Annotated in this window: 44 protein-coding genes, 1 pseudogene and 1 riboswitch; of the genes and pseudogenes, 30 read left to right on the forward strand and 15 right to left on the reverse strand. The window is 47.3% G+C overall.

Annotation, left to right across the window (positions count from 1 at the left end; genetic code table 11):
- The first annotated feature begins 327 nt into the window (after nucleotides 1-327).
- The 9 genes and pseudogenes from xylB (at nucleotide 328) to ACQSGY_RS28530 (ending at nucleotide 15695) form a co-directional block, all read left to right on the forward strand.
- Nucleotides 328-1821, forward strand: coding sequence for a xylulokinase (gene xylB, locus ACQSGY_RS28490; RefSeq protein WP_427181922.1), 1494 nt, complete (start codon nucleotides 328-330; stop codon nucleotides 1819-1821).
- Nucleotides 1822-1948: 127 nt separating this feature from the next.
- Nucleotides 1949-2770: a glycosyltransferase family 2 protein gene (locus ACQSGY_RS28495; protein ID WP_427181923.1), complete on the forward strand. Its 822-nt coding sequence runs from the start codon at nucleotides 1949-1951 to the stop codon at nucleotides 2768-2770.
- 20 nt (nucleotides 2771-2790) lie between these two features.
- Nucleotides 2791-3294 (forward strand): annotated as a pseudogene (locus ACQSGY_RS28500) (hypothetical protein); the annotation flags it as partial.
- A gap of 429 nt (nucleotides 3295-3723) precedes the next feature.
- Nucleotides 3724-4794, forward strand: coding sequence for a glycosyltransferase (locus tag ACQSGY_RS28505; protein ID WP_427181968.1), 1071 nt, complete (start codon nucleotides 3724-3726; stop codon nucleotides 4792-4794).
- A 324-nt stretch (nucleotides 4795-5118) separates the two neighbouring features.
- On the forward strand, nucleotides 5119-5745 hold the full coding sequence (locus tag ACQSGY_RS28510; RefSeq protein WP_427181925.1) for a bifunctional 4-hydroxy-2-oxoglutarate aldolase/2-dehydro-3-deoxy-phosphogluconate aldolase: 627 nt from the start codon (nucleotides 5119-5121) through the stop codon (nucleotides 5743-5745).
- A 194-nt stretch (nucleotides 5746-5939) separates the two neighbouring features.
- Complete coding sequence (locus ACQSGY_RS28515; RefSeq protein ID WP_427181927.1) at nucleotides 5940-6893, forward strand: alpha/beta hydrolase; 954 nt, start codon at nucleotides 5940-5942, stop codon at nucleotides 6891-6893.
- A 185-nt stretch (nucleotides 6894-7078) separates the two neighbouring features.
- On the forward strand, nucleotides 7079-9505 hold the full coding sequence (locus ACQSGY_RS28520; RefSeq protein WP_427181929.1) for a YcdB/YcdC domain-containing protein: 2427 nt from the start codon (nucleotides 7079-7081) through the stop codon (nucleotides 9503-9505).
- A gap of 253 nt (nucleotides 9506-9758) precedes the next feature.
- On the forward strand, nucleotides 9759-10886 hold the full coding sequence (locus ACQSGY_RS28525; protein WP_427181931.1) for a transglutaminase domain-containing protein: 1128 nt from the start codon (nucleotides 9759-9761) through the stop codon (nucleotides 10884-10886).
- Between the two features lie 216 nt (nucleotides 10887-11102).
- Nucleotides 11103-15695 (forward strand): collagen binding domain-containing protein, encoded by a 4593-nt coding sequence (locus ACQSGY_RS28530; RefSeq protein WP_427181933.1) that lies wholly within the window; start codon nucleotides 11103-11105, stop codon nucleotides 15693-15695.
- Between the two features lie 162 nt (nucleotides 15696-15857).
- Here the strand turns inward: ACQSGY_RS28530 and ACQSGY_RS28535 are convergent, their stop codons facing one another.
- From ACQSGY_RS28535 to ACQSGY_RS28565, 7 genes are all read right to left on the reverse strand, one after another.
- Nucleotides 15858-16487: a class D sortase gene (locus ACQSGY_RS28535; protein WP_427181934.1), complete on the reverse strand. Its 630-nt coding sequence runs from the start codon at nucleotides 16485-16487 to the stop codon at nucleotides 15858-15860.
- Between the two features lie 181 nt (nucleotides 16488-16668).
- A complete protein-coding gene (locus ACQSGY_RS28540; protein ID WP_427181935.1) occupies nucleotides 16669-18963 on the reverse strand; it encodes a DEAD/DEAH box helicase in 2295 nt (764 codons plus the stop codon).
- Nucleotides 18964-18980: 17 nt separating this feature from the next.
- A complete protein-coding gene (locus tag ACQSGY_RS28545; protein ID WP_427181937.1) occupies nucleotides 18981-19691 on the reverse strand; it encodes an ABC transporter permease in 711 nt (236 codons plus the stop codon).
- Nucleotides 19691-20533 (reverse strand): ATP-binding cassette domain-containing protein, encoded by an 843-nt coding sequence (locus ACQSGY_RS28550; RefSeq protein ID WP_427181939.1) that lies wholly within the window; start codon nucleotides 20531-20533, stop codon nucleotides 19691-19693. Before ACQSGY_RS28550 ends, ACQSGY_RS28545 begins: the two co-directional genes overlap by 1 nt.
- 139 nt (nucleotides 20534-20672) lie before the next feature.
- Nucleotides 20673-21608, reverse strand: coding sequence for a LytTR family transcriptional regulator DNA-binding domain-containing protein (locus ACQSGY_RS28555; protein WP_427181941.1), 936 nt, complete (start codon nucleotides 21606-21608; stop codon nucleotides 20673-20675).
- 269 nt (nucleotides 21609-21877) lie between these two features.
- Nucleotides 21878-23380: an amino acid permease gene (locus ACQSGY_RS28560; RefSeq protein ID WP_427181942.1), complete on the reverse strand. Its 1503-nt coding sequence runs from the start codon at nucleotides 23378-23380 to the stop codon at nucleotides 21878-21880.
- Between the two features lie 115 nt (nucleotides 23381-23495).
- Nucleotides 23496-23713, reverse strand: a riboswitch (Lysine riboswitch).
- 151 nt (nucleotides 23714-23864) lie between these two features.
- On the reverse strand, nucleotides 23865-25007 hold the full coding sequence (locus ACQSGY_RS28565) for a virulence factor (protein ID WP_216517680.1): 1143 nt from the start codon (nucleotides 25005-25007) through the stop codon (nucleotides 23865-23867).
- A 251-nt stretch (nucleotides 25008-25258) separates the two neighbouring features.
- On the opposite strand from ACQSGY_RS28565, the gene ACQSGY_RS28570 reads away from it, so the two are divergent.
- Nucleotides 25259-25675 carry a hypothetical protein gene (locus tag ACQSGY_RS28570; RefSeq protein WP_184183482.1) on the forward strand — a complete coding sequence of 139 codons (417 nt, stop codon included), beginning with the start codon at nucleotides 25259-25261 and terminating at the stop codon, nucleotides 25673-25675.
- A gap of 68 nt (nucleotides 25676-25743) precedes the next feature.
- On the opposite strand, the gene ACQSGY_RS28575 is transcribed toward ACQSGY_RS28570, so the two are convergent.
- A complete protein-coding gene (locus tag ACQSGY_RS28575) occupies nucleotides 25744-26442 on the reverse strand; it encodes a response regulator transcription factor (RefSeq protein ID WP_427181943.1) in 699 nt (232 codons plus the stop codon).
- A 305-nt stretch (nucleotides 26443-26747) separates the two neighbouring features.
- On the opposite strand from ACQSGY_RS28575, the gene ACQSGY_RS28580 reads away from it, so the two are divergent.
- From ACQSGY_RS28580 to ACQSGY_RS28605, 6 genes are all read left to right on the forward strand, one after another.
- Complete coding sequence (locus tag ACQSGY_RS28580) at nucleotides 26748-29594, forward strand: ATP-binding protein (RefSeq protein WP_427181945.1); 2847 nt, start codon at nucleotides 26748-26750, stop codon at nucleotides 29592-29594.
- Between the two features lie 415 nt (nucleotides 29595-30009).
- Nucleotides 30010-31356, forward strand: coding sequence for a cytochrome ubiquinol oxidase subunit I (locus tag ACQSGY_RS28585; RefSeq protein WP_111268391.1), 1347 nt, complete (start codon nucleotides 30010-30012; stop codon nucleotides 31354-31356).
- Nucleotides 31353-32387 (forward strand): cytochrome d ubiquinol oxidase subunit II, encoded by a 1035-nt coding sequence (locus tag ACQSGY_RS28590; protein ID WP_427181948.1) that lies wholly within the window; start codon nucleotides 31353-31355, stop codon nucleotides 32385-32387. The genes ACQSGY_RS28585 and ACQSGY_RS28590 overlap by 4 nt, the downstream gene beginning before the upstream one ends.
- A 7-nt stretch (nucleotides 32388-32394) precedes the next feature.
- Nucleotides 32395-32595 (forward strand): hypothetical protein, encoded by a 201-nt coding sequence (locus ACQSGY_RS28595; protein WP_145406027.1) that lies wholly within the window; start codon nucleotides 32395-32397, stop codon nucleotides 32593-32595.
- 80 nt (nucleotides 32596-32675) lie between these two features.
- Nucleotides 32676-33749, forward strand: a complete 1074-nt coding sequence (locus ACQSGY_RS28600) for an MBL fold metallo-hydrolase (RefSeq protein ID WP_427181950.1) — start codon at nucleotides 32676-32678, stop codon at nucleotides 33747-33749.
- 310 nt (nucleotides 33750-34059) lie between these two features.
- Nucleotides 34060-35685 carry an ABC-F family ATP-binding cassette domain-containing protein gene (locus ACQSGY_RS28605; RefSeq protein WP_427181951.1) on the forward strand — a complete coding sequence of 542 codons (1626 nt, stop codon included), beginning with the start codon at nucleotides 34060-34062 and terminating at the stop codon, nucleotides 35683-35685.
- A gap of 122 nt (nucleotides 35686-35807) precedes the next feature.
- Here the strand turns inward: ACQSGY_RS28605 and ACQSGY_RS28610 are convergent, their stop codons facing one another.
- A complete protein-coding gene (locus ACQSGY_RS28610) occupies nucleotides 35808-35996 on the reverse strand; it encodes a hypothetical protein (protein WP_111268396.1) in 189 nt (62 codons plus the stop codon).
- 301 nt (nucleotides 35997-36297) lie between these two features.
- On the opposite strand from ACQSGY_RS28610, the gene ACQSGY_RS28615 reads away from it, so the two are divergent.
- A complete protein-coding gene (locus ACQSGY_RS28615; RefSeq protein WP_427181954.1) occupies nucleotides 36298-37185 on the forward strand; it encodes a cation diffusion facilitator family transporter in 888 nt (295 codons plus the stop codon).
- Between the two features lie 104 nt (nucleotides 37186-37289).
- Here the strand turns inward: ACQSGY_RS28615 and ACQSGY_RS28620 are convergent, their stop codons facing one another.
- Together ACQSGY_RS28620 and ACQSGY_RS28625 are read right to left on the reverse strand one after the other, a co-directional pair.
- Nucleotides 37290-37802 carry a hypothetical protein gene (locus ACQSGY_RS28620; protein ID WP_111268398.1) on the reverse strand — a complete coding sequence of 171 codons (513 nt, stop codon included), beginning with the start codon at nucleotides 37800-37802 and terminating at the stop codon, nucleotides 37290-37292.
- Nucleotides 37803-38178: 376 nt separating this feature from the next.
- Nucleotides 38179-38343, reverse strand: a complete 165-nt coding sequence (locus ACQSGY_RS28625) for a DUF1328 domain-containing protein (protein WP_090924476.1) — start codon at nucleotides 38341-38343, stop codon at nucleotides 38179-38181.
- 220 nt (nucleotides 38344-38563) lie between these two features.
- Here ACQSGY_RS28625 and ACQSGY_RS28630 point away from each other — a divergent pair, with 220 nt between their 5' ends.
- The 11 genes from ACQSGY_RS28630 (at nucleotide 38564) to ACQSGY_RS28680 (ending at nucleotide 50815) form a co-directional block, all read left to right on the forward strand.
- Nucleotides 38564-39067 carry a DUF948 domain-containing protein gene (locus tag ACQSGY_RS28630; protein WP_427181956.1) on the forward strand — a complete coding sequence of 168 codons (504 nt, stop codon included), beginning with the start codon at nucleotides 38564-38566 and terminating at the stop codon, nucleotides 39065-39067.
- Between the two features lie 68 nt (nucleotides 39068-39135).
- A complete protein-coding gene (locus ACQSGY_RS28635) occupies nucleotides 39136-39672 on the forward strand; it encodes a hypothetical protein (RefSeq protein WP_427181957.1) in 537 nt (178 codons plus the stop codon).
- A gap of 94 nt (nucleotides 39673-39766) precedes the next feature.
- On the forward strand, nucleotides 39767-40111 hold the full coding sequence (locus ACQSGY_RS28640) for a general stress protein (RefSeq protein WP_110898371.1): 345 nt from the start codon (nucleotides 39767-39769) through the stop codon (nucleotides 40109-40111).
- 349 nt (nucleotides 40112-40460) lie between these two features.
- The gene (locus ACQSGY_RS28645; protein WP_427181959.1) at nucleotides 40461-41630 is read left to right on the forward strand and encodes a PP2C family protein-serine/threonine phosphatase; all 1170 of its coding nucleotides are present in this window, start codon (nucleotides 40461-40463) and stop codon (nucleotides 41628-41630) included.
- Nucleotides 41627-45352, forward strand: coding sequence for a response regulator (locus tag ACQSGY_RS28650; protein ID WP_427181961.1), 3726 nt, complete (start codon nucleotides 41627-41629; stop codon nucleotides 45350-45352). Before ACQSGY_RS28645 ends, ACQSGY_RS28650 begins: the two co-directional genes overlap by 4 nt.
- Before the next feature lie 69 nt (nucleotides 45353-45421).
- Complete coding sequence (locus tag ACQSGY_RS28655; protein WP_188594205.1) at nucleotides 45422-46294, forward strand: CheR family methyltransferase; 873 nt, start codon at nucleotides 45422-45424, stop codon at nucleotides 46292-46294.
- A gap of 16 nt (nucleotides 46295-46310) precedes the next feature.
- Nucleotides 46311-47987: a response regulator gene (locus ACQSGY_RS28660; protein ID WP_216517703.1), complete on the forward strand. Its 1677-nt coding sequence runs from the start codon at nucleotides 46311-46313 to the stop codon at nucleotides 47985-47987.
- Between the two features lie 87 nt (nucleotides 47988-48074).
- The gene (locus tag ACQSGY_RS28665) at nucleotides 48075-48413 is read left to right on the forward strand and encodes an STAS domain-containing protein (RefSeq protein ID WP_110898366.1); all 339 of its coding nucleotides are present in this window, start codon (nucleotides 48075-48077) and stop codon (nucleotides 48411-48413) included.
- 18 nt (nucleotides 48414-48431) lie between these two features.
- Nucleotides 48432-48884, forward strand: coding sequence for an anti-sigma B factor RsbW (rsbW, locus tag ACQSGY_RS28670; RefSeq protein WP_145406036.1), 453 nt, complete (start codon nucleotides 48432-48434; stop codon nucleotides 48882-48884).
- Complete coding sequence (locus ACQSGY_RS28675; protein WP_111268407.1) at nucleotides 48881-49654, forward strand: sigma-70 family RNA polymerase sigma factor; 774 nt, start codon at nucleotides 48881-48883, stop codon at nucleotides 49652-49654. Before rsbW ends, ACQSGY_RS28675 begins: the two co-directional genes overlap by 4 nt.
- A 141-nt stretch (nucleotides 49655-49795) precedes the next feature.
- On the forward strand, nucleotides 49796-50815 hold the full coding sequence (locus ACQSGY_RS28680) for a magnesium transporter CorA family protein (RefSeq protein ID WP_427181963.1): 1020 nt from the start codon (nucleotides 49796-49798) through the stop codon (nucleotides 50813-50815).
- A 23-nt stretch (nucleotides 50816-50838) separates the two neighbouring features.
- Here ACQSGY_RS28680 and ACQSGY_RS28685 read toward each other — a convergent pair whose 3' ends face one another.
- From ACQSGY_RS28685 to ACQSGY_RS28700, 4 genes are all read right to left on the reverse strand, one after another.
- A complete protein-coding gene (locus ACQSGY_RS28685; protein WP_145406038.1) occupies nucleotides 50839-51204 on the reverse strand; it encodes a DUF5665 domain-containing protein in 366 nt (121 codons plus the stop codon).
- Between the two features lie 94 nt (nucleotides 51205-51298).
- A complete protein-coding gene (locus ACQSGY_RS28690; protein ID WP_216517705.1) occupies nucleotides 51299-51706 on the reverse strand; it encodes a YtxH domain-containing protein in 408 nt (135 codons plus the stop codon).
- A gap of 86 nt (nucleotides 51707-51792) precedes the next feature.
- The gene (locus ACQSGY_RS28695; RefSeq protein ID WP_216517707.1) at nucleotides 51793-52050 is read right to left on the reverse strand and encodes a GlsB/YeaQ/YmgE family stress response membrane protein; all 258 of its coding nucleotides are present in this window, start codon (nucleotides 52048-52050) and stop codon (nucleotides 51793-51795) included.
- A gap of 135 nt (nucleotides 52051-52185) precedes the next feature.
- Nucleotides 52186-52890, reverse strand: a complete 705-nt coding sequence (locus tag ACQSGY_RS28700) for a phosphatase PAP2 family protein (RefSeq protein ID WP_427181965.1) — start codon at nucleotides 52888-52890, stop codon at nucleotides 52186-52188.
- Between the two features lie 231 nt (nucleotides 52891-53121).
- Between ACQSGY_RS28700 and ACQSGY_RS28705 the strand changes: the two genes are divergently transcribed.
- Both ACQSGY_RS28705 and ACQSGY_RS28710 read left to right on the forward strand, forming a co-directional pair.
- On the forward strand, nucleotides 53122-54126 hold the full coding sequence (locus ACQSGY_RS28705) for an asparaginase (protein WP_216517712.1): 1005 nt from the start codon (nucleotides 53122-53124) through the stop codon (nucleotides 54124-54126).
- Between the two features lie 150 nt (nucleotides 54127-54276).
- The gene (locus ACQSGY_RS28710; protein WP_427181967.1) at nucleotides 54277-54747 is read left to right on the forward strand and encodes a pirin family protein; all 471 of its coding nucleotides are present in this window, start codon (nucleotides 54277-54279) and stop codon (nucleotides 54745-54747) included.
- Nucleotides 54748-54793: the final 46 nt, after the last annotated feature.

Genomic DNA, 54793 nt, shown 5'->3' on the forward strand with positions numbered 1-54793 from the left:
CGGAGTGACCATTTATGCCGCCCCAAAAAGTTTTTTACTAACCAATGACAAGGTAGATTGATGTCATAGAATCCCCCATTTCCGCAAACGAGTACTGTTGTACCGTTTGAAGGAAAGGTTTAGAAGGCGGCATGCAAAACGAAGTGGGCAGAAAGAACCCGAAGAAGCGAAGCGTTCGCATTTACAACCGGATTTCCCCCTTGAGAAGGGAAAAGAAGAAATCCGGGGGTAAGGGGGATAGAAGGGTTTTCTGACCGCGGAGTGACCATTTATGCCGCAACCCAAAAGGTTTCCATTCAATCCTGTATAAACGAAAGGAGTCTACTTATGAGTTACGTTATCGGCGTCGATCTCGGCACGAGTGCGGTTAAAACCGTGCTGGTCAACCGCGAAGGAAAAGTGGCATTTGAAGCATCGGAGGCATATCCGCTTTACCAGCCCAAGGCTGGATATAGTGAGCAAAATCCGGAGGATTGGGTGGAGCAGACGATTGTATCGCTTCGCAAGCTGCTGGAGGTTTCCGGCGTGCAGCCATCCGAGATTGAAGGCATGAGCTTCTCCGGGCAAATGCACGGGCTGGTGCTGGTGAACGCGGAAGGCAAGCCGCTGCGCAATGCCATTCTGTGGAATGACACCAGAACGACCGTGCAGTGCCGCCGGATCGAGAAAGCACTGGACAGCAAGCTGCTCAGCATTGCCCGAAATCGTGCACTGGAAGGTTTTACACTTCCTAAAATCCTGTGGGTACAGGAAAACGAACCCGAATTGCTTGAACAAGCTGCTTTATTCCTGCTGCCAAAAGACTACGTTCGTTATCGCCTGACCGGTGATTACGCTATGGATTATTCCGATGCAGCAGGTACTCTGCTGTTAGACGTGACAGGCAAGCAGTGGAGCAAGGACATCGTAGCCGCATTTAATCTGCCGATGTCGCTATGCCCGCGCTTGGTGGAATCCTTCGAGCAAGTGGGCACGCTGCTACCTGACATTGCGGAGCAAACAGGCTTGGCGCAAGCGACAAAAGTATTTGCCGGTGGCGCAGATAATGCCTGCGGAGCAATTGGCGCAGGTATTCTGAGTGAAGGACAAACGATGTGCAGCATCGGTACGTCCGGGGTGGTTCTCTCGTACGAAGAACGGAAAGACCTGGATTTCGAAGGGAAAGTGCACTTTTTTAATCACGGGGAGAAAGATGCCTTCTATATTATGGGAGTGACGCTGGCGGCAGGATACAGTCTATCCTGGTTCAAGGACACCTTTGCAGCGGATAAATCCTTCGATGTGCTGCTGCAAGGCATTGATGAGATTCCGGCAGGAAGCAGCGGTCTGCTGTTTACGCCATATATTGTTGGAGAACGGACACCTCACCCGGATGCAAATATTCGCGGCAGCTTTATCGGCATGGATGCCGGACATCGTCTGGAGCATTTCGGGCGTGCGGTGATGGAAGGCATTACCTTCTCGCTGCGCGAGTCGATTGATATTTTGCGCGGCGCTGGCAAGACGGTGAACGAGGTCATTTCCATCGGTGGCGGTGCCAAAAACGAGGCTTGGCTGCAGATGCAGGCCGACATTTTCAATGCAACGATTGTGAAGCTGGAGAGTGAGCAGGGCCCGGCAATGGGGGCTGCGATGCTGGCTGCTTACGGCAGTGGCTGGTTCCCGTCTTTGCAGCAGTGTGCGGAAGCCTTTATTCGTCCTGCGAAGTCTTATGTCCCTAATCCAGAGACAGTGGCTGTATATGACGGTTTGTTCGCTCTCTACCAAGAGGTGTACGGGCAGACACGCGGCTTGAATGATCGACTGGCGGCATATCGTTAATCAGGAACAATATTAGGTACCTTCTTCTTATATCATATTCAGTTAATTTGGGATAAAAGCAAACATTTCAAGAAGCATTCGCTTAGAGCGGGTGCTTCTTTTTGTCGTTAGCATATTGGCTGGCATTTTGAAGCATGATGACCTGCATATCTGGATTCCGGCTTCGCATAGATTAGGTATAGACCGTTTGGATTGTCACAGCGAAGTTAAGCGCGGGGGTGAGGTTTTGGATGAACAGGAGCATTTTGCGAGAAACAGACCGCACATCACCTTGTCAATGATTGTTCGCAATGAGGAGAAGCGTTATCTGAGACAGGCACTGGAGACGCATCGGCCATGGATTGATCGGGCTGTCATTATTGACGATGGAAGCACGGACGGAACGGCTACCATGTGCAGGGAGCTGTTAGAAGGAATTCCGCTGGTGCTGGTGGAGAATCCGGTATCTCGTTTTTCCGATGAAGTGAGGTTAAGAAAGCAGCAGTGGGAAGAGACGATTGCGGTCAACCCGGAATGGATTCTTAATCTGGATGCGGATGAGATTTTAACATCGGATTTCGGCGAGCTGCGGGATGTGTTATTAAGCGGCCCGGAGGAAGCGATATATTTCCGTTTGTTCGATATGTGGAGTGAGACAGCGTACCGGGAGGATGCGTTCTGGCAGGCCCATGCGTATTATCGGCCCTTCCTTATTAAATATCGGCCCGGTATGGTTTACGAGTGGAAGGAAACACCGCAGCATTGCGGACGCTTTCCGCTAAGCATCCAGCATCTGCCTTACGCATGCCATGTACCGCGGGTGAAGCATTACGGCTGGGCCAGGGAGGAGGATCGTGTCCGCAAATACGTCAGATACCAGACACTCGATCCGGAAGCACAGTACGGCTGGAAAGAGCAATATGAGTCCATATTGGATGCAGAGCCGAGGCTTATTCCATGGAAGGATTAAGGTTGAAGGGAGAGAGCTAGTTGAAGAAGGAACCGAAGGGAAAACCATCGTTTCAGCCAAAGGATGCGAGTATCACCCGAGATAACCGGGAGCGTATTTTGATTGCAAGTCCTGTACGGCAGACGGCTGCTGTACTGCATGAATTCCTGGATTCATTACAGATGCTTGAACGGGTAACGGTGCAGACGGACTATTTATTTGTGGATGATAATGAGGAAGAGGCCGCCTCCCAGATGCTGCTTGATTTTGTGCATCGACATGAGGGTACCGGCGAGGTGATCCCTGCCCGTGAGTTATTTGATGATGAGCACGCGGACGATCAGGGTATTTACGCCAAGGACGAAGGAGGACATTATTGGAAAACAGAGCAAATCTGGCGTGTCGCAAGGCTGAAAAATAACATTTTGCAGTACGCCCGAGCGCATGAATATGATGCTGTGTTCCTGATTGATTCCGATCTGGTACTGCATCCGCGAACGTTGGAACAACTGGCTTCCAGCGGGAAAGAAATTATATCCAACATATTCTGGACTCGCTGGCAGCCCGGAGCCAAGGAAATGCCGCAGGTATGGCTGCAGGATGAGTACGCGCTCTATCGGCGGGGTGGGCCAGCCTTCCCGGGTGCAGCGTCGGAGGACGAGGGAGAGCAGACAAATGCTTTTCTGAACCAGCTGCGTATCCCGGGGTGTTATGAGGTAGGCGGGTTAGGTGCCTGTACGCTTATTCGACGTTCTGTGATTGAAGCGGGGGTGAATTTTGACCGTATTCCGAATGTGTCTTTTTGGGGAGAGGATCGTCATTTCTGCATTCGCGCCCAGGCATATGGATTCAATCTGTTTGTGGATACCCATCTGCCAGCATATCACATCTATCGTTTATCAGAACTGCCAGGGGTGGCGGCCTATAATCGCAGAGTCAGACGAGGCGAAAAGACGATTACCATTACCTTGTGTATGATTGTGAAAAATGAAGAAAATCCCCTCGCCCGCTGCCTGGACTCGGTGAACGGTGTTGCCGATGAGATTGTTATTGTGGACACAGGGTCCACCGACCGTACACGTCAGATCGCATCCCGCTACACGGACTGTATTTATGATTTTGAATGGATAGACGATTTTGCTGCGGCCCGTAATTTTGCCTTTGATCAAGCATCTTGCGAATACATACTGTGGCTGGATGCGGATGATGTATTCGAAGCAGAGGATCGGGCGAAGCTGATTGCCCTGAAGCATTCTCTTGATCCGGCGGTGGATAGTGTGACGATGGATTATAACCTTTCGTTTACCGCCGAGGGGAAAGTGGCTTACAGTCTGCGGCGGAATCGGCTGGTGCGGCGTGATCGGCAGTTTCGCTGGATCGGGGCGGTGCATGAATATCTGGCTGTAGCGGGGCATCTGCTGCATAGTGATATCGCGGTGACACATAAAAAAGACAAGGAATACACCGATCGCAATCTGCGTATTTATCGCAAACGGGAGCAGGCCGGGGAAGAGTTCTCACCGCGGGATTTATACTATTTTGGCAACGAGCTGAAGGATCACGCTCAGTATGAGGATGCCATAACCTATTACGACAAATTTCTCGATACCGGATTAGGCTGGGTCGAGGATCAAATTACAGCTTGCCAGAAAATAGCAGATTGTGAAGCGGCAATGAAACGCCCGGAGCAGGAAGTAAGAGCGCTGTTCCGCTCCTTTTTATATGATCTGCCGAGGGCGGAGGTTTGCTGCCGTCTGGGGGGGTATTTTGCAGACAGAGAAGATTACCGCAAAGCGGTGTTCTGGTATGAACAGGCTGTTCAGGCAAGCCGCCCGGCTGATCCGATGGTCGTGCTGAACGAAGCAGCCTGGACCTGGATGCCGCATCTGCAACTATGTGTATGTTATGACCGGATGGGCAATCGCGCGAAGGCCAAGGAGCACAACGATATTGCGCTGGCTTATCATCCAACGCATCCAAGCATGCTGTATAATGATCAGTATTTCAAGGATTTGCAGCAGGAAAACGTACTGGAGAACGCATAAGCACCATTCAACGTAAGTTTAGGGATAAGCATGACGATATGATTGTGCTAGGCATGGAGTGTCAGAAATATGTACTATACATGGTCTGTTTGCATTTTTGAGCCTCTTCGCTGGAAGGGGTTTTTGTTTGTTTGAAAAAAGAAAATGAGCTGCTCGTATCTATTCGCAATTTGCTTTGATCTTTGATCCTGCAGGATGAGATGGATTAATGTATTTCAACCAGGAGAGAATATGCATTACAATAGTGAGTAACGGAGAAGCGGTGAACACGATGACGGGTCCTCGGCTGCCGAAATTAAACGAAGCAAGGGGAAGTGAGTGGAGATGAAGCTGACCGAAATCCTGTTGGAATCCAGACTTGTGGCCATCGTACGCGGCATTAGCCGGGAAGAGGCGGTGACAGCTGGCCAGGGCATGACGAACGGAGGTATTCGCCTCATGGAAGTGACGCTGAACACGCCGAATGCACATCAGATTATTGCCGATTGGCGTGAACGTCATGAAGGACAAGCTTATATCGGTGCAGGTACAGTGCTGAACGTAAGCATGGCGAAAGAAGCTGTCGCAGCTGGCGCACAATTTCTGGTGTCTCCCAATGTCGATCTGTCTGTCATTGAATATGCTGTAGAACACGGCATAGACATTTGGCCAGGGGCGATGACACCAACGGAGATTGTTGCTGCGTATGAGGCAGGAGCACAGGCAGTGAAGCTGTTTCCGATGGCCAGTCTGGGCATTCCATATTTGCGTGAGATCAAGGCACCTCTGGATCATATTCCACTATTGGCCACGGGTGGAGCGACATTGGAGAATATTGCGGCATATTACGCAGCGGGCGCAGCCGCAGTAGGCTTGGGCAGTGCGCTTTTACCTAAAGAAGCCCTGGTATCAGGAGATATAACTCAGATTGCCGATCGAGCTCAAGCATTTGTAGAAGCGGCAAATAGATGATCGATTCAGAGTCAGAGTAGAAGAAAGTAAGGCAGAGTAAAGCAGTACGGCGTACAGAAACATTGGGTATATATATTAAAGCCTTATACTTAGATAATCCATATTTGTTACAGAAAATGGGTGTTTTTAACGTGTAGTTGATGTTGTTGTTGTATGATGAATGTATGTCAGAAGCCGGGAAGGAGAGACGCCTTGTGAAAGCGAGAACGATGATTGGTAGTATGCTGGCTGTGGCTGCAGTAACCGCGGGAGGATTATGGCAGGCGGCGGTCAAAAGCCAGACCCCCAAAAAAATTCCGATTACGATGAAGCCACCAATGCCCTTCGAGGATATTACGTTTGAAAGTGGCGGAGGACAGGTGCAGGGCTGGTTCATTCCGGCAAAATCCGATGTTCCCGAGCCATGGCCGCTTGTCATTATTGCACATGGATGGGGCTCCAACCGTTCCCGTGTGCTGCGATACGCACGTCCGATCTGGGAAGCCGGATATGCGCTGCTCATGTATGATGTACGCAGTCATGGTGCCAGTGACCCGGTTCGTGCAGCATCAGCCTATCTGTTTCGGGACGATCTGCTGGCTGCACTGACTTACGTAACTGGCAGACCCGAGATTAACCCTGAAGCTGTCGGTGTGTTAGGACATTCGCTGGGCGGACTGGGAACAATTCTGGCACTGACAGAAGGCATTCCGGTATCGGCTGTGATTACCGATTCAATGCCATCACAGTTTCAGGTTATCGTTAGTTCGGAGCTGAGACGACGGCGTCTGCCCTTGTTCCCGCTGGCACAGGTCATACCACGAATCTGGTTTTGGCGTCTGGGCGAGTCCCTGAAGACCTATCAGCAGAATGATCCGGTGATGCTGCTTAACGAACGACGAAAAGGTATGCAGCTGCCGCTGCTCATGGTACATTCCAAAGGAGATAATTTCATCCCGCCGAGTGAACTGGAATATTTTATGTCCAAGGCCGATCCGCCTGTAGAGCATCTTTGGGTCAACAGTGATGGTCACAGCTGTTCCGAGGAAGACCCGGCCTTCTGGGACACGGTTATTCCGTTCCTCAAGTTGCATGTTCGTTCCGTGCCGAACGAGACTGTACAGGATCACATAGAAGCGATGCAGGACAGCAAAACAGATGTATCCTGATGCAGCAGCGGATAAGGAATAATGAGAAAACGCCAACTTGATTGGCGTTTTTTTGTTGTGGCAATAAACTATAACAAAAATTCACAATTGTAAATTACCCGGAAAACAGCGATTAAAAAGGAAGCTTATGGTATCATAGAGTTGAATGGCAAAATTCATGCAAAAGTATTCATCATGCATTCCGCATGAAATCGAAGGGAGAGGTAACCATTTTGAGTTGGGATTGGAACATGAATGGAAGGCTTAAAACGTTCACTGCCAAAGCCGCAGCCACTGCGATGGCGACACTGCTGTTTACGACACAGGCGCCGGGTTTGACAGGCAGCGCATCCGCTGCTCAGGCTGGAGCTGGCTCAGTGAATGAAGCCGTAACGGGGGAAAATGATCAACAGGATGCAACAAGCAATGACGTGCCGGAGGGTGCAAAGATTTCATCCAGGCAAGCCGCTGACAATATATTAAAGCTGTTTCCAATGTTAAAAAAAGCGACGATCTCGTCCGCAAAATTTGATTCGCCAAATTCGTATCCACCGCCAGATTACAAGGCTTGGGATATCGGATTCCAGATTACACAAGGCAACCACTCCATGGGCTTCAGTGCGAGTGTACACGCAGGTACAGGGGAAGTGCTGAGTGTGCATCTGCCATCTGAATGGTTAGAGAATCAGCTGGAGGCTTCCGATGTTCGACTGAAGAAGGAGGAAGCTGAGAAAACAGCTTTGGAGCTGTTGTACAAGGCCATTCCCGGACTTGAGGCAGATGAGTATGTGAATCTGAGTGAACTTTATTCACCAATGGAACAGGAAGCACTGTTTGGACACAAGCAATATCAGTTTGGCTATCAGCTCAAACATGACGGCATCTTATCAGAGGCAGAGAAGGTCTACATAAGTGTGGATGAGAGGGGACAGGCTACAGCTTATTCCCGCACAACCACCTCGGCGAAGTATCCTTCCTCCCAGCCTAAGGCATCGGAGCAGAAGGCAAGAGAGGTTTTTGAGAAGGAGTTCGAAGTGGAGCTGGCATACATCTCCAAGAACCGTTTTTCTTCCAAGCCAGGTCAGCCCTATGTTCTCGGTTATTTGCCAAAGGGCAGCAGCATGGGACCGATCAATGCCGATACATTAGAGCGAATTGATTCATTGACGGGTAAAGCTGAGAAAAAGAGCAATGAAGCGCAAAATAAAAAAGTGACGGGCACGGCATCGGCTTTTACAGCAGCAAGCGGTTCACGTTTGAATGTACAGCAGGCGGCAGAACGGGTTGCAGCCCACTTTGAAATACCGAAGGATTACAAGCTCGATCACAGCCAGTTAAGTAAAGGATATTATGGCAGCACGAGCAATCAGGTATGGAGTCTGAGCTGGAGCAATCGCAATGCTAACATCTCGTATATGTTCATGCGTGATATTTCGGCTCAGGTTGATGCAGTGACTGGTCAGATTTACAGCTATACCTTAATGCAGCGGGTCGGACCAGAGATGGGTCAGGAGAAGCCGGATCAGGAGAAGCAGCATAAGGAGCTTACTGCACAGCAGGCGGAGAAGCTGGCAATGAATACGATAATCTCCGTTGTCCCGAATGCCAAGGAGCAGTTCCAGCTGAACAGAGTTATTGAAACGGACAATGCCCGTACGTTCCTGTTCCAGCGTTATTTGAACGGCATTCAGGTTCAGGATGACACGGTACAAGTGCAGGTCATGAACGACGGAGCGATTACTGAGTTATACACGCACATCGCGGCAACGTCTGAACAACTCCCGGCGAGTACCAAACCGGAGATTAGCCAGGAGCAGGCCAAGCAGCTTTATTTGCAAAAGTACAAATTGATGCTGAATTACGCCCAATATGGCGGGTACAGCCTGGGCCGTAGCGAACCTGTACCTTTTGGTATTAACCTGGCTTATGTGCCTGCCAGCGATATGAAATCGATCTATAATCTGAACGAGATGCTGGATGCCAATACAGGGGATTGGTTCTTCATGTATGGCGGAGCAGGTTCAACACCTCAAGCAGAGCCGACAGACATTACGGGTCATGTTGCTGAATCAGCTTTGCAAAGCATGGTCAAGCACAGAGTCCTGCTGCCAGATGAGCAGGGACGTGTATTCCCGGATCGGGTTATCACCCGCGGGGATTGGTTCAATTATTTGGCGCGGGCAATCAATCCGGACATGGATATGTATTATAACAGCGACAGCAATGACAAGCTTTTTGCTGACGTAACGATAGACAGCCCGTATTACAAGTCGGTAAAAATGCTGATGGATCAGCGCTGGCTTGGCGGAGCAGATGCCGAGAAAAAACTGAAGCCCGAGGAAGAGATGAATCGCGAAGAACTGGCGGTACTCCTTGTACGCATTCTGCGTTACGAGAAGCTGGCTGGATTCTATGCACTGCCATCCGATCTGCCTAACATTGCAGATGCCGGTGCGATCAGCAACAAGGGAGCGGTAGCGTTAAGTCTCAAGCTTGGATTGCTGCCTTCCATTGAGGGAAGATTCATGCCTGCACGTAAAGTAACGGTAGCTGAAGCGGCTCAAGTCCTTGAACGGCTTGCCAAGCTTCAGGGCAAAACAGACCACTTTATGAGTGGCAGTCGTCTCTATTAATATCAGACAGACGTTCTATGCACTACCATCCTTCTGCCATCTTGCAGTCACTGCTCATATTTTACGATGATAGGACATAGGATGAAAGAAGCGGGAAATGTGATGGGTGATTAATCAAAGATCGAGGGACCTTCCGCGGGAGGGTCCTGTTTCTTTTGACCATGTAAAAATAAGAAATATAGAACAGGGAAAGCAAGAGGTTTTATGATACAATAAGTCATGATCATCTAGTGAAGAGGGGGGGGTTCCTTTCATGGGCAAAAAGGGTAGACGAGTGATTACCTTATTACTGGCAGGTTGTCTCGTTGCGGCCTGGCTGCCGCATACAGTTGATTTGGATCAATTATATGCCGCCTCAGGTAATTCGGAACTGTCCACAGCGACGGATTTGCGTCAGACGTTGTTAAATGCGATGTCACAGCGCACAGAGGAACTGGTGTTTACCTACAAGGGCAATGTAAAGGGCCTGAAGAAACAGCTGCAAACCTCCATCGACGAAGCGATGAAGAGCGACCCCTATATTCAATATACGGTGAAAAGCTATGCGTTTAACTATAAAGGCTCGAATACTTCAGCCGAGGTCCATGTGACGCTCTCTTATCGTGAGACGAAAGCACAGACCGATTATGTGAATCGTAAAGTCGCTAATGTACTCAAAGAAATAATCAAACCCGGCATGACCAGCCATGAGAAAGTGAAGGTTATTCATGACTGGATTGTGCTGAATCTCTCTTATGATACTTCTTTGAAAAAATATACAGCATATGACGGACTTGCCACAGGCAGTACCGTATGTCAGGGATATTCCCTGCTTGCTTATCGCATGCTGGAGCGTGTGGGAATTGAAAATCGCATTGTCGAAGGAACAGCAGGTGGGCAGCTCCACGCCTGGAACCTGGTAAAGCTGGACGGCAAATGGTATCACATGGATACAACCTGGGATGATCCAACCCCTGACCGCAAAGGCGTGGTGAGTCACAATTATTATTTGTTAAGTGACAAGGAAATGGCGCGTGATCACGTCTGGACAGGCAAAAACAAGTATCCTGCGGCATCTGCGCCATACCGTGATGCACTGCTTCAACTGGTGAAGGCTGGAGGAAGCAAGCAGGAGGCATATGAGAAGCTCTATCATGCACTGGAGTATTCCTTATATGATGAGCAGGATGCTGTTAAGGAACGGAAGGTGCTGCAAAGCAAAGTTCAAGCTGTACTGAAAGAAGGCGGTACGTCGCTGACGTTCAGGTATAAAGGCACCGAGAGCAGTCTGATCAAAGATTTGCAGGACTTGTACCAATTGGGCATGAAATCAATATCTTATTTTGTCTCTAAAATGGACGGCACTTCAGACCTGCGTGTCAAAATTACCTGGACCTTATAATAGAGAGCATACAGCCAGGTTACAACATCAATTAAGCTTCTCATCTACACCATAATATTAATAAATGCACTACGATAACAAGGGCACTCCGAAGGAGGGGTGCTCTTTTTGCTGTTCATTTTGCCCGATTGTTCGTTGTCTATGATTTGTATAGGTCGCCCTGTTATTCTATTCCTCGGCGTTTGCAAACCATTGAGCGAGGAGGATACGTGGAACATGAAGAAACGAGTGAGCATCATGTTGATTGCACTGTTGCTAGTGACGCAATTGCTGCAAGGGCTGGTCTTAACATCAACGGTGTATGCTCAGGATGACACAAATCATATGTCAGTCGGTACAATGAATGATTCATCTTCACCATCTGTACAGGAAGAGAGTACGCTCCCTGAAGATCAGGGAGATCAGGAGGATCAGGATGCTGCTGCGGATGAAGAGACATCGCCGGCGATCGAGGATACGGAACACACTGCATCTCCTGAGGAAGCTGAACCTGCAGATGTAGCCCCGCTGGCTGCCGCTGCTGCGGCTTCAGAAATTCAGGAGAATCTGATCACTAGTGTGCAGATGTACAACCAGAAACCGGAGGAAGGCAGCAACGGTCAGATTGAAGTCAGGGGAGACAAGATTGAAGATATTCGTCCACGGATATCGGATGAGGTTGCCGTTGTATTTACATGGGGATTTGGGGATGACGCCCACGCTTACGGTGATGGATCAACCTTTACATTCCGTCTGCCTGACAAATTTATTATAGGATCACAGTTGATGGGCAGTCTGGACGGGGGTGTCGGTGAATACGTCGTGAACCCGGACGGAACGATTGTTTTCACCTTTAATGAAATGCTTGAACACGCGCAATTAGAAGGAATTTTCTATGTTTGGCTGCGTTTTGAAGAAAGTAAAATGGAAGACGGATTGAAACAGAAGATTGACTTTAGCAGCACAGGTCAGGGCATCATTAATGTGCATTTTGCAAACACAGCAAGAGATGAGCTTCAGAAATCAGGAAAAGCAAACAAAAATAATTTCAACTCGGATGAGATTGAATGGACAGTAGATTTCAACCAGGGCGAGAAGATTATGACCAATGTCGTTCTGGAGGATACCCTGCCGTCAGGGCTTTCACTTCAGGGGGATATCGAAATCCGCGAGCTGCAGGTTCAGTTGAACGGTTCTGTGAAGGAAGGCCCGGTCGTTGACAGAGCAGCACAGTTTCCTGTCGACTTGGGAGACATCAACAAAGCCTATCGCATCACCTATACAACGAGCGTTCAGGCACCCACGAGTGCTCCTTACACAGGGGTAGTCTATTCCAATGAAGTGACTCTTACAGCGGATCAGAGTGAGTATAATGAATCCGATGTTGGCCGTGTGACGGTCAGCTTCAATGAGCCGCTGAACAAGTCGGGCCAGGAAAGTGCATACGACCCGGTTACGCAGACGATTACATGGAAGGTGCAGTACAACTATAATCAGCAAACGATCACACAGGCCAATGCGTGGATTGAAGACCGTTTTGATACGGCGAAGCAAAGGCTCGTCACGGATTCACTGAATGTGTATGAAGTCGAGATTCAATCGGATGGTCGCCCTGGAGCAAAAACGCTGGTTGTTTCCTCAGAATATACAGTGAATGGTGTCGGCACAGGCTTTGAAGAGGGGTTCAAGCTTCAATTCAACAGTGATATTAACAAAGCCTATGAGATTGAATACAAAACTCAAGCCATACATCGGGTGTACGAGAATGAGACGATCGTTAATACGGTGAATACACAGGATGGCACGACCAAAGAGGGTCGTAAAAACATTGAAGAAGTCATTTTGGCGAAGAGTGTAAAAAGTGAAGATTTCAATGCCAAAGAGATTGAGTGGCAGATTGTGCTGAACCGGGATCAGAAAGAGATGACGGACATTGTCATCACGGATGATTACTCAGGCAGACACATGAAGCTTGTTCCGGGCAGTCTGCAGATCAGTGGTGATCAGAAGGACCAGTTCGAGGTAACACCTGCTGTGTCTGACCCGGCGGATGTAAATTTTGAAAAAGGATTCAGGATTCATCTCAAGCAGGACGGTATCATTGATAAGCAGCATGTAATCACTTATAAAACGAGTTTTGATCCAACGGCAGGCATGCCAACAAACAATGAATATCGAAACACCGCTACGTTGAACTGGAAGGAAGCAGATATTGCGCAGGCCGCCATTGCCAAGTCTGCCGTTGTCCGACCGCAAAGCTATACCATTGAAAATGGTAACAAGCGGGGCGATTATAGCGCCAGAGATAAAGCAATGACCTGGACCATCGACGTGAACTACAATCTGTTTGATATTCAGGAAGCCATTCTCAAGGATGCTTACATTGGAAATCAATCCTTTGTAGATGGCTCATTGAAGGTGTATGAGCTTGAATTGAAGGGTGCCAACAACGTTACTTCGGTTGGGAATGAAATCACGATATCATCGGCACAATTCCAGCTTGACCCGGATGGCAAAGGCTTCACGCTCAACCTGGGTGACATCGGTAAAAAAGCTTACCGCGTAGTGTATCAGACGAGTCTGGATGGAGAATTTGCAGTAGAGGGCTCGTACAGCAATCATGCTGTGCTGACAGATGGTGAAGGCGGACCTGTACGTTTTGATAAAACAGCAGCCGTTACACCTGCTCATGGCGGAGTATATGTGAACAAAACAGGCCGCCAGGAAGGAACATCGGATCTGGCTTCATGGGTTGTGAATGTTAATCCGAGTCAGTCCTTCGTTGCCGCAGGTTCCCAATTAACCGACACGTTATCCAGCAATCAGATTTTGCTTGCCGATTCATTGAAGCTGTATGAGGTGCAATTGCCTGCAAACAATTCAGGTAATGTTTCGGTGAAGGCAGGGCTGGTTGATCCTTCGGAATATGATCTGCTGGTGAATGGTAACACCTTTACCTTTACATTTAAAAACGACATAAACACAGCATATCTCCTGGAGTACCAGTCTTACATTAACGCAGATGACGGCGACAGAATTGAGAACAAGGTTGAGTTTGCAGACCATTCTTTCTCTGTTGTAGGAGAAGGTAATCAGTCGGGGATTCGGGTATCCTTGGCTGGTGCAGGCGGAGGGGCATCCACGGGTCTGGGTAAAGTCAAGGTGCATAAGATAGATGACACCGGAAAACCGCTGGAAGGCGTTATTTTTGCCATCTACAATGCATCCGGCACGGTCCTTCTGGAAACGATGGAACCAACAGATGAGAACGGAATGACTGAAAGCAGTCGGAATTATCGTCTGCATCTGACAACTGGAATTCCATATCGGCTTAAGGAGGTTGCAGCGCCTGCAGGATACCTGCCAGACCCGAATTTTGCTTCGGCCGCAGGTCATACCATATTATTCAAGGATGCAGAAGCAGCCTTCGAGATCATCAACGAGCAAATCCGCCAGGGCTTTGAGTTGACCAAGCTGGATGTGGCCGATTCCACCAAGGTGTTGGAGGGAGCCACTTTTGAGCTGTACCACATTCAGGGTTCCACGCGTGAGAAGCTGGATGAACTTACAACAGGAGTGGGCGGCAGAATTGCCAAGGGAGATCTGGAAGCAGGGACGTATGAATTGATTGAAATTCAGGCGCCAGAATTCTACATGGTGGATAGTACACCTATTCCATTCACCATTACAGCGAACCAGACACAGATTGTGACACTTACGAAAACGAACCAGATCGGCACAGGAGGTAAACTGACCCTGACAAAAGTGAATGCCAAGGATCAGTCTCCATTAAGCGGGGTTGAATTCGAACTGCGTGACTCTGCCAATAACGTGGTCGATACCGGGGTTACGAATCAACAGGGAATCATTGAATTCAGCAATCTCACTTACGGTGTGTATACATTGGTGGAAACGAAAGCTGAAGGGTTTGTGATTGAAACCCCGGAAACAAAGGTACCTATCAATCAGCCAGACACACAGATAACGATTGAAAATAAAGAAAATGACCGTTCGGTAAAACTGGTGAAATATAATGCAAGTCGAACGCAGCATCTGCAAGGTGCAGTCTTTGAATTACGTGCTCAATCTGCAGTGATGGGTCCGGATGGAGAATGGCTGTTTAATGTGGTAACCGGCATTGATCCGGCAGCATTGACCACGGATCTTCACGGTGAACTCCATTTGCAGCAGCTTGAACCGAATACGTATCAATTGGTTGAAGTTAAAGCACCGTCTGGATACCAATTGGAGCGGACGCCGGTGACTTTTGAGATTACGAATCAACAAACCGAAGCTGTTGTTGTAGAGAAAACAAATCAGGCTATTCCTGTATCAGGTGGACCGAGTGAACCGTATAATCCGGGAACGCCGAGTACAGGCGGTACACCACAACCGACTACACCAAACAATCCAGATCCTGATAAACCAGGCACACCGGTACAAGAAACACCAGGAATATCTGTGCCGGGTACCATTGTAACAACCCCTTCAGTACCTTCAGAAGAGAACGGGGGTACAGATAAGCCGGGCAATCATTCGGAAGAATCACCTTCACCTTCAGCGCCTGAAGCTGTGGATGGAGAGGTGACCGGGCCTCAGGTGACAGAAGGAGAAGATACGGGGGAAGAGGGTGTACTTACACCTTCAGTCGGAGAAGAGTCCGAGAGTGAGGGTTCATCGGGGAACAGCAGCCATACGTCAGCCCAAGGCATGCTGCCCAAGACAGGTGAAGAAAGCTCTATGGCTTACACAGTCTCGGGATTGATGTTGATCGCTATTGGAAGTGCCGGTTACTTGTACTTCCGACGGAGAGAGCGATTCCAACGTTAAAGCCAGATGTTGAGCACTCTTGATCTGAATCTGCATTTATAACGATAACCAAACACCCTCCCGCCTTTGCCGCGAAGAATGGAGCTTCGCAGGCAGGCGGGAGGGTGTTTTGATGTGTGCTTCTTTGTTGAGTCGGTACCACGTACAGTTGCAGCGAGACCGTTAAGAATTCACCTTTACAGCCCGTATAATTAGCCGGTGTGTTGCATCAATCAGCGGATCACAGGTAATCAAGGTTAGAACCTGTCCAAGCCCCGGATCTTCCAGCACAGATATATCGGAAGGTTCCACGACAGAAATTCGGTCAATCTTGTAGTGGATCGCTGTTTGATCGGCAAGTGTAATCTCAACCGAGTCGCCAATCTGCAGCTCGCCCAGCCGATTAAACAAGCGCCCTTTTCGATGCGCACGATGAGCGGCAATGGCAGCATTACCCGATTGTCCAATGGCAGCTGTCTCCACCAGATGAGCTGCAGCAAACCTCATATTTTCCTGAGTTGCCCCTTCCAGAACGGGCAGACGCACATCAATGACAGGAATAGAGATCATCCCGAGTGTCCCGGGTGAGGAGGATGACTTAACTGTTGCAGTCTTGAGGGTTCTCTTCTGGTCTGAATGATCGTTCTCTATGCCATGTTCGAAGGTCTGATTTAGCTGGGACAGACCTGTTTGCAGTTGTTCCAGTTCATCCAGCACGCGATTTTGCTGCCAGTCATAATACATGGCTTGCAGCGTTGGAAAGCTGATCACCAATAGACCTAACAGCACAAGCAGGACAGACCACTTCTTCAACGTGCATCTCTCCTTTGGGTCGAAAGTATAATAGATGTTTCCTTTATCTATTGTACGGATCAACCTATACAAAATATGGACAGAAGTCATCCGGTATTTTGTTTTTATGAGCTGTATATGAATAAATGAAATTCAACGGTCAAGGTATAGAGGGATGTCGGTTTGAAGAAAGAAGCCCGGATTATAGCTTTTCCCACCCGAATACCGGGCGCAGAATTTTTCTTAACCAATAGGCTATGGTTATGATCGGGGTCCATGAGCCGCGATTCAATAAGTCCTGCTGATATTGGTCGTTAATCATATAAGTCCAAGTGGAAGTAGGGCTTTTCAATCCAAACTTTTCCCACATCACAGGATCATTGGAACCTTTGAGCTTGGACAGCATATCTACTGACTTTCTATCTATTTCAGACGGTATTTGCTCGTATGCTTGGATAATTTGCTCATGAAATTCATCAATGGGATTCTGCTTCACAAGGCCGATGAGATGAATACTTTCACGAATGTAAGAGGCATATGCCAGATGTTCGGCCCATAGCTGGTCAATATAATAAAGCTGTACTCTCTGCTCTGAAGCACTCATCGGCATTGAACCATTTAAAATCTTGAGTCTTTTTTCATATAAAATTCGTCTTTGAATCTCAATAACATCTGAATAACTATTCAGCTCCTGCTGGATATGGAAGTTCTGAACCATTATTCTGCGCTGAATATAATCCAATTTTTCACGAAGCACTGGATCTTCGAGAGGTTCATGCTGCAAACGGTTGTGACTTTTGAAGTCAGCACCGAATCGAAGCAGAAACTCATCCTCCAGACTTACGAAAAAGACAGATGATCCCGGGTCGCCTTGACGTCCTGCTCTTCCGCGTAATTGGTTGTCAATCCGAATGTTTTGGTTCACATTTGTACCAATTACGTACAAGCCGCCCAGTTTGGCAACAGCTTCTGCTTGTACAGGATGACCACCGCCAAGACGAATATCAATACCACGCCCCGCCATATTTGTCGACACTGTCACAGCGTTGATTTCTCCTGCCTTGGCAATGATCTCGGCTTCTTCCTGATCGTTATCGGCATTTAGAACATGCAGACGCACACCAGCATCAGATAGCGCTTTTGCCAGAGTAACGGATTCATCGACACTTGATGTGCCAATGAGTATTGGACGCCCCGTTGAATGAACAGATAATATCTCCTGAACAAGTGCTTTATGCTTGGCTTCTTTATGGGTATAAATGCGGTGCGGATGATCAATCCTTATGTTAGCTCGATATGGTGGAATTTGTACCACTTGTAGATTATAAATGTTCTCGAATTCGAAGGCTGAAGCCTGTGCTGTTGCTGTCATTCCGCAAATCTTCGGATACAGACTAAGAAAGTGCTGTAACGTAATCGTATTAAGAGTCTTTCCACCAGCTTTTAGAGGCAGCCCTTCTTTGGCATAAAGAGCACTTTGCAACCCCTCAGGAAAATGCCTGTTTTTCATAATACGTCCGGTGTATTCATCGATTAGCTTGATTTTACAGTCCTGTACGATGTAGTCGATGTCCTTAATCAACAATAATTCCGCATGCAGTGCACAGTTTAATGATATTAATAACTTATTATTGGTGTCTGCGTACAAATTGTCGCATCCCAACAATGATTCTACTTTTGCAGAGCCGGCCTCATTCAGGTACACATTTCGTTTAAACTCATCGAAGTTATAGTGCTCGTTCTTCTGAAGCTGCCTAATTATAGAAGTCAAATGTTTCACATCGCTGCCAAATTTGTCCGGCTCGTCAGCGATGACTAAAGGAACACGTGCCTCGTCCAGAAGCAATGAATCAGCTTCGTCAACGATAACGTAGTGGAAGGGGCGCTGTACTGTTTCACTTTCAACTAGAGCGAGGGTATCTCGAAGATAATCAAATCCTGCCTCTTTGGATGTGACATACGTAATATCAGCAGCGTATGCCTCCCGTTTCTCGGAAATGCTCATGGTGGCTTGAACGGAAGCGGCCTTTACACCAAGCATTGAATAGATTGGTCCCATCCAGTTCGCATCACGGTTAGCCAAATAGTCATTAAAAGTCAATACATGAACGCCTTCACCTGTCAGAGCATGCAGATAAGCTGGCATAACAGCCGATAGCGTTTTACCTTCGCCAGTATGCTGTTCGACAAGAAATTTCTCATGCAGAGCGATGGCGGCCATAATTTGAACATCATAAGGCTGTAATCCGAGTGTTCTATGTGTCGCCTCGCATACCAACGCATAGGCATCTATGAGCAGCTCATCCAGAGGGATACCTGCCTGAGCTTTTCTTTTCAACAGGAGAGATTCCGAATGCAGCTGTGTGTTGTTCCATGTAATTAACCGTTGTTGTTGGTGGTGGACAAGCTCTGCTTTGTTTCGGTAATTATCCAACCTTAATTGATTTTCGCGATTTTTAAACTTGTGAATGAATTTGATGGCTGAAAATTTGAGCATATGTTTCCTCCTTGTGTCTATGCATCCTTCAATCGCCATTGATACAAAACAATAGATACAATCGTTCCGACAACCGTCCATGCAAAAATAAATAGAAGAGGTGTTATCAGATCTCCTGTTGTAAAACCTTTCTGAGGTATATTCAGTAAATGTACAAGCTGACTGCTCGGCATATAATTCAGTACCTTGAAGAACGGATAATTATCTTCTAATAAGGCCCCCCAGGGTGCCCCAGTAAAGAGAATAGAAACAGGTATAATCGAAAAGGAAGCATCTATTAGGGTTTTAGAGTATAAGCCACAAATAGTACCGAGGGCTGTATACAGGATAATCGAAAGAATGTTTGCAAATACAAACGCCCACATACTAGGAGGGTTATAACCAAAAATAACTAATGAAATAATCAGAACCACAGCAGACATAACAAATACTAATGTGCTTTTGCCTATTAAAACATCCAGGGGTGTAGCAGGTGTCATCATTAAAGAGCGCAACGTATTGCGTTCCTTTTCTTCTGCGAATAAGCATGCTTGTGCAAAACAGGTTAGAAGAACAAAAGTAAGATTGTGAAGAAAGCCAATCGCGCCAGGTAAATTTGGCCCAGCGCTTCGAAAAATAATAGCAAAGAGAATGGGCAAGGTTAGCATTATAGAGAGAGCATAATTTCGTGAAAACTCTTTATAATCCTTCACAAAAATCGCTTGTATACGTTTTAATGAAATATTCATTACAGCTCACTTCCAGTCATTTTCATGAAAATATCGCCTAGGCTGGGCTTTTTGGTTTCTATATGTTCGATTAATCCTGATCTCATCCAAATAGCGATTTTTTCGGCAGTAATATGATTGATCGGGAGCTCATACGCTTCCCCATTGATCAATTCGACAAAAATGATATGTTCGCAATGCTGGTTTTTTAGCTCCTTTGTGGTGCCGATGGCTTGAATTTGTCCTTGATATAAAATCGCTACACGGTTGCAAAGCAATTCAGCCTCTGCCATATCATGTGTCGTTAAAAAAATCGTTGTTCCGTTGGCATTCAAATACCGTAAACCTCTGTAAATATGTGCTGTATTGACCGGATCCAGGGCTGAGGTAGGTTCATCCAAAAATAAAAGTTCGGGCTCATGAATAATGGCGCATGCCATAAGGACACGTTGGCGCATCCCTTTGGATAACAGCTTCACCTTTTTTTTTCGTTCTCCGCTTAGATTTACAAAATGCAGGGCTTTATCAATTGAAGACGTTGGTAAATGATATAGCTGGCGATACAATTGCAGATTTTCCTCAATGGTTAATCTCTCATATAAACCAGTGTTATCCGTCAAAATGCCAAAACGCTTCTTTTGTGCTGGTTGAAGCATTCTATCCGCAGGCTCGTTAAATACCCTTGCTTGTCCACTTGTAGGATTTAGCTGCGCTGTTAAAACCTTGATTAACGTTGTTTTTCCTGAACCGTTGGGCCCCAGGAAGCCTATTATTTCTCCTTTAGGAATGGAGAAAGATACATTGGATAGTGCAGCCTTTGTTCCAAATTTCTTATAAATATGCTTCACATAAATCACAGCCATTCACACCACTTCCCTTAGCGTTGATGGCTTAAACTATAAACAGAATAGGTGTCCCCAGCCATATAATTCCCCCGAAATGTAGCTGTTTTCCCCTGAACTGTACCTTGAACTTGTTGACTGATTCGCTATTAAAGGAGAATTAAAGGTTTAACAGTATTTTTAAATCCTGCAATTTTGTTCGAGACAAGGGGACCACGTTATCTTTGCCGGTATGTAATCGTAAGCTGTAGCTATTTTTCGTCCAAGTAATTATTTCTCTTACTTTTTGCAGATTAACAATGTAGGATCGGTGGCATCTGAAAAAGCCAAAGTTGGCCAAGCGTTGCTCAAGTTCGGCCAGGGTCAAAGTGCAATGATAATTTTCGCCATCCACATGCACAATGACGGCGCCGTCTATACTTTCGATAAAATCAATCTCAGGAGGATTAAATAAAATCAATTTGCCATCCTTTTTGGTATGAATCTTCTGCAAGGTGATATTCGAACCTTGGTCAGTTGTGTCCTGCCTATCCTCTTCAGAGTCCTTGATATCCAGCTGCTGAAATCCAAGCTCATTTAACCGATAAATGACACTGCAGGATATCAGAGCATCCTCAAGATTCGAGGTTATAACTAGGATATGCTTTTCTTTCGAGAGATCCTCTATAATACGTTTAAACTGCCGACGATCCTCTTCTTCCAGGTAAAAGAAAGGTTCCTCCAATACGAGGGTGGGCTGATGAGCAAAATAGACACGCAGTAAAGTCACATACGTCCTTTTGGAAGGAGTCAGATTTTTAACTCTTACGTTGCAGATTTCCTTTAATGAAAAATATTCTAGCAGCGCAGTGGAATGAACGTCGCGACGCTCTGTTACGTTGATTAGAAACGTGATCAATTCCTCCACTGTTAAATGTAAATATTCGTTCTGCTGCGCTCGGAAAATATAATATAGTGAATGATTCTGCAGCTGGCTGATTAAAATTTCCTTTCGCTTCAGGTCTGTTATAATACCGAGCACTTGATTACATTGCATATTAAATTCAAAGTTTGGCAGAAATAATTGCTCACCATGATAAACGGATTGAAAATGCATGCTGTCCTCCTGAAAATGCTTTTGATAATACGAAAAAATCTGGGGATAACAGTGATTGGAAGGTTGTTCTGTCATCGGAGTGGATTGTGTAAATCTTTAGTTCAATTTATATAATTATAGTATTGGAATAATTGTTTGTCAGCTTCTACCATATATCTAACCTGCCATTCATATATTTTTTCAAAGTGAAATAGTGGGGGAAGACAGAAAAATCCCCTGTTCCATACAGAGCACTCTGTAGAATAGGGGATAAGAATAAAGCATCAGCTTTACGCCTTGATATCTGATGATTCAGCAGGAGAGAAGTCACACTCCTGCAGCGGCACAACTTTGGTCTTTTTGATCCATTTGTAGCCGAGCCAGAGGATGAGGAACAGCGGCAAGCTTAGATATGCGACAAGCACTCCGCTCCAGTCAATCTGGTCACCTGTAAAGGCTTGATAGTTCTGCCCAAGGATGACGATGATGCACAGGACAAATGCAAAGATCGGTCCAAATGGAAACCACCGTGCACGGTAAGGAAGCTCACTCAGGTCGCGTCCTTGTGCAACGTAGGCGCGCCGGAAGCGGTAATGACTGATAGCAATACCCAGCCATGTAATAAAGCCGCACATCCCGGACGCATTCAACAGCCACGTATATACAATACCATCACCGAAGAGAGAGGCCAGAAAGGCGAGCATTCCTACAGCGGTTGTCACAAGCAGAGCGTTCATCGGAATGCCGCGTTTGTTAAGCTTGCCAAGAAAACGAGGAGCTTTGCCATCTCGGGCAAGGGCGTAGAGCACCCGGCTTGAAGCATACATGCCGGAGTTGCCAGCTGAAAGCACGGAAGTCAGAATAACGGCGTTCATGACAGAAGCTGCAATTGCAAGTCCTGCTTTTTCAAAGACAAGGGTGAACGGGCTGACGCCGATATTTTTGAGATCACCTTTGAGCAGGTTCGGGTGAGTATACGGGATAATCAAACTGATAACCGTAATCGCCAAAATATAAAAGATCAGAATACGCCAGAAGACCTGGCGAATGGCACGAGGTACGTTTTCGCGCGGGTTCTCGCTTTCTCCAGCTGCGACACCAATCAGCTCCGTCCCCTGGAAAGAGAAGCCCGCTGCCATAAATACACCGAGCACGGCGAAGAAGCCGCCATGGAACGGGGCATCACCGATTGTAAAGTTGCTGAAGCCTACTGCTTCACCACCCATAATGCCAAAGATCATCAATACGCCGACAGTAAGAAAAATAATTACGGTGGCGACTTTAATAATCGCGAACCAGTATTCGGATTCTCCATATCCTTTGACAGATAGAATGTTCAAGGCAAAGATCAGCACAAGGAAAAGCAGACTCCATAACATGGAGGAGCTGTCAGGGAACCAGTACTTGATCAGCACTGTCGCTGCAGCAAGCTCGGCCGCTATGGTCACTGCCCAGTTGTACCAGAAGTTCCAGCCCATGGCGAAGCCGAGAGCGGGATCAACGAAACGGGCGGCATACGTATTAAAAGAACCGGAGTCCGGCATAAAAGTTGCAAGTTCACCGAGACTGGTCATCAGGAAATAAACCATGATTCCGACAGCCGCATAGGCGAGCAGTGCACCGCCCGGTCCTGCTGTCGAGATGGCCGTACCGCTTGCGAGAAACAGCCCGGTACCAATCGAACCGCCCAAAGCGATCATGGTCATGTGACGGGCCCGTAATCCTTTTTTCAGGGAAGGCCCGGTTGTTGAATTTGTCTTTGTTGATGGTGTTCGGTTGCTGCGGTCTTGCATGAAAACACTCCTTCATTTGTAATACTGATGCAGATCATAGCTCCATAAACCAAAAAAAAGACCACAGGCATCAACCAGCGGTCTCTATATTCAATGTCCGCACCATGTCCTTGACGATTAAGATAGCTCAACACAGAAGAAAGCATACCTTGTCCCAAGGTATTGCATGCTTGCTGTGACAGTTCTGCACCTTTCGGCTGCAGCCCCAGCTCAATCGGACTGATGAAGGAACGTCCATTGAGCTTCGGCGGGTACACCTTTCGGCTGATATCATAAGCGGCTCCTTGCGCCTCCTTCAGCGTACTGATCGCACCCGCGACCTCTACCTCACCATACTATGGATGAGGTGTATCTATTGTTTATGAAATTTTTGAAATACGCTAGAGCAGCGTGCAATCTGTTTATCAAACAGACAACAAGTATACCGCTACTCGTTTTACAGTGCAATAACAAATGTTGGTTGTCTATCAGCAAAAAGGTACTGCTAGTCCTGCTTTTTGTTTCGTCCAGCCATCTGCTGCCATACCGTTCCGGCGGCTTGTTCACCGGACTCGATGCGCTCCAGAGCCATCTTGGCCTGCAGGCTCACTTCGAACTCAGGGTCTTCAGCGGCAAGACGCAGTGCCTGCTCTGCTTCCTCGGTTCCAACCTCGTATAGAAAACGGGCTGCACGCCAGCGCACCAGCTTGCTTTTGTCGGTTAACGTTTCAATCATGGCTGGTGTGGCAGCCGGATCACCGATGTCTGATAACGTATCGCCAGCTGTACGCCTTACAGCAGGTGAGCTGTCGCGAAGTGCTTCATAGAGAAGCTCCATCGCTTCCGGTGTACGGATATCCCCCAGATACACAACAGCCAGACGACGAATCTGCATTTTGCTGTCACGCAGTGCCTGAGCAACCAGTGGGAGTCTTTCCTCCGTTGGCTCCATGCTGTCCAGTGCAGCATATCTGACATTCCAGTCTTCGCTGCGCAGCGCTGCTTCCAGCTCTGCTCCATCCAGGGCACGGCGGCGTTCAACAAACTCTTCTGTATTGGTACCATGCGCAATCGCTTGCTGAATCACTTGCTCCAACCGTTCGGGAGGATAGGCCGCCTCCAGTTCCTGTTCGACTTCCCGTGCAATATCCGGGAGTTCGCCGTAACGTACGCCATAATCGGTCAGTTTGCGTTCCTTGATCAGCGTAGCGCTGGCAACCTCGGTGACGGCTTTGACGAAACGGTCCGACAGGGAAATCCGTTCCTCTTTAGCTCCGGCTTTGACACGAATCTGCATGGGTACTCCGCGGAAAAACTGTACAAACACTTGCGCTTCTCCGAAGTGTTCACCTGAAGCATCCTCGGATTCAATCCAGTCCAGGTCGATGCCCTCCTGACCCAGACGGCTCTGCACTTCTCCGAGAATAACCGACCAGTCCGCGTTACCTTTTCGATCCAGCGCAACGAAGTCAGTCGTGTGGAATACACTTTTGACTCCGGGAATGTGCAGCATCTGACGAATAAACGCCGGAGCTGAACGTTCGTTATCCAGAGTATAGGTTCTGCGAATCCCGTCCTCCAGACGTTCGTCGAGATGCAGCATCATTGTATTTGGACTCGGTGTTGGTTCGATGGAAATGATATTCATGGGTGCAACCTCCTATAATACCAGTTTGATACGTGTTCTCCCGTAAAGTTAATCACACGGGTGTAGCTCTATTTTACATGAAATCAGGCAAACTGCGAAATCGTGGCGGGCTCCAAGCTATTCTACCCAACGAAACATGTTAAGGATGTGAAGAAATACGAAGATTGTTAACACTTCTTTCATGTTTGCACACAAACATTTTTAAATGAAACCTGACACAATAGTGGGAAGAAGCTAATGGAGGTATACCTATGGAACCTGTTGCTGTACTAACAGATGGAGAGCGATGTATCAACTACGAGGAAATTATTCAATTGTTTATGGATTGGATTGATGCTGCGCCATCGGATTCAGTAAAAGAAACAGGACGAGGAGATTGGGAGAAATCCCGTTATTGCATTGTAGATTATCGAAATGCTGAACAGGCTGTTGCCGCAGCCAAGGCTATTCGTGCTTTTGTACCCGATGTGCCTGTGTTGGTCCTTACCGATTTTCCATCATCTATTCGCAAACGTCACCTGCAGCAGATTACGGGTACGGGAGCTGTGAAAATGATGCTCTGGAATGAACAACATCCTGATCAGTTGAAGAGTAGCATTGAGCGGTGGCTGCACACTTTGGAATATGGAGCACCAATAACCATGCCTTCCGTTCTATACCTCAGGTAGAACGATAAAAAGCATGGTGCCTGCACAACAGTTTAACCAAAGTTGTTTATAAAACTGAACTAAATGAATTAGACGATATATTTATAGCCTGTGCCCCACACCGTTTTGATATAACGTGGATTTTTGGGGTCAGGCTCTATTTTTTTGCGCAGACTGGAGATATGTACATCAATGGTCCGATCTAGATAGGCACGTTCCGAACCTTTAATTCGGTCCATCAGCTCATTGCGGGTGAATACCTTGCCCGGATTGCGATAGAATTCCTTCATAATTTCAAACTCGATGTGAGTTACCTCCACTTCAACACCGTTCACAAATACCGTTCTTCGGTACTCATTTACACTAATCTGTCCCGCTTCCTCAACCGTACGATTTTCTTTAATCGGTTTCTCCTGATACGTAATAATAGAGCGTCGCAGCAAAGCTTTAATTCTCGCGTCCAGTTCCTTCAGACTGAAGGGCTTGCATAGGAAGTCATCGGCACCATTATGTAAGGCGCGCAGTCGGTCGTTCAGCATCGTACTTGCCGAGATCATCAGCACAGGAACGGTGGAGTTTTGACGAAAAGCATCAACGAGCTCATTACCATCAATCTCTGGCAGCATCAAATCGGTTACAACAATATCTGGCTGAAACTGTGGAAATAGATGAAGTGCTTCACGGGCGTGGTGAACCCGCTCGGTTATGTATCCTTCCTCCTCAAGAAAAAAAGCGATCATGTCCGCTAGGTTTTTTTCATCTTCTATAAGAAGTACTTTGATTGACATCACTTCACACTCCTGGTGACATAGATTTGTTAAGAAAAAACGAGAAAATGGCTGAAAATACTGCAAAAATTTTAATGTTTCTATTCCAGAATATAGGAAGTATATGTAACCTGCAAATGGTTTTAGATATTATTAACGTAGTGTAACATGTGTGTATTTTTTTGCCGAATCATAATTATTCCCAAACGTACAACAGACATTAATTACAGTATAATGGATCAGAGTGAATTAAGGGGAAAAAGATCGGGTTACCACGGTTATCTCCTGAAGAATTACGACGAGTCGGGCGGTGAGCATACATACCTATGAACTGGATATCGGGAGTAAGAAATCTGCGGAAATGGATGGTACTCCAACTGAGACAACCCTGGATTGGAACGATGGTTCTGATCCTTTTTGGCACCATCAATGCCATTGTTCCATATACGTTGTTCTATGGCGTACAGTTTATGATGATGAGTGCCGCGGCGCTGATTGCCCTCCGAATATACGGGGGATTGTATGCTTTTACTACACTTGTGTTAATAGGTCTGTCCAAAATACTGATTACGGGCCTGGACTCGCATTATTTTTATGTTATGACTGCCCATTTTATAGAGTTAGGGTGGATGTTTGGCTGGCAGCTGCGTTGCGAGAAGGGCAGTTTGATCAAGGCGAATGCTGTTTTCTGGGTTGTGATGCTGCTTCCAGTGATCTGTTCTGGACACTATGTACTAGGTTTGAGTGTTGAAGATATAAAGTATGAGTATATGTACATTGCTGTTGTCAGTATGGTGAATGCACTGATTGCAGGCATCGTCGTGGATTTCTGGGCGACTCTGAGTGAGCATGAGGCGAAACGGGCGGGTACGATTCCACTGAGAAGAATCGCGTTCAAATATGTTGTCGCTTTTGTAGTGTTTGTTTCCCTTGTTCTGTTATCTGCGGATAGCCGCAGACAGCTAAACCAGATGAATGATGCAATCTTGCGGGATATGAGGCATGCAGCAAGTGCTGTTGTCGAGGATCTGAACAGGCAATATGTTACACCCGAGAATCTGGCAGAAAATGTGGAGCGGTATCACCATCTGCTGGGTGTGAATGTGATTTTGCTGGATCGGAACAGCCGCGTTGTCGTTTCGGGGCTTTCCACCCTTCAGCCGGGTGAATCTGTGGACCTGAGTTCTTTCGAGGTATTAACTTCGCTGCGAGGCCCCATGCTGCTGAATTCCAAGGAGATACATTACAGTGATGCACTGGAGCACTGGAGACAGGCATCCTTTATCTATGAAGCGGAAGATGCGTTAAGCACACCTTACCGAGTATTCGTCGAAACCAATTCGTCACAATATTACCCTCAGATCGAAAACATATATCTGACAACATTGCAATCCTTATTCGTGATTATTGTCGCATCGATGATTGTGGCTGCGCCACTGAGCAGCAAAGTGGTCAGTCCTTTATTGCGGCTGACCCGTCTAACCGGCTCCCTCCCAAGGCTTCTGTTCCGCAATCGGAATTTGGACTGGCCGAGCAGCCATGTAACCGAGGTTCAGATTCTGATCGGGAACTTGCGCAAAATGGCAGACGTGCTGCTCGAACAGTTCGAACAGATTCGGCTAGACAAATTAACACTGGAAGACCGGGTCATCGCCCGTACCAAAGAGCTGAAGAACAGCGAGGAGATTAAACGCGCTATTATTGAGTCATCCATTGACGCAATTATTGCTGTGGATTGCCAAGGGATAATTATTGAATTCAATCCCGAGGCAGAGAGAATGTTTGGACTTGGGCGGGAAGAGGTTATGCTTAAGAAGGCTCCGTCTCTTTTTCAAGGGATCAGCTTCCTGGAAATTAAGAAAATGCTTCAGCAATTTAAGTATGTTGAGGGCAAGAGATATACCACGGTGGATGAAATATCAGGTATTCGCAATGACGGCTCCCTATTTCCAATCGAATATAAAATTGTGGAGATTCAATTGGGGAACAATGAGTCACTGTACAATCTGTTCATCAAGGATATTACCGAACGTACACGTGCTGAAGAAGACCGGGTGCGTCATGCCCTTGTATTGGAGCACTTGAATCTGGAGCTGTTTCAGGAGAAGGCAGCTATTCAAGAGCAGCGCGATATCAGTGAGCAGTTTATCGAGTCTGTTCGCGAAGGACTTGTGATGTCAGATCGTTCAGGAACCATTACGATTGTGAATCGCCGGATAGAAGAAATGTTTGGACTGGGCAATTTCCTGGGAGAATCCATTATCGATCTGGCTCAGGCCATTGATACGCTGGTTTTAACCGAGGGGTTTAATCTGACGGAGCAGACCAGAGCATTTCTGAACGGGGAACAGGCATTTATTGAGACGAATTTCTATTTTGACAATGTAGAGCAAAGTGTGTTTTCCCTGTACATGAAGCAGATGGATGTACCGAGTAAAAATCATGGATTTCTGCTCGTATTCCGCGATTTGACAGGGGAAGAACGGCTGAATCGCATGAAGAATGAACTGATTAGCGTAGTCTCTCACGAGCTTAGGACCCCTGTAGCAACGATTATGGGCTATGTCGAGCTGATGCTGATGTATGATCTTCCGGCATCACAGCGTAAAGAATTTATGGAGACGATCTCATCGGAGGGCAAACGTCTTAGCAGCCTGCTGGATGATGTGCTGGACATTCAGCGTCTCGACAATGATGGCATGACCTATCACATGACCTATGCTCCACTTGTGGAGCTGGTGGAAGGTGTTGCCGAGCAGTGGAATCGAAAATCTTCTCAGCGAATATATGTGCACGCTTTTAACGGTGATCTTTTTGCTTATGCAGACCAGAACAGAATCGTTCAGGTGCTGCATAATCTGATCGGCAATGCAGTGAAATACTCTCCTGGAGCAGATCGGATTGATGTTACGTTATGGGAGGAAGATGAGGCTCTCTGCATTGATGTGCGGGATTACGGCATTGGCATTGCGGAGAGTGAGAAGCACATGCTGTTTAATAAATTTTACCGTGTGGACAATTCAGACCATCGTCAGATTGGTGGCACGGGTCTGGGCTTGTACATTTCTCGCAAAATTGTCGAGGATCATCACGGAAGCCTGACCTTTATGTCGGCGCCGGGCAAGGGCAGCACGTTTAAAGTGCGGCTGCCTAAGCATGAGGTGGTTCTCTGAAACTCTTTTTTAACTCTACGGAGGCTTTTATCTTTTGGCACGTGGCTGTGCAAAAAGATAAAGGTCTTTTTTGTCGTTATCGTGATGCTTTTTTATATTATATTTTTTGTTTTAACGTCATCCGGGATAAAAAAACAGGAAATTTTGCACACTGTATATAGAGCCATAATTTGCATCCTGTGCAAAAAGGAGGACGACACGTTTATGTTTCGCAATCAAGAGAAAAAGCTCATTATCGTCTGTCTGGTGGCGGCTGTAGTGGTGCTGTATGCGGTTGTCAAAAGCATCATCCGCATTATGAGTTACTGAGCGACCGCTCAGGCAGAGTGAATCCGCCGCTGTACATAACCCATAACGATACAACGACAACAAAGTGCAAGATCAATAATCATTACACCGAAAGAGGAGTGTACCCATGTCATCCCTGGACCCTGTTCTGCTGAGCCGGATATTGACCGGCCTGACCCTGTTTGTGCATATCATCTTTGCTTCCATCGGCGTAGGTGTTCCGCTCATGATTGCTCTGGCTGAATGGCGAGGACTGCGCACCAATGATATTCATTACACGCTGCTCGCGAGAAGGTGGGCGCGAGGTTTTGTCATTACCGTGGCGGTTGGTGTAGTTACAGGCACATCGATCGGGCTGCAGCTGAGCCTGCTGTGGCCGATGTTTATGCGTGTCGCCGGGCAGGCGATTGCACTGCCGCTGTTCATGGAGACCTTCGCCTTTTTCGTAGAAGCAATCTTTCTCGGGATATACCTATATACCTGGGACCGTTTCAAAAAGAAGTATACGCACATGCTGCTGCTCATTCCGGTAGCTCTTGGCTCATCCGCCTCCGCAATTTTTATTACAACGGTGAACTCTTTCATGAACCAGCCGCAAGGCTTCACCTTGATCAACGGCATCATGAAGGATATTGACCCGATTGCTGCCATGCTCAACCCGGCAACACCGACCAAAGTATCCCATGTTCTTGCCTCATCCTATACCTTGAGTGCGGGTGTGCTGGCAGGTATTGCAGCGTTCAGCCTGCTGCGCGGGCGGGATCATGTTTATTACAAAAAAGCGCTCAAGCTTACGACGGTATCTGCGCTTGTATTTGCGATCAGCACCGTTATGATCGGTGACTCATCCGGTAAATTTCTGGCGAAATATCAGCCGGAGAAGCTGGCAGCCGCCGAGTGGCATTTCAAAACGATGAAGGAAGCACCGCTTGTCTATGGCGGAATTCTGGATGAGAATAACGAGGTCAAATATGCGATTGAAATTCCCTACGCTTTAAGCATCCTGGCAGGCAACCGGCCGGATACGGAAGTAAAAGGACTGGAAGAGTTTCCTGCCGATCTGAGACCGCCGCTGTCTATCCATTACATGTTTGATCTGAAGGTGACGACAGGTGTCATCATTCTATTGATCCCGGTGCTGTATGTGCTGCGCCGCTGGCTGCCAGGACGCAAGCCATATCCCAAATGGCTGCTGCTTGGCATCGTGCTGCTGGGGCCGCTCGCCATGATTGCCATCGAGCTGGGCTGGATGTTTGCCGAGGTGGGCAGACAGCCCTGGATTTTGCGCGGATACATGAAAGTGGCTGAAGCGGCTACGACCTCCACCTCCGTGGGCTGGATGCTGGTACTGTTTATTCTGCTCTATCTGGTGCTGTGCTTCTCCTGCATCCGTGTGATCAGCAAGCTGTTCCGTAACAAGGAAGCGGAGAAGGAACTGGATTCGCTTGGACTGGAAGGAGGCATCGTGCATTGAGCTTCGAAATTGCAGGCATCGCAATATTGTGGACGTTCCTGTTCGGTTATCTGATTGTGGCATCGATTGATTTCGGTGCGGGGTTCTTCAGCTTTTACAGCATATTGACTGGACATGAGAACAAAATTCATAACATCATTCAGCGCTACTTGTCCCCGGTATGGGAAGTGACGAATGTGTTTCTCATCTTTTTCGTGGTAGGGCTGGTCGGATTTTATCCCGACAGTGCCTTCTATTACGGTACGGCCCTGCTTGTGCCGGGCTCGCTGGCAATTGTACTGCTGGCGATTCGGGGCGTGTATTACGCTTATAACACCTATGGCAACCATGGAAAAAACAGCAGGATCTATCTGGCGCTCTATGGAGCAACGGGATTGCTGATTCCGGCGGTGTTCTCTACCATTTTGGCCATATCCGAAGGCGGAATCATCGAGCAGGTGGGCGAAAAGGTGTTTTTTCGCTGGCGTGAATTTTTGACGAATCCCTATACATGGTCTGTTGTACTGCTGGCTTTGGTCAGTGTGCTGTATATATCGGCGATGTTCCTGTCCTATTATGCGAAGCGGGCGGGGGATGAGACGGCCTTTCAGGTGCTTCGGGAATATGCGCTGCTGTGGAGCCTGCCCACCATTTTTGCGAGTTTTCTTGCTTTTCTGCAAATCAACAAACAGAACCCGGCTCACTTTGAGCAAATGGTCAACATGTCCTGGATGTTTATCGCATCGTTTATCTGTTTTGTGATCGCGGTATCGCTTGTGTGGAAAGAAAAGTATCTGGGCTGGTGTTTTATCGCAGTGATGCTCCAGTTTGCTTTTGCTTGGTATGGATATGGACGCTCGCATCTGCCCTACATACTATACCCGTACATCAACATCTATGACAGCTTTACCAACCGGACGATGGGCATTGCATTGATTACGGCTTTCAGTCTGGGACTGCTGGTGCTCATTCCGTCACTGGTGCTGATTATGAAGCTGTTCCTGTTTGATGCCAATTATGTGCGTGGTAACGCGGGGAAAAAGAAAGGATGATATCGCTATGTTTCTGCTTCCGAACATTCTAAACGGGATCGTTCACTGGCCTCTTCTGCAGGAAGAAGGGGTCAGGGGAATTCCGGGCATCACGGGTCTCAGCTTCTTTGAGACGTTTACCATTATGTACGCCCCGCCTCTGATTATGGTGGCTGCCATCGTTTTTTTGTTTGTATATATGGCGGTTTGCAAAAACCCTCAGGATTGATTACAACAGTACTTGTGGTAGATCCACGCCTGATGAGGGTAATCTGATGATAAGATCTGAGGAAGGGAGGAGGCCCCTTCATGGCTAAAATTCGGTATAACAATATCGACAACGTCAGCACGGACAAAACGCTGAAAGAGTTTAAGCAATGGAGAGAACAGCGCCGCCGCAAGGTAAAAGACTATTCCTACAAAGTTCCCAAGCATGAGCCTGAGCTGGATTACCTGCATGCCAACCGGGAAGAAACAACGATAACGTGGATTGGACATTCTACTTTTTTCATCCAATACTATGGGCTTAACATCGTGACTGACCCGGTGTGGGCGGAAAAAATGGGATTTCAACGCAGGCTCGGTGCCCCCGGCATTCCGATTCAGGATATACCGCCACTGGACGTGATCCTCATCTCTCACTCCCACTATGATCATCTGCATCTGGCTTCGCTACGCAAGCTGGTTACATCGAAGACACTGCTGATTGTGCCGGATGGCCTTAGACGCAAAATGATCCGCAAGGGATTCCACCGGTGTCAGGAGATGAAGTGGTGGGAGCATATCGTGCTTGGTGGTGTCAAAATTACATTTGTGCCTGCCCAGCACTGGACACGCCGAACGTTATTTGATACCAATACGTCCCACTGGGGCGGTTATATACTGGAGCCAAACCATGCCGTGCGAGCATCGGAAGAAAGCGCGGCTGCGCTGGAGACATCGGTTAGCGATGTGCTTGACGGGCAGCGTGCCCACAAAGGTGAACCAATGCTGCAAAAAGCTTGCCCGCCTGTAGTATATTTTGTAGGTGATACGGGGTATTTCAAAGAATTCAAGACGATCGGAGAACGTTTCGACATTGGTGTAACCCTGATGCCCATCGGGGCATACGACCCGGAATGGTTCATGACATCCCAGCATGTCACACCGGAAGAGGCACTGCAGGGCTTCGTCGAAACGAAGTCACAGCTGATGGTGCCGATGCATTATGGAACGTTCAAACTGGCGGACGACACGCCGAAGGAGGCGCTGGACCGGCTGGAGGCTGAACGAAAACGGCTCGGTATTGCAGAGGAACGGATTCGTGTACTGGGACATGGCGAGACCTTGCGCATCCGGCATGAGGCTGATGATATGAATCAGGATGCCGGACTGGAACGGTAGTCATGGTAATAGGAAAATGCATGAAAAGATTTTGATGAACATCGCTGAACAGGGCTAACAAAAGCCAGCCATATATGGTAATCTATAAACATACGTGCATGAACAGCATATTTACCAAAACTTTAATCCGTAAAAAGCGGCTGATTTTCGAATTTGCCGTTTTTTTGTGTTATAATATGGTGCCAGAATAGGCATCGGATATTGAATCCATGATTGAAGCAGGCGAGCATGAACGTGTATGGATACAAACGTGCTCTCAGGCTGCTATTCATGCAGTATGCAGATTAACCAATAAAGGATGGTATGCTTAATGATCAGTACAAGCGGCATCACGCTCCGCTACGGAAAACGTGCGCTTTTTGAAGATGTGAATATCAAATTCACGCCAGGCAACTGTTACGGCTTGATCGGCGCGAACGGAGCCGGAAAATCAACATTTTTGAAAATTTTGTCCGGTGAGATTGAAGCCAACTCGGGAGAGGTGCACATCACCCCGGGCGAACGTATGGCCGTTTTGAAGCAAAACCACTTTGAATATGATGAGTACCCGGTTCTCGAAACCGTTATTATGGGTCATGCTCGTCTTTATTCCATTATGAAAGAAAAGGATGCCCTGTATGCGAAGGCAGACTTTACGGAAGAAGATGGCCTGCGTGCAGGTGAGCTTGAAGGTGAGTTTGCGGAGCTGAACGGCTGGGATGCAGAGCCGGATGCAGCGGCACTCCTGATTGGTCTCGGTATCGATCGCGATATGCATGACAAAAAAATGGTAGAGCTTAGCGGTAACGAAAAAGTCCGCGTATTGCTGGCACAAGCCTTGTTCGGTCGTCCGAACAACCTGCTGCTCGATGAGCCTACCAACCACTTGGATCTCGAATCCATTCAATGGCTCGAGAACTTCCTGATGGATTATGAAGGTACCGTTATCGTGGTATCCCATGACCGTCACTTCCTGAACAAAGTATGTACGCACATCGCGGACATCGACTTTGGTAAAATCCAGCTGTACGTAGGTAACTATGACTTCTGGTACGAGTCCAGCCAACTGGCGCTTGCTTTGCAGCGGGATGCCAACAAGAAAAAAGAAGAGAAGATTAAAGAGCTGCAGGCCTTTATCCAACGTTTCTCCGCGAACGCTTCGAAATCTAAACAGGCGACTTCCCGGAAGAAACAACTCGACAAAATTACGCTGGATGATCTTCGTCCGTCGAACCGTAAATATCCGTTTATCAACTTCAAGCCTGAGCGTGAAGCGGGTAAACAATTGCTGACTGTGGATCGTCTAAGCAAATCCGTTGAAGGCGAGAGCATGCTCAACGATATCAGCTTTGTGGTAAACAAAGGTGATAAAATCGCTTTTGTTGGCCCGAACGGCAACCCGAAATCACTGCTGTTTGATGTGCTGATGGGTGAAACAGAAGCTGACAGTGGCGAATATACTTGGGGAGTAACAACAACTCAGGCCTATTTCCCGAAAGATAACTCCAAGTATTTTGATGGTGTAGAGATGAGCCTTGTGGATTGGCTGCGTCAATACTCCAAAGATCAGGATGAAACGTACCTGCGTGGTTTCCTGGGTCGCATGCTGTTCTCCGGGGAAGAAGCTTTGAAAAAGGCGAGTGTATTGTCCGGGGGAGAGAAAGTGCGTTGTATGCTTGCCAAAATGATGCAGACTGGCGCGAACGTGCTCATTCTGGATGAGCCGACGAACCACTTGGATCTCGAATCCATCACCGCATTGAATAACGGTTTGATTGATTTTGATGGCACAATGCTGTTTACATCCCATGACCATCAGTTCATTCAAACGATTGCTAACCGTATTATTGAAATTACGCCTACAGGTCTGATCGATCGTCAGATGAGCTACGATGAGTATCTCGAAAGCGAAGAGATCAAAGAGCTGCGCAGCAAGATGTATCCGGTAGAAGCTTAAGCCCTATTGTAGAGTCCAAGTGTTAAATCTAAAAACAAGCAAAAACCGCAAGTCCTCCAGGGAGGGCTTGCGGTTTTTTTGTCAACGCATGCTCAGCTGACAGCTGTTAGACTGACTTGAGCCTAAGAGCCGCCTGTACGGCGACGCTGATTGTTAGGCTTTTTGTTGTTCTGACTTTTCATAGCCTTTGGTCCGCCTTCAAAGTAAGCACCGGATTGGCCGCCGGAATTTGCCTGTTCCTTCTTCTGTGCCAGCTTCTGACGGATTGCATCCTGCAGGCTGATCTTTTTGGGTTCTTTATTTTCGCTCATTGTATATCCCTCCCGGTCGTGCAGTAAGCCGTCCAAATTGGACGGGATGTACTCATTTTATACGTTTTATAATGGCCTCACAAGGGCAACCTGATAAAATGCCGATTTCCACCAGTTTTGCCTAAGCCAACATTGTTTCTTATTCTCTACAGCCCTGCCTTCTGTAAACTTTGTTTCAGCTTCCCTACAGCCCTGTGGGTTGGCAACACTGTTTCTGTAGACCCACATGATCTGCATTTGGTACCATGATTAAACCGTTACTGGATTTGTGAGAAGCATTAGGAAAAGGAGTGTCGTCCGCTTGAACGCATATGAAGAAATACGTAAAGGCGAGCGAGGGGCCTGGATTAGTATTGCGGCTTACCTCGTTTTGTCAGCATTTAAGCTCATTTGTGGATATTTGTTTGCTTCCAGCGCTTTGATCGCAGACGGCATCAATAATGCTACCGATATTGTGGCATCCGTTGCGGTGCTGGTCGGTCTCCGCATATCGCAAAAACCGCCGGATTCGGATCACGCTTATGGTCATTTTCGGGCAGAGACGATCGCGGCATTAATTGCCTCATTTATTATGGCAGTTGCAGGGCTTCAGGTATTGGTCGAAGCGGTTCGATCCTGGTATGCAGGGGATTATGCAGCTCCGAATCTCTGGGCAGCTGGTGTAGCCGTGATCTGTGCTGTGGTCATGCTGGGGGTATATCGTTACAACTCCCGTCTGGCCAAGAAGATTAACAGTCAGGCTTTGCTGGCGGCAGCCAAAGATAATCGCTCTGATGCCTGGGTAAGTATCGGTGCTGCACTTGGCATTGTCGGTGCTCAATTCGGTCTGCCTTGGCTGGATAAAGTAGCAGCAATTCTTGTTGGCCTGCTGATCTGCAAGACAGCTTGGGAGATTTTTCGTGATTCAACTCATTTGCTCACAGATGGTTTTGATCAGAAAGAACTAACGGACTTAAGATCTACTGTTGCTCGTGTTCCCGGTGTCGAGATGATCAAGGATGTGAAGGCGCGTGTGCATGGCAGTCATGTGCTGGTGGATGTGGTCATTGAGGTAGATGGTAGATTAACGCTGGTGCAGGGACATGAAATCTGTGATCAGGTAGAGGAACGATTGAAACGTTCCCACAACATTATGCATGTTCACGTGCATGTGGAGCCTCGAACCGAAGAGGCACATCAACCAACATAATTTTTTTCAACGTGAAAATATAACAATTACGTGTACATCTAAAAAAGAGGACAGACGCAACACGCGCTGTCCTCTTTACTTATATAAGAAACGATTATACGATATTATTGAATCGCAACGTGAATCCAAGCTTTGCCTTTCCAGGTGTACACTTGAACCCATTCGCCGCCGTCGAATCCGTCAACAACCTCACCTGTTGTATCAACGATCTGAGCTCCCAGAGCGCCAATCGGTTTGCCGTTTGGTGCATCATAGAACCAGGTGCGCTCCAGCAGGTTCAGCAGCATTGTTGGTGCAGTGACTTCATCCCCTGGTTTCACAAGAGGCTCTTCAAACTTGATGTCTGTTTTGGATGGTGTTTCTGTCGTTGTTGAAGTGCCTTCAGTACCTGTAGAATCAACAGTTGTGCCAGTTACGGTTTCTGCTTTGCCTTCAACGGTCTCTACAGCAGGTTTATTCACCTCAACAGCCGGAGTTGTTTCCGCTGGTGTAGTTGAAGTCGCTTCTGTACCGGATGTTGTGTTTACTGTGCCCGTAACCGCTTCCTCTGCACCCGCAGCGGCAGCCATCGAACCCATCAAAGTTAAAGCAGCGGCAAAACTTACGATTTTTTTCATTTGTTTTTCCTCCTCGATTAGATATGTAGTTTTGTTGTCCTGAGTTAAAAATAACCAAGCAACCTAGCCTATGAATCACAAATTATAACAATATTTTCTTTGTTTCTCCAGAGTCAACTGGCGCATCTGTGGGTATATAACAGGCTTGTAAAAATCATACTTTCGTGGCATGGAATCCGGCTTGTTATGTCAATTTAGTCCTGTTTTTTCAGGATTTTTCGGCGGTTGATGTTGGAATAAAGCAGGAGGGAGCGTAATACATAGATATAGAAAATAGGAAAGTTTACCTGTATGTAAACAAACAAAAGCCGACGTACCCGGAGGCATCATCGGCTTTTGTATGTAATCACATGATTCAGATCAGGCAATAGTGACTTTATCGCATTCGGCTTCTTCCTGTAATGAGGGAGATGACAAAAAGTACAACAAAGATAAAGAACAACACTTTTGCAATGGAAGCTGCGGCTTCAACAATGCCAAAGAAACCGAAGATGCCAGCGACCAGCGCAATAATCAGAAAAATAACAGACCATTTCAACATGAGAGATCATCCTTTCGTGATATAGTTTGGCGTGAACGATGCTGTCTCACTGCCCTGTGTAGTCTAACCTTAACCGGGGTCCAATCTGTTGAAACATGGTGGATTTTTCTTCTTCTAGACGGAACCACAGGAACACTCTTCTTTTGTTTCGCCCGGTAAATGCCCGGGTACTAAAGCAATAACCAAACCGCACGCAACTATGGAAAGAGAGGTTTTTTGTATGATCTATCAACTTAGCGTGGCCCTGATTGCAGTGGCATTTGCTGTACTGGTTTTCTTTTTAATTCGTACCCTGAAAGCGGCCCAGGGTTCACTGGACAACGTCTCCCGCACACTGCAAGAAGTGCAAAAAACCGTAGACGAGCTTAGTTATGAAGTAAAGCAGACCGTAAGACATGCCAATGATATCACTGCCGATGTACAGCACAAAATCAAAAAGATTGATCCGGTTCTGGAGTCGGTTGAGAATCTGGGAGAAGTGCTTAGTGAAGTGACGGCGGCAGCCAAGCAGGTATCCAGCACACTGATGACCAAGTTTCAGACGAAGCGAGCCGAAGCAGGCAAAGCAGCTCAAGCCAGTCATGTAACGGCGCCGCCTGCAACGCAGACCGAGCGTACGATGCAATCCTATGATGCTACATATCATGATGAAGCCAAAGGCGGGAAGAACTGGATGGGATATGTGGATATTGCGGCCAATGTATGGCAGCGGCTACGTAAATAACATGACCGTTTGCTGAATGCTGGTGAAACCTTCAGAGCGGTGATGAACCTGATGAAAGGGTGAGAAACATGATGAAAATACTGCTAGTGACGGTGTTTAGCGTAATTTCTCCCTTTTCCGTTCAACCGGCAGCGCCACCTGCTGCTCACGACTTGCAATGGACGGTAATGGAGGAGCAGATGCCGGAGATTATACCGGCGAATGATCGTTCCGAGACGTACGGGCAATTCCGGACTCTGAATGGTGTCTCACTGGAGGAGCGAAAGGGTGCATTGCTGGCCCGAATGGGCCAGCCATCCACGATTAAAGAGGACCCGTACCTGGGATGCGATGAATATCATTTTGAAGATGTACATGTTGGAATATGTGAAGATACAGGAATGATTCAGTATGTACATGTGGAGGGTTCCCAAGAGCATTGGAGCTTGAACGGCACTGTACTGCCGATGCAGATTGACGCCATTCATCAAGCACTTGGCAAACCACATTACATCGCGGAGGATGGCGAAGTATACCTTCGCGGTCATTATGCGATCAAAGTGTATATGAAACCCGGCTCAAGCGAGATCAGAGGTATTGATTTATTTGATGATACGGTTTCCTGAAATCTATCATTCGACTTCCGTTTCAATACAAAATAGTATGGTTATATACTATAAGAGCTCGAGAAAGAAGATCAATCAGAGGAGAGTGGAAACGATGAATTCAACCAACGCGCAAGCTTATGCTAAGGTGGTAGAAAACGGAGTTCAGGCAGTAGAAGCGGTGAAAGAGCTGCAAACTACTGGATACTTGGCTGATCATATCTTCGTACTTGCCCATGAGAAGGATCGTACAGATCGCATTGCAGATACTGCAGATGCCAACGAGATTGGTATCAAGGAAGAAGGATTGTTTGATTCCATGGCGAATCTGTTCCGCTCACGCGGTGACGAACTTCGGGCCAAGATTGTATCGATGGGTTTCACTGAAGCCGAGGCCGATTTCTACGAAAGTGAATTGGATAAAGGCAAGGTACTGGTGATTGCCAAAAAGAAAGATTGAACCTTTAAACCTGGCAGCAGGTTTAAGAACGAAGTGAACGTCTTGCGGACACCTTCCGTAAAGGCTTAATCAAAAACATAGATAAGGAATGGGGTTTACCCCCATTCCTTATCTATGTTTTTGCAAGTTTGGAGGCGGGGCTGTAACAATGCAAAAACAAATGTTTCATGGAAGAAAATGCCCCTTGCTGGTGTGATTTGCAGATAGAAGTTTTCTGGTTATATCCGTATAGTTATACTATGAATTATTATGTCTACTGCCACTTTGAACGCAAAATTTGTATAAATAAGGTTGTTCGCTGAATGCATAATTATCGACAAACCCGGACGCCACAGATAAGGAGAAACAAATGAGAATACTTATTGTTGACGACAATCCGACGAATGTCATTATCATTCGAGAAATTTTGAAAAAGGAAAATTACCGCGATATTGTGACAGCAAGTTCTGCGATGGAGATGTTCGAAATATTGGGGATTGGTGAGGATTCCAGCGAATTACGTCCCAAGCCGTCGGATATTGACCTGATTTTGCTTGATATGATGATGCCCGAAATGGATGGCATTGAGGCATGCAGCATTGTGCAGAAATTCGAAAATCTGAAGGACATCCCGATTATTATGGTAACTGCCATTGGTGACTCCAAAAAGCTGGCGGAAGCGCTTGATGCAGGTGCATCTGATTATGTCACAAAGCCCATTAACAAAGTGGAGCTGATGGCTCGAATTCGGCTGGCTCTGCGATTGAAGCAGGAGAAAGACTGGCATAAGGAGCGCGATCAGCGCATACAGGATGAGCTGAAGCTGGCAGCGATGGTACAGAATGCGGTACTGAGCCATGCAATTGAAGATCCATTGTTTCAGGTGCATGCCATCTATAAACCGTCTTTTGAGCTGGCAGGTGACCTCTATTCGTGGTATCCGCTTGGAGAAGGACGTTATGGCGTATTGCTGCTGGATATGATGGGGCATGGCATATCGTCCTCTCTGTTCACCATGTTTATCGCATCTGTGCTCAAGGATACGGTAACCACTTATGTAGACCCGGAGAAGGTCATTCAGGAGTTGAACCGGCGCTTCAATCAGCTGCATCTCGGTAAACAACTGGTACAGTATTATTTTACTGCCATCTACTTGGTTGTGGATACCCGGATGAAACGTATTGATTATGTAAATGCGGGGCATCCGCCGGCTTTATTTTTCCGCAGTGACGGCAGTGTGACTTCATTTGACAGCGTATGCTGTCCTGTGGGGCTGTTCGATAAAATGGATATTGAACCACAGACCATTCATTATGAAGGGGATGGACATATTGCGCTCTATACGGATGGATTGCTTGAGGCGGTACAGGGAGATCAGGAGCAGCAGCTGGAGTTTCTGATTGAACAATTGAAGGGCTCGCATGAATGGAACGAAGAAGCAATGCAGCAGCTGTTTTTTAACGATGAATTGAATCCCGAACGCGATGATGATAAATGTCTGGTGTGGATTACTCTGGATAAAGGGGCGGAAACTGAATGAAAATCAGGAATAAACTGCTGATTGGTTTTACCGCCTTGATGGTCATTTTAATTGCTCTTACCTTTGTTAGTTATGAACGGCTGAACAGCAGTAATGAGCAGATTGACCAGATGTATCAGGAGCGTTATATGAAAGTGCGCTTTACTTCTGCGGCACGGGGAGAAGTCAATGATATTGCCAAAGTGCTCGCTAACTTGCTGCTCAATCCGACCAATTCCATCAGTGCAGCAGAAGCTGATCTGAAGGAGATGAAAGAAAAGGGCGACGGATATTTGGGGCAGGTGAAGGACCGTGCAGATACCGCCTCTGAGCATCAGCTTGTAGATCGTGTTAACAATGCATGGGATGCGTATACGAATTATGCCAACAGAATCGTCAGTCTGATGGCGCAAAATCGTTTGCAGGATGCGAACAACTATCGCAATTCAACTGGACTTGCCGTGCAGAAAGAAGCAGTCGACAGCCTGAATGCCCTCTCCCGTTATCAGGATCAGGAGATTGATGCCGAGATCAAGGACGCCAACGCTGCATATACCAGAGCGGTCCAAATTACAATAAGTATTATGGTCGCGGGATTGCTGCTGGCTCTTGGGGTAATCCTGTGGGTGCTTCCTAGTATTACACGCGGTTTAAATACGGTATCTATGATGATTACAAGTTTTGGCAAAGGCAAATATAAAACGATTCAGCGAATTCAGATCAAGTCCACAGATGAGATCGGTCAGATCGCGTCCGTGTTCAAGGACGTCTCAAACGATCTGCAAGAGAAGCTGGAGATTGAGAAAGCCTACGTACAGGCCCAGCAAGATCAGAACTGGATGAGCTCCAACATTGCCAGAGTGCCCGAATTGCTCCGGGGCATCGGCTCGATCCGTCAAATCTCCCAGATGTTTATCAGTGAATTTACACCTGTGCTTGGTGCTCAGCTGGGTGTGGTGTATCTGATCGACGAGGAAAAGCATCCGGATGAACTGAGACGTTACGGTTCCTATGCTTTTGAAGAGAATGGAGAGCTCGGTAGAGAAGTCTATCGAGTCGGGGAAGGTTTGATTGGTCAAGCGGCACTGGACATGAGTCCGATTGTATTGGATCACACTCCTGATCATTATGTAAGCATCGGTTCGGCTTCTGGCTCGGCACGAGCTGCCGGCATTATGATCTACCCGGTTGTGTTTGAAGACGAGTTGATTGGTGTCGTTGAACTGGCTTCCTTCGAAGGATTCAGTGAGCTTCATAAGCAGCTGTTTGCTCAGCTCATTATGAATTTGGGTGTCATTCTTAATAATGTGCGGCGGCGTCTGCGTGTGGAGGAACTGCTGCGCGAGTCTCAGGCGCTTACTGAGGAATTACAGGTGCAATCCGAGGAGCTGCAGACACAGCAGGAAGAGTTGCGCCGTTCCAATGAGAACCTGGAGGAACAGACAGGTGCACTGAAAAAGTCCGAAGAACTGCTGCAGCGTCAACAGGAGGAACTGGAGCATTTTAATACCGAATTGATTGCCAAAACCCGGGCGCTGGAAGAACAGGTTCGGGAAGTGGAAGAGAAAAATGATGAAATTGAGAAAACAAAGACACAGCTTGAACAGCAGGCCATGCAATTGTCGATGACCAGCAAGTACAAGTCGGAATTTCTGGCCAATATGTCGCATGAACTGCGAACGCCGCTGAACAGTCTGCTCATATTGTCTCAATTATTGTCGGAGAACAAGGATGGCAATCTCAGCAGCAAGCAGCAGGAATATGCGCAAACCATTTATATGTCGGGAGCCGACCTGCTCAAAATGATTGACGAAATCCTGGACTTGTCGAAAGTGGATGCGGGCAAGATGGATATCAATTATGAGACGGTACGCATGGATGAACTGACGAGCTTTGTTACTCAGAACTTTGGGCCGATGGCGAACAAGAAAGAACTGGACCTCCATATTGATTTTGACACTTCACTGCCGGATTGGGTCTATACAGACAGTCATCGTGTAAAGCAAATTTTACGCAATCTGCTGTCGAACGCATTCAAGTTCACAAACCGTGGTTCGGTGACGCTGAATGCACGGCGAATGAAGCCGGATGAGCTGCCTGGATATCTGAATACGAATCAGGACTATCTCGGCTTCAGCATCAAAGATACAGGGATTGGCATTCCGTCAGATAAAACAGATCTGATCTTTGAAGCGTTCCAGCAGGTGGATGGTACCACCAGCCGTAAATATGGGGGGACTGGTCTTGGCTTGTCCATCAGCCGTGAGCTGGCACGTCTGCTTGGCGGAGCTATACAGGTGGAATCCTCGGAAGGGGTCGGAAGCACCTTTACGCTGTTCCTGCCTGATAATCATGAAGAAGCCGAGCTGGCGGAGGAAGAAGCGACCCGGGAAGCGGCGGTCTCTTCGGAGCCATATCAGGAGCAGCAGTCCTACATGGCAACCGAGCGCTCGTCTCATCAATCCATTCTCGCTCCTGATCCGGAACGCAGCCGGGTATCCCATCTAACCCCAGCTCGCCATTCAGAGCAAGCCCGAATCAAGGATGATCTGGAGCATCTGATGGAAGGCGACAAAACACTGCTGATTATTGAAGATGATGTGAAGTTTGCGCAAATTTTGATGGATATGGCGAGAGGAAGAGGCTTCAAGGCACTGGTTGCTCTGCAAGGAGATATCGGCCTGGAGATGGCTCGTGAATATTTGCCAGATGCCATCATTCTGGATATTCAGCTGCCCGTGATGGACGGATGGACCATTCTTGGGGAGTTAAAAAGCAGCTCGGTGACACGTCATATTCCGGTGCATGTCATCTCCGTTGTTGATGATATGAAGCAGGGATTGATGATGGGAGCCATTGCATATCTGAAGAAACCTTCCAGCAAGGATTCACTGGATAAAGCTTTCTCACATATCGAATCCTATACCGCCAATCAGTTGAAACGTCTGCTCATTGTGGAGGATGACGAGATTCAGCGTAAAGCAATCATTGAATTAATCGGTCATGATGATGTTGCGATTACTGCCGTTTCAACGGGCCAGGAAGCACTAAATGAGCTGCACAGCCAGCGTTACGATTGTATGGTGCTGGATCTGATGCTGACGGATATGACCGGCTTTGAGCTGCTGGACCAGATTCGTGACGATGAATATTTGAATGATCTGCCAATTATTATTTATACAGGCAAAGAGCTGGATTCCAAGGAAGAGCTGAAGCTTCGCAAATATGCAGAATCGATCATTATCAAAGATGTGAAGTCGCCGGAACGTCTGCTGGATGAAACTACCTTGTTCTTGCATCGGGTAGAGGCTAACCTGCCAGAAGACAAGCGCCGCATTTTGCAGAAGCTGCACAATAAAGAAACCTTGTTTGAAGGCAAGAAGATTTTACTTGTGGATGACGATATTCGGAATGTGTTTGCGCTATCCAGTGTGCTTGAGGGATATCGGATGGATGTCACGTTTGCCGAGAACGGCCGTGAAGCGCTTGAAGCACTAGAGAACAATCCTGAATTTGATCTCGTGCTTATGGACATGATGATGCCAGAGATGGACGGTTATGAAGCGATGACCCGGATCAGGCAGAATCCAAGGTTTGAGAAGCTGCCGATTATAGCACTTACGGCCAAGGCGATGAAAGAAGACCGCAGCAAGTGTATCGAGGCCGGAGCATCCGATTATGTGAAGAAACCGATTCAAACGGATCAATTATTGTCATTAATGCGGGTATGGCTGTATTCGTAAGTGTATTGTTTGGGTAATGAAGGACAATAACGAATACGCAAGTAACCAATGATGAAGTGGAGAGAAGCTATGACACCGTGGGAACCTAACGAGACGGGAGCAGATTCAGTCCGTGTACCGCAAGAGGAAGAGCGCGAACTGATCGAGATTGAATTGCTGCTGGAAGGAATGCATCGTTTATATGGGTATGATTTCAGGAATTATGCGCTGCCATCACTGAGACGAAGAATCTGGCATTATGCGCATGCAGAAGGTGTGAAAACCATATCCGGGCTGCAGGAGAAGGTGCTGCACAACCGTTCATCCTTTGAACGGTTTGTGCAGAACCTGTCTATTCCTGTAACGGAAATGTTTCGCGACCCATCGCTTTTCCGCATGTTTCGGGAAAAGATCATTCCGATTCTGAGAACCTATCCATACATCCGGATCTGGCATGCAGGCTGCTCTACAGGTGAAGAAGTGTATTCCATGGCGATTATGCTGCATGAGGAAGGGCTGTATGACAAGGCGCGAATCTACGCAACAGATATGAATGATCGTTCACTGCAGCAGGCCAAAGAAGGCGTGTACGGCATTGAAAAAATGAAGTTATTTACAACGAACTATCTGGAGGCAGGGGGCACCAAAGCCTTCTCCGAATACTATACAGCGAAGTATAATTCCGTTATATTTCACCCGTTTCTGCAGAAAAATATTATTTTTGCCGAGCATAACCTGGCAACAGATCGGTCATTTAATGAGTTTAACGTCATTTTTTGCCGGAACGTCATGATCTATTTTAATGATGAGCTGCGAAACCATGTGCACGGGCTGTTTCATGAGAGCTTGAGCCATTTCGGTATACTCGTTCTGGGGTCCAAAGAATCCATTCATTTTACAGAATTCAGTGATGCCTACGAGCCATTAGACCGAACCGAAAAAATATACCGGAAGATCAAATAGGGGGTTAGGCTTAGCTATGGGGCTCAATGAACCAATCCACATATTACTGGTAGATGACCGCCCTGAGAACCTGCTTGCGCTGGAGGCGGTTCTGGAATCCGAACAGTACAAACTCGTCAAGGCGACTTCTGGAGAAGAGGCACTCCGTTGTTTGCTCAAGGATGAATTTGCGGTCATTGTACTTGATGTGCAGATGCCTGGGATGGACGGGATTGAGACAGCAAAATTAATCAAGGCACGGGACAAATCGAAGGATGTGCCTATCATTTTCATCTCTGCGAACAGCAGGGAGGCTGAGCATTTGTTTGCCGGTTATTCAGCGGGGGCTATTGATTATATGGTCAAACCGTTTATCCCCCAGATTTTAAAGTCCAAAATTGAAGGTTTCGTAGAGATGTTCCTCTCGAACAAAAGGCTGAAAACCCAGACGATGCTGCTTCATCAGAAGACACAGGAGCTGGAGAAGATCAACCAGCAGCTCGTTCAGGCCAAGGAAGAAGCTGAAATTGCGGCTAATGCCAAAACCGAATTCCTGGCGATGATGAGCCATGAAATCCGTACACCGATGAACGGAGTTATTGGCATGGTTGATCTGCTGATGGAAACCGACTTGAAGGAAGATCAGAAGGAGTATGTCGATATCGTTCGCCGAAGTGCGGATGCGCTCGTTACTGTAATTAATGACATTCTTGATTTTACCAAGATGGAGTCTGGAAAAATGGAGCTGGAGGAGCACCCGTTTGAGCTGGTGTGCTGTATCCGTGAAGTGCTTGGGCTGTTCGCTGCAGAGGCAGGCAAGAAAAATCTGGAGCTGGATTATTTCCTTGAGGATTCTGTGCCAGAATTAATCTACGGGGACATGGCCCGGCTTCGCCAGGTGCTGCTGAATTTGATTGCCAATGCAGTCAAGTTTACGGATCACGGCGGTGTATACCTGATTGTATCGGTGAAGGAGGAGGCGGGAGGCAGCATGTCTCTGGAGTTTGCCGTGAAGGACACCGGAATAGGCATCGCGTCCGATAAGGTAGATCGTTTATTCCAGCCCTTCTCTCAGCTCGATACGTCCATGACCCGAAAATACGGTGGAACAGGCCTCGGCCTGGCGATATGCAAAACGTTGGTTGAAATGATGGGTGGACAGATTTATCTCGACACCTCGGAGAAACAAGGGGCTACGTTTGTATTCACCATTCAGGCCAAGCGTTTTGTTGAATCGGAATTGGTGCAGAGGAACGGTGAAGAGAATGTAACAGATGTGGAGAACGAGGGCCAGCATCCAACCGTGCTCATTGTGGATGATCACCCGATCAATCAGAAGTTGATGGCGATCATGCTGCACAAATTGGGGCTGCTCTCCGATATTGCGGAGGATGGTCAGAAGGCGCTGGATATGGTGAAGGCAAGTCCGTCACAGTATGATTTTGTATTTATGGATTTACAGATGCCGGTAATGGACGGTCTGGAATGCACGAAGCGCATACGTGAGACCGTACCCCAGCAGCTGCAGCCTGTTATTATTGCGATGACGGCTAATGTGATGGAAGGCATCCAGCAGCGCTGTACAGAAGCCGGAATGGATGATTATATCAGCAAGCCGGTGAAGATGGGCAGTGTCAAACAGAAGCTTGCACATTTTCAGAAGAAACGTCAGGTCGTGAATCCAGGCGGTTCAGCGATGAATCAGGCCAATTGAAACTTTTACCAGTTTTGTTTTCTGATTCACTTGCCCGTAAGTTGGGTTATAAGGTAAGGAAACCAATGATCAGGAGAGAGATGTCTAATGAATACAAATAAAAATGAAAAATTCAATGCAAGAACCGAGACACATGACGGTGTATGCACAGTGTATCTAACTGGCGAGCTGGATTTGTCGGTTGCTCCTGACTTCCGTTTGGTAATGGAACCACTGGTGGATAATAAGGAGCAGGACCTCATCATTAACATGAAAGAATTAAAGTACATCGATAGCACAGGGATTGGTATCCTGTTATCTGTTCTCAAGGCCAGACATGGAATGGAAGCTCGCTTTGAAGTACAGGAAGTTCCTGCGCAAATTCAGAAACTTTTTGATATGACGGGTATAGCCAAATTCTTTGTTACACAGAAGAATTCCCAATAGGAAAGGATCGAAAAAGGAATGAATGCAGAAGTTCAAAGAGTGACTCTTAACTTACCGGCGACAGCTGAATATGTGGATATTGTAAGACTTAATCTGTATGGTGTTGCGTCCAAAATGGGATTCTCTTATGAAGACATTGAGGATATGAAGGTTGCTGTGTCGGAAGCCTGTAACAACTCCGTATTATATGCCTACTCCCATGAAGGCGGCATGGTTGAAGTTGTATTTGAAGTGAATGGCGAGTCGCTTGCGATCACTGTCAAAGACGAGGGTGCCAGCTTCGAGCATGTGAACCCGGCAGTATCACGTTCTGGCCTTCATGACAAAGAGCTGACAGACGCTCAGATCGGCGGTTTGGGATTCTATCTCATGCAAGCCCTGATGGACGATGTCAGTGTGGAAAGTGAGACGGGCAAAGGTACGAAAGTAGTACTCGTAAAACGTCTTGCCAAAAGTGAGGAGAAAGTATGAATGAAAAAGTGACTCCCCCAGAGTCCATGTCTGAAGCGATCGGTTTGATCTGGGAATACCAGCAAACACAGGATAACGAGATCGCAACCGTTCTTATCCGTAAATATGAACCGATGGTCAAAATGGCAGCGGGTAAAATTGCCCGGAATCGACCCGATCTGTATGAGGATCTGTATCAGACCGGCCAGATGGCTTTGATTCGATTGCTGAAGCAATACGATATTAATCTGGGGATTCCGTTTGAACCGTATGCGATGAAAAGCATGATTGGTCATATGAAAAACTATCTTCGCGATAAATCCTGGTACATTCAAGTGCCAAGAAGGATCAAGGAAAAAGGCGCATTGGTGCAGCATGCCATCGATGAGTTAACGGTGAAGCTGGAGCGTTCACCCGGTGTTAACGAAATTGCCGAGTATCTTGATCTGTCACCGGAGGAGACGATTGAGGTTCTCGCTGGCCGCGAATGTTATCACTATGTATCACTGGATTCTCCATTATCCCAGGATGATAGTGCAGCGACCTTAGGCGAGCTGATCAGCGCAGATGTCAATGACTTCGATTCGGTTGAAAAACGGATGGATCTGCAGCAGGCATTGGGACAGCTGAAGGAACAAGAGCAGAAGGTACTTATTTTAGCATTTCAGGACGGACAGTCACAGCGAGCCATTGCGCAGAAGCTGGGCGTTTCGCAGATGAGTGTATCCCGGATTCAGAAGCGGGCTACTGAAAAATTGAAGCAGATTATGTCTAATGCTTCCTTGCTATGATCTATCATATTTATAGTTGCCTGAATACGGCTTGATAAGGACACGGTATTGCACTGGAATGCATACGTGTCCTTTTTGGATTTATCAGACGGGTCATGACCAGGCAAGGGACAGAAAAGATGTGTAAAGGAGGGTGACCAAATGCAGCAAATGAAGCAAGAGGCTCGGCGTGATCAGTTATTCTGCTCAGCGGGGTGGCAGTGGTGGGATTGGGTCGCGCCCGATGCCAGCAGTATGGAAGGCGCGGTTGATGATCTGGCGCAGGCGTTTCCTGATATGGATTATTGGCTGCGTAAAATACCGGAGGTGGAATCGAATTATCTGTCGGTACGTTATGTGAATGGAACAGAAGCCGTGATTTTTGGTTCCTTATTATATGCGGTGAAAAACGAGCGAGAGGATACCCGGAGAGGAAATCAGATGTTCTTTTACGTTGATCGCCATCATCTGGTTACCCTTAATCTGGATGATAACACAAGAGAGATCATGAAAACGGGCGAACGTGTTCACATACTGCAGCAGTGTACTCAGGCCAATGAAGGCATGTTTGTGCTGTTTCGGGCTATTCTGCATTATTACCATGTGGGCATGGACCATTTTGAGATGAACCTGCGTGATCTGGAGCGCAAGATGGAGAGCCGTAATGCACGTACATTAATGGATCAGATTCTGGCGGCCCGGTTTGAACTGCTGTACTGGAGCAATCTGTTTATTCCTTATTCCGAATTAATGGCAGCTTCCAAGGAGGCTTATCTTCAGGAGATTACAGAGAATCGTTTCTACCAGCAGCTTCAGTACCGTGTCGAGCGGATGGAATGTCTGTTCCAGCATTATGAAAAAGAGATTGATACCCTTATTTCGATCGACAATGCGATATCGGGAGTCCGTGGCAACGAAATTATGAAAACATTGACGATTGTAACGTCCGTGTTCACTCCGGCTACAGCAGCAGGGGCGATCTGGGGCATGAACTTTGAGAATTTACCTCTGATCGACAAGACATGGGGCGTGGTGCTTGTTATTGTGCTGATCTTGCTCAGCATGCTCGGTATGTACCTGTGGATGATGATGAAAGGATGGACAGGGGATCTGCTAAAAGTGAAATCTGCCCAGTCTTCCGCACAGGGGAACCGGGACAAAGGAAAAGAGGAACCGCGATAGTCACAGACCGGGCGGTTCCTCTTTTATTTTTTGTAATCTTCGATGTAACCAAGCAGGTCGGCAATATACTGGCCCACGATGGGCATGTTAACGAATTGACTAAGAATAAAGGCAAGCAAACCGAGTACGACAAACGTACCTACGGTTAATCCAAGTCCTCTAGCCATACCTGCAGTGAAATTGGTAATGATACGTTTTTTGGGATTGCTGTAATTTTCAATGATATCTTTGATCTGCGCTCTCTCCAGACTGTCAGCAATCTGATCGAGACGTGTATTCAGCCGCTTGACCTCGTGCCTCAGCTCGAAAGGATGTTCATTGATGTCATACTGCTGTGCAGGAGGTGCTCCCGTGATGGGGGTATTTCCGTTCATTGTGACTTTACTCATGTATTTGTCCTCCGTCTGCTCAGGATATGTTCAGGATAAAAAATAGCCAGCTGCTTGCAGCTGGCTATGTATTGCTAGACTCTGTAAGAGCAATTTACAAGCTGGTTGAGTTCAGTTCTTTACGTGCATCTTCCTTCGCTTCTACGGAAGCGGCAGCCACTTCTTCAGATGCACGGGAAGCTTCTTCAGCAACATCAGCAGATGCTTTTTTTACAGAATCCATTACGTCATTACGACTTTGGTTTACCGTTTTAGCCAGATCGGACGTTTTGGCTGACACCGTTTTGGCAAGCTCGGAAGCTTTATCTCCAACAACCGTTGCCACTTCCTTTGTACGATCAGTTACCAGGTTTACTTTTTCAGAAAGGTCACCGCGCAGCTCGCGTCCTGGTTTAGGGGCGAAGAGCAGGGCTGCCGCAGCGCCCAACAATCCTCCGATGAAAAGACCTTTGGCGAATGTCGAACCGCTTTGTACTGGATACTGTTCTTCTGTTTTATTCATGTTTAATCACTCCTTAATGTAATTTAAAAATACAAAACCACCATGCGGTTTATACATGTGAAACATCGAACACCGTGCAACCCGAATCAGGCAGACTGTCTTAGCAGTCTGGACACAAGCCCCAGCAAGAAAACAAAGAGCGCTGTACCAATGATGGCGGGTATGACTGCAAAGTTGCCGATAACCGGTCCCCAGTTACCAAGCAAAAGCGCTCCCAGCCACGCTCCGGCAAATCCGGCAATCATCGCGCCAATCACACCGCCCGGCATGTTGTGCCCGGCAAGTGCATCTCCAATTAAACCGATAATGATGGCCATGACAATGCTGATAATGATGCCCCACATAACAACCGCCTCCTTTTCAACTTGATGCAGGATGTTGTCTGTTCGCGTTTGCTTACTTCGTATATAAACGCCATGCAACCCTGTGAAACAACGAACTGCCGGATGAATAAACTGGAAATAGGAGGAAGGCAGCCGTTAAAAGGCTCGTTTTATTCCTTGAATCCAACATATCACCCAGACAAGTCCGGAAGCAAATCCTGCCAGTACATCTGTAGGATAATGAACCCCCAGCATAATTCGGCTAAGACCGATAAAGACAATAAAGAAGACACCGAGCATCACAGGAAGCCATCTTTGAAAGGCTCTGTATTGCCTCCACTCCAGAGCCCAGATCACAAAAAGCATGCCGTAGAAGCCCATAGAAATCATGGCATGACCACTGGGATAACTATAACCGTGGGCAGCAAGCAGATGCTCCAGCTCGGGCCGGCTTCTTCGGAAAATTTCTTTTAGTAATGTGTTCAGCATCCACATCATCGCAAAGCTTGCACAGATCACATAGCCATAGATCGTCGCTCGGTGACGTCGCTGTACAAAGCAGATCAGGGCGAAGCCTGCTGCGGCCAAGGCCGATATTTTGAACGAACCGAGTGCAGTGATCCATGAAGTATAGGGCAGCAGAAGCAGGCGAGCTTCCGAATTCAGGTAGAACAGCTGCTGAATTCGGCCGTCCAGCGTCAAAATGCGATCTGGCCCCATCCATACCCCGATACCTGCCAATAATAAAACGATCGCTGCACTGAGAAGAGAAGCAAGCAGTGTATATTTCAGTAAAGGCTTTATAGGGACAGGGACGCCCTGTTGCGGATCAGATGAGAGAGGTTTAGAATTTCGTAGCATCAATCGTATCTCCTTCAACGAAAGTGTAGTGCATTATGAAAGCTGATCATGCTTTACCCAAAAGGTCTGTCGAAAAAACTGTAAAAGTGTCGGTTTTGTACTATACTAATGAGGATATCCCATGCGGCGCCGTGACGCAAAGCAACGCAGAGATAAATTCGGGAGTGTATATGTAAGTTGACATCGACTTGCATGTACAAGAATTTGGCAATATAAAGGAGAGAAAGTCGCATGGAGAGTGCGCTGTTAGTTAAAGAATACCGTGCTGGTGTGATGGAATGTGCCCACTACGGACATATATGTATTACAGATGAGCATGGTCGTGTTGTATATTCGGCTGGTGATCCTCATTTCAGAGCTTTTACCCGATCATCTGCGAAACCATTTCAAGCCATTCCGGGTATTCGTGCCGGCATTGACCACCACTATAATCTGGAGCCGCAGGAGATTGCCATCATGGCATCATCCCATCGCTCTGAACCGGAGCATATCCGGGTGCTGGCACAATTGGCTGGCAAAATCGGACTTGGCGAGGAATGTCTGATCTGTGCACCAAGTTATCCGTTAAATGAAGAGAGCCGCAACGACTGGCTGCGCGCCCAAGGAGAGAAGCGCCGTATACTGCACAACTGCTCGGGGAAACACCTCGGCATTCTGGGCTACAGCCAGATGAAACAGCTTGATCTGAGCAGTTATGCCGAGCCGCATCATCCCGTGCAGCAGGAAATACTTCACACGCTGGCAGGTCTGGCAGGTATTGAAGTAACAGATATTCAGCTTGGGACGGATGGCTGCGGCTTTCCGGTATTTTCGCTGCCGCTGTCTGCACTGGCAAGTGCATACCTCAAGCTGGCTTGCCCTGATCTGATTGCCGATGCACCGACACGTACCGCTGTAGAAACAATCACTGCGGCAATGAACCAGCATCCGCTGATGGTGGGTGGTACGAACCGGGTGGATTCCGTGCTGCTGGAGGACGATAACATTGTAGCCAAGGGTGGATTTAAGGGTGTGTTTGGTTTTGCGCTGAAAAAAGAGAGACTTGGCATCACGTTTAAAGTGCTGGACGGCTCCGAGGAAGAATGGGCTTCTATCGCACAATCGATTCTGGAGCAGATCGGATATGCTAACAAAGCAACCATTGCAAGGCTGGCCGAAGCATTTCCTGCTGGTATTCGTAATGATGCAGGCACGCTTGTCGGACATATGGACAGTGAATTTGTGCTGAACTCATGATTAGATAGCGAGTAACCTTTAGAAGGAACGTGATTAGAATAACCGGGCGCCGGGTAAAAATCACATACCAATTGGTATTGATCTATAAAATTCTAAACACGCATGGAATACTGCTGCAAGGCAGTTCCAATCCCCTGGAGGTGGATGAATATGATTAAAGTAGTGACATCGGAAGAAAGGCACACGTCGGATCGAGGCTGGATACACAGTGAATTCAGCTTTTCTTTTGCAGATTATGAGGACCCGAGCAACGCCCATTTCGGATGTTTGTTAGCTCATAATGACAACACGCTGATGCCGCAGGAAGGCTTTAAGAAACATCCACATCATAATCTCGAAATTGTCAGCTATGTGATATCAGGAACGCTTAAACATGTGGACAGCATGGGTACAGAACAGCTGCTGGAGGCGGGAACGGCTCAGGTTATGAGTGCAGGCACGGGCGTGGAGCATTCGGAAACGAACCCGTCTGAGGATGAGCCGGTACGTTTTCTGCAGATGTGGTTTCTTCCCTCTCATCGAGAGCTGAAGCCATCCTATGCTTATCGTAAAATAGAAGAAGATGCATATTTGAACCGCCTGTATCCGATCACTAGCCATGCAAATAACCTAACATTATAAATTAATATTTTTAGCAATTCTCTTTAACAGTGAAATAAAGAATATA

Origin of the sequence: Paenibacillus sp. TC-CSREp1 (genome assembly GCF_050171015.1) — a bacterium.
GTDB classification, from domain to species: Bacteria; Bacillota; Bacilli; order Paenibacillales; family Paenibacillaceae; genus Paenibacillus; species Paenibacillus silvae.

Bases quoted from the DNA above. Each gene is read 5' to 3' on its own strand.
- ACQSGY_RS28520 (WP_427181929.1), top strand. From the start codon at position 7,079: ATGAAATCGAAGGGAGAGGTAACCATTTTGAGTTGGGATTGGAACATG.
- ACQSGY_RS28505 (WP_427181968.1), top strand. From the start codon at position 3,724: ATGATTGTGAAAAATGAAGAAAATCCCCTCGCCCGCTGCCTGGACTCG.
- ACQSGY_RS28640 (WP_110898371.1), top strand. From the start codon at position 39,767: ATGAATTCAACCAACGCGCAAGCTTATGCTAAGGTGGTAGAAAACGGA.
- ACQSGY_RS28550 (WP_427181939.1), bottom strand. From the start codon at position 20,533: ATGGCTGTGATTTATGTGAAGCATATTTATAAGAAATTTGGAACAAAG.
- ACQSGY_RS28510 (WP_427181925.1), top strand. From the start codon at position 5,119: ATGAAGCTGACCGAAATCCTGTTGGAATCCAGACTTGTGGCCATCGTA.
- ACQSGY_RS28710 (WP_427181967.1), top strand. From the start codon at position 54,277: ATGATTAAAGTAGTGACATCGGAAGAAAGGCACACGTCGGATCGAGGC.
- ACQSGY_RS28565 (WP_216517680.1), bottom strand. From the start codon at position 25,007: ATGAATATCATTTCCATCGAACCAACACCGAGTCCAAATACAATGATG.
- ACQSGY_RS28680 (WP_427181963.1), top strand. From the start codon at position 49,796: ATGCAGCAAATGAAGCAAGAGGCTCGGCGTGATCAGTTATTCTGCTCA.
- ACQSGY_RS28580 (WP_427181945.1), top strand. From the start codon at position 26,748: ATGAACTGGATATCGGGAGTAAGAAATCTGCGGAAATGGATGGTACTC.
- ACQSGY_RS28690 (WP_216517705.1), bottom strand. From the start codon at position 51,706: ATGAATAAAACAGAAGAACAGTATCCAGTACAAAGCGGTTCGACATTC.
- ACQSGY_RS28630 (WP_427181956.1), top strand. From the start codon at position 38,564: ATGATCTATCAACTTAGCGTGGCCCTGATTGCAGTGGCATTTGCTGTA.
- ACQSGY_RS28625 (WP_090924476.1), bottom strand. From the start codon at position 38,343: ATGTTGAAATGGTCTGTTATTTTTCTGATTATTGCGCTGGTCGCTGGC.
- ACQSGY_RS28700 (WP_427181965.1), bottom strand. From the start codon at position 52,890: ATGCTACGAAATTCTAAACCTCTCTCATCTGATCCGCAACAGGGCGTC.
- ACQSGY_RS28575 (WP_427181943.1), bottom strand. From the start codon at position 26,442: ATGTCAATCAAAGTACTTCTTATAGAAGATGAAAAAAACCTAGCGGAC.
- ACQSGY_RS28675 (WP_111268407.1), top strand. From the start codon at position 48,881: ATGAATGAAAAAGTGACTCCCCCAGAGTCCATGTCTGAAGCGATCGGT.
- ACQSGY_RS28660 (WP_216517703.1), top strand. From the start codon at position 46,311: ATGGGGCTCAATGAACCAATCCACATATTACTGGTAGATGACCGCCCT.
- ACQSGY_RS28650 (WP_427181961.1), top strand. From the start codon at position 41,627: ATGAAAATCAGGAATAAACTGCTGATTGGTTTTACCGCCTTGATGGTC.
- ACQSGY_RS28525 (WP_427181931.1), top strand. From the start codon at position 9,759: ATGGGCAAAAAGGGTAGACGAGTGATTACCTTATTACTGGCAGGTTGT.
- ACQSGY_RS28665 (WP_110898366.1), top strand. From the start codon at position 48,075: ATGAATACAAATAAAAATGAAAAATTCAATGCAAGAACCGAGACACAT.
- ACQSGY_RS28695 (WP_216517707.1), bottom strand. From the start codon at position 52,050: ATGTGGGGCATCATTATCAGCATTGTCATGGCCATCATTATCGGTTTA.
- ACQSGY_RS28600 (WP_427181950.1), top strand. From the start codon at position 32,676: ATGGCTAAAATTCGGTATAACAATATCGACAACGTCAGCACGGACAAA.
- ACQSGY_RS28595 (WP_145406027.1), top strand. From the start codon at position 32,395: ATGTTTCTGCTTCCGAACATTCTAAACGGGATCGTTCACTGGCCTCTT.
- ACQSGY_RS28585 (WP_111268391.1), top strand. From the start codon at position 30,010: ATGTCATCCCTGGACCCTGTTCTGCTGAGCCGGATATTGACCGGCCTG.
- ACQSGY_RS28620 (WP_111268398.1), bottom strand. From the start codon at position 37,802: ATGAAAAAAATCGTAAGTTTTGCCGCTGCTTTAACTTTGATGGGTTCG.
- rsbW (WP_145406036.1), top strand. From the start codon at position 48,432: ATGAATGCAGAAGTTCAAAGAGTGACTCTTAACTTACCGGCGACAGCT.
- ACQSGY_RS28635 (WP_427181957.1), top strand. From the start codon at position 39,136: ATGATGAAAATACTGCTAGTGACGGTGTTTAGCGTAATTTCTCCCTTT.
- xylB (WP_427181922.1), top strand. From the start codon at position 328: ATGAGTTACGTTATCGGCGTCGATCTCGGCACGAGTGCGGTTAAAACC.
- ACQSGY_RS28685 (WP_145406038.1), bottom strand. From the start codon at position 51,204: ATGAGTAAAGTCACAATGAACGGAAATACCCCCATCACGGGAGCACCT.
- ACQSGY_RS28645 (WP_427181959.1), top strand. From the start codon at position 40,461: ATGAGAATACTTATTGTTGACGACAATCCGACGAATGTCATTATCATT.
- ACQSGY_RS28705 (WP_216517712.1), top strand. From the start codon at position 53,122: ATGGAGAGTGCGCTGTTAGTTAAAGAATACCGTGCTGGTGTGATGGAA.
- ACQSGY_RS28570 (WP_184183482.1), top strand. From the start codon at position 25,259: ATGGAACCTGTTGCTGTACTAACAGATGGAGAGCGATGTATCAACTAC.
- ACQSGY_RS28655 (WP_188594205.1), top strand. From the start codon at position 45,422: ATGACACCGTGGGAACCTAACGAGACGGGAGCAGATTCAGTCCGTGTA.
- ACQSGY_RS28610 (WP_111268396.1), bottom strand. From the start codon at position 35,996: ATGAGCGAAAATAAAGAACCCAAAAAGATCAGCCTGCAGGATGCAATC.
- ACQSGY_RS28545 (WP_427181937.1), bottom strand. From the start codon at position 19,691: ATGAATATTTCATTAAAACGTATACAAGCGATTTTTGTGAAGGATTAT.
- ACQSGY_RS28540 (WP_427181935.1), bottom strand. From the start codon at position 18,963: ATGCTCAAATTTTCAGCCATCAAATTCATTCACAAGTTTAAAAATCGC.
- ACQSGY_RS28530 (WP_427181933.1), top strand. From the start codon at position 11,103: ATGAAGAAACGAGTGAGCATCATGTTGATTGCACTGTTGCTAGTGACG.
- ACQSGY_RS28560 (WP_427181942.1), bottom strand. From the start codon at position 23,380: ATGCAAGACCGCAGCAACCGAACACCATCAACAAAGACAAATTCAACA.
- ACQSGY_RS28555 (WP_427181941.1), bottom strand. From the start codon at position 21,608: ATGCATTTTCAATCCGTTTATCATGGTGAGCAATTATTTCTGCCAAAC.
- ACQSGY_RS28605 (WP_427181951.1), top strand. From the start codon at position 34,060: ATGATCAGTACAAGCGGCATCACGCTCCGCTACGGAAAACGTGCGCTT.